The sequence below is a fragment of the Methanobacterium petrolearium genome (assembly GCF_017873625.1).
In the GTDB taxonomy this organism is placed as follows: Archaea; Methanobacteriota; Methanobacteria; order Methanobacteriales; family Methanobacteriaceae; genus Methanobacterium; species Methanobacterium petrolearium.
This window is the reverse complement of record NZ_JAGGKL010000004.1, coordinates 57,672-115,342: the sequence shown is the minus strand read 5'-3', so window position 1 is coordinate 115,342 and position 57,671 is coordinate 57,672. Positions and strand designations below refer to the sequence as shown.

Annotated in this window: 57 protein-coding genes, 1 tRNA gene and 1 other RNA gene (2 of these 59 cut by a window edge); 44 read left to right on the top strand and 15 right to left on the bottom strand. The window is 38.5% G+C overall.

The window, feature by feature from the left end; genetic code table 11:
- The 3 genes from J2743_RS04925 to J2743_RS04915 form a co-directional block, all read left to right on the top strand.
- Window positions 1-150, top strand: partial view of an MBL fold metallo-hydrolase gene (locus J2743_RS04925; protein WP_337972172.1) — the final stretch only. 573 nt of this gene lie to the left of the window's left edge; only the last 150 of its 723 coding nucleotides appear in the window; its start codon lies off the left edge, out of view; the stop codon is at window positions 148-150.
- Between the two features lie 175 nt (window positions 151-325).
- Window positions 326-1,603, top strand: a complete 1,278-nt coding sequence (locus J2743_RS04920; RefSeq protein WP_245248057.1) for a sensor histidine kinase — start codon at window positions 326-328, stop codon at window positions 1,601-1,603.
- A gap of 132 nt (window positions 1,604-1,735) precedes the next feature.
- Window positions 1,736-2,443 (top strand): GNAT family N-acetyltransferase, encoded by a 708-nt coding sequence (locus J2743_RS04915; protein ID WP_209625451.1) that lies wholly within the window; start codon window positions 1,736-1,738, stop codon window positions 2,441-2,443.
- 153 nt (window positions 2,444-2,596) lie between these two features.
- On the opposite strand, the gene J2743_RS04910 is transcribed toward J2743_RS04915, so the two are convergent.
- Window positions 2,597-2,836 (bottom strand): MTH865 family protein, encoded by a 240-nt coding sequence (locus J2743_RS04910; protein ID WP_209625450.1) that lies wholly within the window; start codon window positions 2,834-2,836, stop codon window positions 2,597-2,599.
- Between the two features lie 46 nt (window positions 2,837-2,882).
- Entirely contained in the window at window positions 2,883-3,281 is a 399-nt protein-coding gene (locus tag J2743_RS04905; protein ID WP_209625449.1) for a pyridoxamine 5'-phosphate oxidase family protein, read from the bottom strand.
- Window positions 3,282-3,472: 191 nt separating this feature from the next.
- Here J2743_RS04905 and J2743_RS04900 point away from each other — a divergent pair, with 191 nt between their 5' ends.
- On the top strand, window positions 3,473-4,204 hold the full coding sequence (locus J2743_RS04900; RefSeq protein ID WP_245248055.1) for a winged helix-turn-helix domain-containing protein: 732 nt from the start codon (window positions 3,473-3,475) through the stop codon (window positions 4,202-4,204).
- A 32-nt stretch (window positions 4,205-4,236) separates the two neighbouring features.
- Here J2743_RS04900 and J2743_RS04895 read toward each other — a convergent pair whose 3' ends face one another.
- Window positions 4,237-4,605 (bottom strand): DUF5518 domain-containing protein, encoded by a 369-nt coding sequence (locus tag J2743_RS04895; protein WP_209625447.1) that lies wholly within the window; start codon window positions 4,603-4,605, stop codon window positions 4,237-4,239.
- Between the two features lie 796 nt (window positions 4,606-5,401).
- On the opposite strand from J2743_RS04895, the gene J2743_RS04890 reads away from it, so the two are divergent.
- The 11 genes from J2743_RS04890 to pyrE all read left to right on the top strand — a co-directional run bounded on the left by J2743_RS04890 (window position 5,402) and on the right by pyrE (window position 20,679).
- Window positions 5,402-6,073 (top strand): MFS transporter, encoded by a 672-nt coding sequence (locus tag J2743_RS04890; RefSeq protein ID WP_209625446.1) that lies wholly within the window; start codon window positions 5,402-5,404, stop codon window positions 6,071-6,073.
- Window positions 6,074-6,208: 135 nt separating this feature from the next.
- Window positions 6,209-7,363, top strand: a complete 1,155-nt coding sequence (locus J2743_RS04885) for a cation:proton antiporter (protein ID WP_209625445.1) — start codon at window positions 6,209-6,211, stop codon at window positions 7,361-7,363.
- 458 nt (window positions 7,364-7,821) lie between these two features.
- Complete coding sequence (locus J2743_RS04880; protein ID WP_209625444.1) at window positions 7,822-8,106, top strand: ArsR/SmtB family transcription factor; 285 nt, start codon at window positions 7,822-7,824, stop codon at window positions 8,104-8,106.
- Between the two features lie 18 nt (window positions 8,107-8,124).
- On the top strand, window positions 8,125-8,415 hold the full coding sequence (locus tag J2743_RS04875) for a DUF8036 family membrane protein (RefSeq protein WP_337972166.1): 291 nt from the start codon (window positions 8,125-8,127) through the stop codon (window positions 8,413-8,415).
- A gap of 453 nt (window positions 8,416-8,868) precedes the next feature.
- Window positions 8,869-9,609 (top strand): BPL-N domain-containing protein, encoded by a 741-nt coding sequence (locus J2743_RS04870; protein ID WP_209625443.1) that lies wholly within the window; start codon window positions 8,869-8,871, stop codon window positions 9,607-9,609.
- A gap of 186 nt (window positions 9,610-9,795) precedes the next feature.
- The gene (locus J2743_RS04865; RefSeq protein WP_209625442.1) at window positions 9,796-11,823 is read left to right on the top strand and encodes a glycosyltransferase family 39 protein; all 2,028 of its coding nucleotides are present in this window, start codon (window positions 9,796-9,798) and stop codon (window positions 11,821-11,823) included.
- Window positions 11,824-12,105: 282 nt separating this feature from the next.
- Window positions 12,106-17,028, top strand: coding sequence for a right-handed parallel beta-helix repeat-containing protein (locus tag J2743_RS04860; RefSeq protein ID WP_209625441.1), 4,923 nt, complete (start codon window positions 12,106-12,108; stop codon window positions 17,026-17,028).
- Window positions 17,029-17,392: 364 nt separating this feature from the next.
- A complete protein-coding gene (locus J2743_RS04855) occupies window positions 17,393-17,602 on the top strand; it encodes a symporter small accessory protein (protein WP_209625440.1) in 210 nt (69 codons plus the stop codon).
- A gap of 47 nt (window positions 17,603-17,649) precedes the next feature.
- Window positions 17,650-19,254: a sodium:solute symporter family protein gene (locus J2743_RS04850; protein WP_209625563.1), complete on the top strand. Its 1,605-nt coding sequence runs from the start codon at window positions 17,650-17,652 to the stop codon at window positions 19,252-19,254.
- 241 nt (window positions 19,255-19,495) lie between these two features.
- Window positions 19,496-19,747 carry a PRC-barrel domain-containing protein gene (locus J2743_RS04845; protein WP_209625439.1) on the top strand — a complete coding sequence of 84 codons (252 nt, stop codon included), beginning with the start codon at window positions 19,496-19,498 and terminating at the stop codon, window positions 19,745-19,747.
- A gap of 404 nt (window positions 19,748-20,151) precedes the next feature.
- On the top strand, window positions 20,152-20,679 hold the full coding sequence (gene pyrE / locus J2743_RS04840) for an orotate phosphoribosyltransferase (RefSeq protein WP_425342799.1): 528 nt from the start codon (window positions 20,152-20,154) through the stop codon (window positions 20,677-20,679).
- 127 nt (window positions 20,680-20,806) lie between these two features.
- On the opposite strand, the gene J2743_RS04835 is transcribed toward pyrE, so the two are convergent.
- Entirely contained in the window at window positions 20,807-21,355 is a 549-nt protein-coding gene (locus tag J2743_RS04835; protein WP_209625437.1) for a MogA/MoaB family molybdenum cofactor biosynthesis protein, read from the bottom strand.
- A 541-nt stretch (window positions 21,356-21,896) separates the two neighbouring features.
- Between J2743_RS04835 and J2743_RS04830 the strand changes: the two genes are divergently transcribed.
- The 11 genes from J2743_RS04830 to mtnA all read left to right on the top strand — a co-directional run bounded on the left by J2743_RS04830 (window position 21,897) and on the right by mtnA (window position 31,517).
- Window positions 21,897-22,397, top strand: a complete 501-nt coding sequence (locus tag J2743_RS04830) for a PIN domain-containing protein (protein WP_209625436.1) — start codon at window positions 21,897-21,899, stop codon at window positions 22,395-22,397.
- Window positions 22,398-22,567: 170 nt separating this feature from the next.
- On the top strand, window positions 22,568-23,677 hold the full coding sequence (locus J2743_RS04825; protein ID WP_209625562.1) for a DUF2117 domain-containing protein: 1,110 nt from the start codon (window positions 22,568-22,570) through the stop codon (window positions 23,675-23,677).
- A gap of 118 nt (window positions 23,678-23,795) precedes the next feature.
- On the top strand, window positions 23,796-24,782 hold the full coding sequence (locus J2743_RS04820; protein WP_209625435.1) for a methanogenesis marker 2 protein: 987 nt from the start codon (window positions 23,796-23,798) through the stop codon (window positions 24,780-24,782).
- 12 nt (window positions 24,783-24,794) lie between these two features.
- A complete protein-coding gene (gene mmp3, locus J2743_RS04815; RefSeq protein ID WP_209625434.1) occupies window positions 24,795-26,327 on the top strand; it encodes a methyl-coenzyme M reductase-associated protein Mmp3 in 1,533 nt (510 codons plus the stop codon).
- Complete coding sequence (locus J2743_RS04810; RefSeq protein WP_245248053.1) at window positions 26,311-26,754, top strand: methanogenesis marker 6 protein; 444 nt, start codon at window positions 26,311-26,313, stop codon at window positions 26,752-26,754. Before mmp3 ends, J2743_RS04810 begins: the two co-directional genes overlap by 17 nt.
- On the top strand, window positions 26,751-27,128 hold the full coding sequence (locus J2743_RS04805) for a DUF2111 domain-containing protein (RefSeq protein WP_209625433.1): 378 nt from the start codon (window positions 26,751-26,753) through the stop codon (window positions 27,126-27,128). The genes J2743_RS04810 and J2743_RS04805 overlap by 4 nt, the downstream gene beginning before the upstream one ends.
- A complete protein-coding gene (locus tag J2743_RS04800; protein ID WP_209625432.1) occupies window positions 27,125-27,631 on the top strand; it encodes a methanogenesis marker 5 protein in 507 nt (168 codons plus the stop codon). Before J2743_RS04805 ends, J2743_RS04800 begins: the two co-directional genes overlap by 4 nt.
- Before the next feature lie 2 nt (window positions 27,632-27,633).
- Window positions 27,634-28,887, top strand: coding sequence for a methanogenesis marker 15 protein (locus J2743_RS04795; protein ID WP_209625431.1), 1,254 nt, complete (start codon window positions 27,634-27,636; stop codon window positions 28,885-28,887).
- A 10-nt stretch (window positions 28,888-28,897) separates the two neighbouring features.
- Window positions 28,898-29,533: a methanogenesis marker 17 protein gene (locus tag J2743_RS04790; RefSeq protein WP_209625430.1), complete on the top strand. Its 636-nt coding sequence runs from the start codon at window positions 28,898-28,900 to the stop codon at window positions 29,531-29,533.
- A gap of 28 nt (window positions 29,534-29,561) precedes the next feature.
- Window positions 29,562-30,413, top strand: a complete 852-nt coding sequence (locus J2743_RS04785) for a radical SAM protein (RefSeq protein ID WP_209625429.1) — start codon at window positions 29,562-29,564, stop codon at window positions 30,411-30,413.
- A 174-nt stretch (window positions 30,414-30,587) separates the two neighbouring features.
- Window positions 30,588-31,517: an S-methyl-5-thioribose-1-phosphate isomerase gene (gene mtnA / locus J2743_RS04780; RefSeq protein WP_209625428.1), complete on the top strand. Its 930-nt coding sequence runs from the start codon at window positions 30,588-30,590 to the stop codon at window positions 31,515-31,517.
- 19 nt (window positions 31,518-31,536) lie between these two features.
- On the opposite strand, the gene J2743_RS04775 is transcribed toward mtnA, so the two are convergent.
- Window positions 31,537-32,559 (bottom strand): class I SAM-dependent methyltransferase, encoded by a 1,023-nt coding sequence (locus J2743_RS04775; protein ID WP_209625427.1) that lies wholly within the window; start codon window positions 32,557-32,559, stop codon window positions 31,537-31,539.
- Between the two features lie 118 nt (window positions 32,560-32,677).
- Between J2743_RS04775 and dph5 the strand changes: the two genes are divergently transcribed.
- The 3 genes from dph5 (at window position 32,678) to J2743_RS04760 (ending at window position 35,250) form a co-directional block, all read left to right on the top strand.
- Window positions 32,678-33,466: a diphthine synthase gene (gene dph5, locus J2743_RS04770; protein WP_209625426.1), complete on the top strand. Its 789-nt coding sequence runs from the start codon at window positions 32,678-32,680 to the stop codon at window positions 33,464-33,466.
- A gap of 97 nt (window positions 33,467-33,563) precedes the next feature.
- A complete protein-coding gene (locus J2743_RS04765) occupies window positions 33,564-34,499 on the top strand; it encodes a DNA adenine methylase (protein ID WP_209625425.1) in 936 nt (311 codons plus the stop codon).
- Between the two features lie 187 nt (window positions 34,500-34,686).
- Window positions 34,687-35,250, top strand: coding sequence for a DUF1847 domain-containing protein (locus tag J2743_RS04760; protein ID WP_209625424.1), 564 nt, complete (start codon window positions 34,687-34,689; stop codon window positions 35,248-35,250).
- Between the two features lie 134 nt (window positions 35,251-35,384).
- On the opposite strand, the gene J2743_RS04755 is transcribed toward J2743_RS04760, so the two are convergent.
- On the bottom strand, window positions 35,385-35,600 hold the full coding sequence (locus tag J2743_RS04755) for a hypothetical protein (protein ID WP_209625423.1): 216 nt from the start codon (window positions 35,598-35,600) through the stop codon (window positions 35,385-35,387).
- 225 nt (window positions 35,601-35,825) lie between these two features.
- Between J2743_RS04755 and J2743_RS04750 the strand changes: the two genes are divergently transcribed.
- The 3 genes from J2743_RS04750 (at window position 35,826) to J2743_RS04740 (ending at window position 38,701) form a co-directional block, all read left to right on the top strand.
- Window positions 35,826-36,767 carry an ABC transporter ATP-binding protein gene (locus J2743_RS04750; RefSeq protein WP_209625422.1) on the top strand — a complete coding sequence of 314 codons (942 nt, stop codon included), beginning with the start codon at window positions 35,826-35,828 and terminating at the stop codon, window positions 36,765-36,767.
- A gap of 2 nt (window positions 36,768-36,769) precedes the next feature.
- Window positions 36,770-38,044 carry an ABC transporter permease gene (locus tag J2743_RS04745; protein ID WP_209625421.1) on the top strand — a complete coding sequence of 425 codons (1,275 nt, stop codon included), beginning with the start codon at window positions 36,770-36,772 and terminating at the stop codon, window positions 38,042-38,044.
- 72 nt (window positions 38,045-38,116) lie between these two features.
- On the top strand, window positions 38,117-38,701 hold the full coding sequence (locus J2743_RS04740) for a class I SAM-dependent methyltransferase (protein ID WP_209625420.1): 585 nt from the start codon (window positions 38,117-38,119) through the stop codon (window positions 38,699-38,701).
- Between the two features lie 107 nt (window positions 38,702-38,808).
- Here the strand turns inward: J2743_RS04740 and J2743_RS04735 are convergent, their stop codons facing one another.
- Together J2743_RS04735 and J2743_RS04730 are read right to left on the bottom strand one after the other, a co-directional pair.
- Entirely contained in the window at window positions 38,809-39,564 is a 756-nt protein-coding gene (locus tag J2743_RS04735) for an archaeosine tRNA-ribosyltransferase (protein WP_342451631.1), read from the bottom strand.
- Window positions 39,525-39,740: a hypothetical protein gene (locus J2743_RS04730; protein WP_209625419.1), complete on the bottom strand. Its 216-nt coding sequence runs from the start codon at window positions 39,738-39,740 to the stop codon at window positions 39,525-39,527. Before J2743_RS04730 ends, J2743_RS04735 begins: the two co-directional genes overlap by 40 nt.
- A 264-nt stretch (window positions 39,741-40,004) precedes the next feature.
- Here J2743_RS04730 and hdrC point away from each other — a divergent pair, with 264 nt between their 5' ends.
- The 7 genes from hdrC (at window position 40,005) to J2743_RS04695 (ending at window position 44,948) form a co-directional block, all read left to right on the top strand.
- Entirely contained in the window at window positions 40,005-40,874 is an 870-nt protein-coding gene (hdrC, locus tag J2743_RS04725) for a CoB--CoM heterodisulfide reductase subunit C (RefSeq protein WP_209625418.1), read from the top strand.
- A 10-nt stretch (window positions 40,875-40,884) separates the two neighbouring features.
- Entirely contained in the window at window positions 40,885-41,799 is a 915-nt protein-coding gene (gene hdrB, locus J2743_RS04720) for a CoB--CoM heterodisulfide reductase subunit B (RefSeq protein WP_209625417.1), read from the top strand.
- A 133-nt stretch (window positions 41,800-41,932) separates the two neighbouring features.
- Window positions 41,933-42,199, top strand: a complete 267-nt coding sequence (locus J2743_RS04715; RefSeq protein WP_209625416.1) for a DUF749 domain-containing protein — start codon at window positions 41,933-41,935, stop codon at window positions 42,197-42,199.
- Complete coding sequence (locus J2743_RS04710) at window positions 42,196-42,750, top strand: DUF2096 domain-containing protein (protein ID WP_209625415.1); 555 nt, start codon at window positions 42,196-42,198, stop codon at window positions 42,748-42,750. Before J2743_RS04715 ends, J2743_RS04710 begins: the two co-directional genes overlap by 4 nt.
- 112 nt (window positions 42,751-42,862) lie before the next feature.
- The gene (locus tag J2743_RS04705; protein WP_209625414.1) at window positions 42,863-43,531 is read left to right on the top strand and encodes a metallophosphoesterase; all 669 of its coding nucleotides are present in this window, start codon (window positions 42,863-42,865) and stop codon (window positions 43,529-43,531) included.
- Window positions 43,532-43,660: 129 nt separating this feature from the next.
- The gene (locus J2743_RS04700) at window positions 43,661-44,575 is read left to right on the top strand and encodes a 2-phosphoglycerate kinase (protein ID WP_209625413.1); all 915 of its coding nucleotides are present in this window, start codon (window positions 43,661-43,663) and stop codon (window positions 44,573-44,575) included.
- Window positions 44,556-44,948 carry a CBS domain-containing protein gene (locus J2743_RS04695; RefSeq protein ID WP_209625412.1) on the top strand — a complete coding sequence of 131 codons (393 nt, stop codon included), beginning with the start codon at window positions 44,556-44,558 and terminating at the stop codon, window positions 44,946-44,948. Before J2743_RS04700 ends, J2743_RS04695 begins: the two co-directional genes overlap by 20 nt.
- Before the next feature lie 152 nt (window positions 44,949-45,100).
- Here the strand turns inward: J2743_RS04695 and J2743_RS04690 are convergent, their stop codons facing one another.
- Together J2743_RS04690 and J2743_RS04685 are read right to left on the bottom strand one after the other, a co-directional pair.
- Window positions 45,101-45,514, bottom strand: coding sequence for a hypothetical protein (locus J2743_RS04690; RefSeq protein WP_209625411.1), 414 nt, complete (start codon window positions 45,512-45,514; stop codon window positions 45,101-45,103).
- Window positions 45,515-45,578: 64 nt separating this feature from the next.
- The gene (locus J2743_RS04685) at window positions 45,579-46,802 is read right to left on the bottom strand and encodes an FprA family A-type flavoprotein (protein ID WP_209625410.1); all 1,224 of its coding nucleotides are present in this window, start codon (window positions 46,800-46,802) and stop codon (window positions 45,579-45,581) included.
- A gap of 341 nt (window positions 46,803-47,143) precedes the next feature.
- On the opposite strand from J2743_RS04685, the gene ffs reads away from it, so the two are divergent.
- Window positions 47,144-47,459, top strand: an RNA gene (gene ffs / locus J2743_RS04680) — signal recognition particle sRNA.
- A gap of 179 nt (window positions 47,460-47,638) precedes the next feature.
- A tRNA-Ser gene (locus J2743_RS04675) sits at window positions 47,639-47,723 on the top strand.
- A 40-nt stretch (window positions 47,724-47,763) separates the two neighbouring features.
- Here the strand turns inward: J2743_RS04675 and J2743_RS04670 are convergent.
- From J2743_RS04670 to J2743_RS04650, 5 genes are all read right to left on the bottom strand, one after another.
- Complete coding sequence (locus J2743_RS04670; RefSeq protein ID WP_209625409.1) at window positions 47,764-48,252, bottom strand: VOC family protein; 489 nt, start codon at window positions 48,250-48,252, stop codon at window positions 47,764-47,766.
- Between the two features lie 39 nt (window positions 48,253-48,291).
- The gene (locus J2743_RS04665) at window positions 48,292-49,473 is read right to left on the bottom strand and encodes an aminotransferase-like domain-containing protein (RefSeq protein ID WP_209625408.1); all 1,182 of its coding nucleotides are present in this window, start codon (window positions 49,471-49,473) and stop codon (window positions 48,292-48,294) included.
- 196 nt (window positions 49,474-49,669) lie between these two features.
- Complete coding sequence (locus J2743_RS04660; RefSeq protein WP_209625407.1) at window positions 49,670-52,222, bottom strand: cation-translocating P-type ATPase; 2,553 nt, start codon at window positions 52,220-52,222, stop codon at window positions 49,670-49,672.
- 308 nt (window positions 52,223-52,530) lie between these two features.
- Entirely contained in the window at window positions 52,531-53,646 is a 1,116-nt protein-coding gene (locus J2743_RS04655; protein WP_209625559.1) for a pyridoxal phosphate-dependent aminotransferase, read from the bottom strand.
- A 110-nt stretch (window positions 53,647-53,756) separates the two neighbouring features.
- Complete coding sequence (locus J2743_RS04650; RefSeq protein WP_209625406.1) at window positions 53,757-55,319, bottom strand: radical SAM protein; 1,563 nt, start codon at window positions 55,317-55,319, stop codon at window positions 53,757-53,759.
- A gap of 127 nt (window positions 55,320-55,446) precedes the next feature.
- Between J2743_RS04650 and J2743_RS04645 the strand changes: the two genes are divergently transcribed.
- From J2743_RS04645 to J2743_RS04635, 3 genes are all read left to right on the top strand, one after another.
- The gene (locus J2743_RS04645) at window positions 55,447-55,902 is read left to right on the top strand and encodes a phosphopantetheine adenylyltransferase (RefSeq protein WP_209625405.1); all 456 of its coding nucleotides are present in this window, start codon (window positions 55,447-55,449) and stop codon (window positions 55,900-55,902) included.
- 97 nt (window positions 55,903-55,999) lie between these two features.
- A complete protein-coding gene (gene yjjX / locus J2743_RS04640; RefSeq protein ID WP_337972156.1) occupies window positions 56,000-56,515 on the top strand; it encodes an inosine/xanthosine triphosphatase in 516 nt (171 codons plus the stop codon).
- Between the two features lie 13 nt (window positions 56,516-56,528).
- A protein-coding gene (locus J2743_RS04635; RefSeq protein WP_209625404.1) for a glycosyltransferase family 39 protein crosses the window boundary here: on the top strand, window positions 56,529-57,671 show its 5' portion. It continues 483 nt past the right edge of the window; only the first 1,143 of its 1,626 coding nucleotides appear in the window; its start codon is at window positions 56,529-56,531; its stop codon lies beyond the right edge, outside the window.

The window sequence follows — 57,671 nt, the reverse complement described above, 5'->3', positions numbered from 1 at the left end:
GCTGCTTTCATCCATGAAAATCTGGAACTTGGAATTGCGCCTAGTGATTACACTTGGAATGTGAAGAAGGCACAGGAAACATTGGATAAAATAATTGAATTTTTAGGGGAGTATCCCCAGGTTAGGGTGGGCCCGGGGCATGAGATCTGAAAAATCGTTTTAAAATTAAAAACATGATTTATGCTATGATGTTACCTAATTTATGTCATCAGATTACTTAAAAAAGATTTTTTCATATAATTCCAGATTATACTTCGAAATATATAGTATGGAGTTATACTATAAAATTGAGTTAATATTTTTATATCCATTGAAGGTTTTAAAAATGTTAAATGAAGGAAAATCCAAGGAAGAACTCATGGATAAAATTAATGAATTAAAGGCCATTTTAGAATCTAATCAGGAATCTACTCAAAAGATCATAGAAAACGAGCGAGTTTTATCCCAAACTGCTTTAGAATTGGTTGATTTATCTCCAAGTATTGATATTTACGATTTTATTGCCAAAAAATTGGCGAATTTAATTGAAAACGCTATTATTGCCGTTAGTATGTATGATGGACCATCAGATAGCATTATGGTGCGTTCTGTAATTGGGGAAAATAAAAGATTAAATGAACTTTCCCAAAAAATTTTAGGAGGGGGATTAACTGATATAAAGATTCCACTCACTTCTTTTAATGAATTTTATGGTGATAAAGAATCTAAAAATACCATCCTCAGCGGTAAACTTCTTAAAATGGAAGATGGATTATATCAGGTGTTTTCAGGACAATTGTCAAAAAATATAACCAGAATGGCTGAATTAACTCTGAATATGGGGGATATGTATGGCACTGGTTTTGAATCAAAGGGAAGACTTTATGGTACTGTGTATATCTTTCTTAAGAATGGTAACACATTAAAAAATAAGGAACTTGTGCAATCATTAATCAGTCTTTTTGCCGTAGCAATACAAAGAAAACAGGCTGAAAATGAGATAAAAACAGCTTTAGAAGAGAAGGAAATGCTCCTTAAGGAGATCCATCATCGGGTTAAAAATAATCTAATGATTATTTCCAGTTTACTGAATCTCCAATCATCTTATATTCATGATGAAGGGGCACGTGATGTTTTCAAAGAAAGTCAAAACCGAGCTAACTCTATGGCCCTGATCCATGAAAGGTTGTATCAATCCACCGACCTCAAAAACATAGATTTCGGTGATTACATAAGAAGTCTCACCACGGATCTGTACCACACTATGGTTGCTGATCCTGGACAGGTTAGACTTGATATTGATGTAGAGGATGTGAAGATTGATATTAACACGGTTGTTCCTTTAGGGCTTATTGTGAATGAACTCGTCACCAACAGCATGAAACACGCTTTTCCTGGTGATGAAAGTGGACACATCAAGGTAGAATTTTACCTAAAAAATGAGAAAATTGTCCTAAAAGTCAGTGATAATGGAATTGGGTTTCCAACAGATTTAGACTACAAAAATACCAGTTCATTAGGATTACAACTGGTTAATAATTTAACCTCACAAATTGATGGTGAGTTGGAACTTGATCGGAGTCAAGGAACAGCTTTCACCCTTGTTTTTGAAGAAAAAGAATGATTATTATATTTGAAGAAAAAATGATTGTTATACCTTTAAAACTGGTCAGGAGGGATTAATATAGGTGACATAGAAGTCATAGACCTAACTCCAGATAACATCGCAGATTATGGTGTTTGTGGATACAAAGACTTGAAAAAGCATGTGGAGTTGGAAAGAAAAATTGAATGGTTTAAAAAATATTATCCCCACGGATTAAGAATTAAGGTGGTGATCTCTAAGGAGGGCGGTTATCAGGGGATGCTGGAGTACATTCCGGGAGAATTTGCTCATCGTCCTGTTGATGCTGACGGATACATGTTCATTCACTGTATTTTCGTTGGTTTCAGGAAGGAATTTAAAGGCAGAGGTATGGCTTCATTGTTACTTGATGAATGTATTAAAGAGGCAAGGGACAAAAAGATGTTGGGAGTTGCGGTAGTTACCAGAAAAGGCCCGTTCATGGCAGGTAATGATATATTCCTAAATAAAGGTTTCCAGATCGTGGATAGTGCTGAACCGGATTTTGATCTGCTGGTTAAAAAGTTTGATGATGAATCAGAAAACCCCCAATTCAAGGCAAATATGGATGAATGTTTAACTGAATACAGTAATGGATTGACTATTCTCCGTTCAGTTCAGTGTCCCTATACTGAAAAGAATGTTAACAGTATTGTAGAATCTGCACAAAATAAATTTAAATTAAAAACCAATTTGATAGATTTAGAAGATGTTAAAGCAGTTAAAAACACACCCTGTGCTTTTGGATCCTTCTGTCTTATTTATAATGGTGAAATATTAAGTTATCATCCAATTAGCAAGACTAGATTTGAGAATATAATGAAAAAGATCATTAAATGAATTGAAGGATTATAAAAGTAGATTCTGAATTAACTCGTGGCCAACCGCATAAAAAGACACATTTTTTAACATAGAAAGTAAATAGGCCTTTTAAGTATATCCAATTATATCAGGATATTTTATTAAACTTTAAAAAATAAAAAAACAAGGGCGTTATAATCCTGCCCTTTCAACTATTACGTCTGCAACTTCTTTGGCTGATTTGAAGGGGAAATCATCTGCAGTCAGTACTTGACCAGCATCCCCTGCTTTCAGTTCAACATCTCCTGATTTACAGGTTGTTTCTGCACCGTCAGGAAATGCTGACAGTAATGCTTCTGGTGTTTCTATAGGGAATTTAGTTCCAGCTAGTGCTCCCACAATTTGTGCATGTATTTCTTCTTTAACACTCATTTTTTCGTCCTCCGTTGATATCTTAACTAATCCTTTTTTAGGTATTTTAGACAACTTTTTTACCAGCATCTGGGCCTGGTTGGACCGAATATATTTGTTCGATATTTAACAAAACAGCTGCTTTGGGATTGAGTTGGGACATTACACTTTTAGCCCAGTCCACTGCATCGTCAAAATATTTACCAGATTCATGAATTTCCACGTTGCCTTTGAACTGGTAAGGGCATTCAGAGATATTATTGGCTGCTATTGATGCTTGGGGGTTATTTTTTAGATTTTCAAAGGTCTTGTTCATGAAATTAGCCACTAACAGAACTTTTTCATTGTTTAAAGGTCTTGCAAGTCCAATTGGAACAACATTAGGTTTATTGTCTTTATTTGCAGTTGCCAACCACACAATATTGTTTTTTTCTATAGCTTCCATCATCTCTTGACTTAATACCATACCAGATCACCGTCTTCATCATTTAGTTTCATGAACTTAGTTACATTCTATGTCAAATTAGAAATATATACTAAACCGTCATTAAAATGTACTAACTACAGTTTTATGTACAAAAATAACCTTGAAAGTCAACATAGGAACCTTTATTACTGGTCTAATAAAAATATACATATATGGAAAATATCAATGAGATGAATAGTCCTGAAATCTATGATAATAGGGCAAAATTAGAGGCAATACACCAGGATATTAAACGTTTAATGGAAAGATCCAATCAAGAATACTTGGATCTTATGTTTGCCAATTTTAAAAAAGATTTCATCAACGCTCTTACCTCTTATGTTAAAGATGACATTGAAAGTGGTTTGGAAAAAAGCATGGTAGATCCCTGCCAGATGCGAAAAACTTGCAAATCGAGATTCAAAGAGTTTTTAGGGAATAATGCAGAACTTATAAAGTGTGATAATGTTTCAAAGGAATCAATTGACAAAAAAAAGGATGAATTATCTGAAATAAGGAAAGAAGCTCCTTTTGATAATTGTGAAGTGTGTTTTAAGGAAGTTAATTCACTTTTTAACAAACAATTACATCTAATTAACTCATTACAAATTTACAGTTCTACAGAAGAAAGACCTGAAATATCTGCAATTCCTGAAGAGGTAATAGTTAAACAAGTACTAGACCCATTAGCCAATAAACAGAGGTTACAGATACTTAAATCAATGGCTTCTGAAACTAAAACATTTTCCAACCTTTCAAAGTTAACTGGGCTTCGTGGTGGTAATTTACTTTTCCACATTCAAAAACTTCTTGAAAGTGACCTTATTTTGCAGAGGCATGAAAGAGGCGATTACATGATTACCGAAAAAGGATATAACTCACTATTAATGCTTGCTGAATTTAAAAAATATATGGAAAATTGAATAATACTCAGAATAAGCTAAATTTGTTGTTTTTAACGCAATTTTTGGATGGCGGAGCCTACCGTACCACCAATGGCCCCTACAATTGCATATAGGATTAGGACTATAACTGCTTCTATTACTCCTGCAACTGGCCAAAGCTGTTTTGCCATATCTCCTAACCCAATGAGGTATAATATCAGTATGATTAATCCACCTATAATACCACCAACAGCACCAACTAGTGATCCATGTATTGCACCGTCCATGTAACCTTCATTAACTCGGTAACCCACAACCATTGTTGCTACGACAAAGCCAATTATACCGCCAACATCCCCGGCAACTTCTCGAAGAATAAGCCACAAGAGTAGTGATAATAATAAACCTCTTCGCACAGTAGTCCATTTTATTTCTACCATAATTATACTCCCTTAAAACCATCATGCTAAAATATATTTTGAAATTATGGAAAAATACAACTTTGAAATATCTTAAGTGTCAATGTAAAAAGGTAGTACTCATATAATCAGTGTAATGATCGGTGGTTTTTCGTTGTCTCTCTTTGGTTCCATGTGTAAACGATGCTATAGATTATAATTTTTAAATTTACTATGATGCAAACCTCTATAAAACCGTTACGATATTATAAGGAGTTATTTAAGGATTTTATTGGAAATAATATTATCATTGAAGTTTTCAGTAATTATCGTAACATTATCATATAATAGATTATCAGTGGAATTTTATTAAAAAAAATGAGTCATGCAAACATCTTTGTATGCAAATGTATATGGATTCTCTCCATGGGGGTTTAAAATCATGTTAAATTTAACTACTTTTATGTTTTAAATCATTTATTCTTATTTTTTTCAAGATTCAAGATGAGAAGTTTCAATCTAAAAGAAAAACAAAAAACCATTATTATATCTTAAACTTAACAAAATATAAAAAAAATGATTAAAACATCAAGTAAGATTCTATTTGTCGTGTTTTACATTATCTTAGTTTTAACCACAGATTACCTATTTCTCAGGCATTTATTCTGGCCACGATTAATGGTAAACATTATCCTTTTTGTGGTGTTCTTTGTCTTATTTATAAAATATATATACAGATGAGCAGTAGAAAGATATATAAGTCTTAAATTGAGTTAATAATCTTTTATCAATTACTGGGTGTTTATGTGAGTTATCTAATTTGTGAAAAGGTGGTTATGTGGGTTATCTAATTTGTGGAAAATGCAAGAGTTACTATAAACTGCAATCCGGTGAGTCTCCAAAAGATTTTGTCAGTGACTGTGATTGTGGTGGTAAACTAAAATATGTTGAAAATTTAGATATCGTTGATCCCACCTGGAAACAAACCTCAATAAACAGAAAAAGTACAAAAAGCGAGATCCTAAAAGAAAAGATACAATCCCTGTCTTCTCTGCCAGGGAAGTTTAAAAATAGACTGGTAGAATTTTATTATAATAACTTTGGAAAATGGATATATAATCTTAAAAATCATGGCAGAGTTCATAAAACTTCCCATAGGAACCCTTATGGGATGGGACCTGGTTTTATGAATTCTATAATGAATGAACTTAATTTTCAGAACATACGTTGGGTTTTAGTAATCCCAGTTGCAGCAGTAATAACACTGATATTGGCTTTTACCCAAGGCATTTTCACTCTTTTCACTTTTCTCCTGTTACTAGCTGTTGGCTACTTATCTGATAACATGGTTATTGGAGCTAAAAACGCAGTGGTTACTGGGGCAATTTCCTTCTTATTAGGAAGTCTATTTGCAGGTTCCTTCCTTTATATAATACCGTATACTCTATTAGGAGTTATTAATGGGGCTGTGTGTGGGTTGATAGGGGGATACATAAAAAATAGGATATAAACATGAATTTTAAAAATTTAAATTCCAATATTCCGTCTGATACCACAGCATCGTTAATTTATTATTTCAGTGGTTTAATTTTTTAACTAAAGATTAAAATAGTCAAATTCTAAAACTAAGTATTGTGATTGAAACATGTTTTACGCGGATTTAAGCCTGGTTTTTCTGGGAATAGTTGTTCTTTTAGCCAGCCTCATATCTTTACGATTTGGAATATCTGTTGCTATAGTTGAAATAGTCTTTGGAGTTATTGCAGGGAATTTGAATGTTATTAACATCCAGGACTGGATGATTTTCCTCTCCACTTTTGGCGGCATCTTCCTTACATTCCTTGCTGGTGCTGAAACAGATGTCATTCTCATGAAAAAGAATTTAAGGGAAAGTCTTTCCATTGGTTTGGCATCTTTTTTCTTCCCATTTTTCACTGTTTTCATATTAACCTACTTCTTTGATGGTTGGAGTTATATGGCGTCACTTTTAGCTGGTGCTGCTCTTTCGGAAACAGCAGTGGCTGTGGTTTATTTCGTATTGGTTGAAAATAACCTGTTGACAACTGATGCAGGGAAGAGGATAATGGCAGCCACATTCATCACCAATTTAGCCACAGCTCTGGCACTAAGTGTTTTATTCTTTAAACCCACATTATACACTTTTTTATTTTATCTTATCTCTGTTTTAGTCATTGTACTTGCAACCAAGTTTTCATATCTTATTTTCGACAATGAACGTTTCCAGAACAAGGTTATTGAACCGGAAATAAAATACATATTCATGTTATTATTGATTTTCATGGTTTTCGCCCAATTGGGGGGTACTCAGGCCATCTTACCCGCATTTATACTGGGGCTTTTAATGTCACGGCGTTTTGTGGAATCTACACAGAGCATAGAGGTAAAAAAAAGGATGAAGACAGTGGCATTTGCATTCATAACTCCCATCTTTTTCATAATAGGTGGAATGAAATTATCTTTATACTTCATACTTGCTAATCTTCCCTTGTTTATTGTCCTCCTTGCAACAAGACAATTGAGTAAAATGGCAGGAATTTACATCTTCGCCCGCAGACATGTTGAAGCCGACCGGACTTACACAACCCTACTTCTCAGCACAGGTCTTACCTTTGGACTTATAGCTTGTTTATTTGGTCTTTCAGCCGGTTATTTAAATCAAATGCAGTATTCCATCCTAACAGGAGTCCTTATCATTAGTACCGTTATACCCACTTTCATAGCTCAAAAATGGTACAATCCACTTCACTCTGAGGATCTGTTAGATGTTAACATTGATTAAGTAAATGGAGAAGATTGAATACTGCAATGACAGTCAGATCTGAAGATTCAGTTAACACTCTCTGCAGTCACAGAAACTTTTCCAGCATCACCAACTGTAGTATTTCCTTTTTTCCACCCACTGGCCACATTCAATGCATTTTCTAATCGTTTTCTATCTTTGCACTGGATAGATGCAGTAAATGTCCACTACATCTACATGCCCATTCTATTAGCTGCTGATGTTGTGTCTATTGTTAGAGATCCGCCTCGATGATTCATTAGGGACCGTTTTCCCACTTTTTTTTGTCGTCTAAATAAATATAATAATTTTTGGTGATTTTTGGTAACTAGTGTGAATCCTTGTGATTTCTGGTAAATTTAAATAGTATAAATCCTTTGATTATATAATCATTTATCAAATAGAGTCAGGATTCATGAATTTTTTCACAGATTAATTTGGAATGAAATGTGATATGTATGGAAGGTTTACTCTGGTGGTTGATAGCAGGAACAAGAGGCGGGATTAACCGTGCTCGGCTTATCAATGAACTGAATAACCGCCCATATAATGCAAACCAGCTAGCTAAAACTCTTGGATTGGATTATAAGACAGTTAAACATCATCTTAATGTTCTGGCCAAAAATAACATTGTAATTACATGTGGGGAAGGGCAATACGGAACAGTTTACATGCTTTCTGATACTATGGAAAAAAACTTCGATTCATTTAAAAAGATATGGAAGGAATCTAAACAGGAATAATTATATGGAGAGGATAAAGTGCTAAAATATGTGGGCATGGCAGTGGCTTTAGCCAATATATCAATTATAGTGATTTTACTTTCAGTTTACTGGAAGAATTATGTTAAGTGGAAATCTGAATACACTCTAGGTCTTCTGATATTTGGAACTTTCCTACTTGTACAGAACATTCTTTCCATGGGATTCCTGGCACCACCCCTGCCACCCGGACCTTCTGCACCAGAACAGGGAAAAGATTATGCTCTACTTCTTATAAATGTAAGTCAGTTAATTGCCTTATCCGCACTTTTAAAGATAAGTTGGAAATAAAAAATCAGTTGACATTCATTACTTAGGGTTTTCAACCTCCAGGGACCACCCATATAACTTATTTCCTCTTTTTTTTATAGATTCCTTTTTATTTTAATATAGTACTATTTTAATTACACATATTGGCTAAAATTTTTTAAAACATGTTTAAAATTAGTTTTCAGCATGATACTACTTTTTTTTCTTGGTTTGCCATAATTTTGATGTTTTTTTATTAGATTTTTTTTTAAAATTGGGTATAAATTGGGTATAAATTGTAGCAAACTGGTATAAATTGTACTAAACTGGCAAAACTTCGGTTAAATATGGGAAAAACTACTTTTATCTAGTAATTTAAGAAAATAAACATCAAATGGCATATTTAATTCCGGAGGGTTTTAAATAAAAGGAATTATCATAAAAGGAGTTTTCATATCCAAAAAAGTGATATACTTATCTGCATTCATTGTTATCATGACAATATCCGCCACAAGTTTGGTGAGTGCTTATCAGGATTATGAGAATGATGTGAATGCCAATGATATTTCAAACGGTGTTACTGTGGTTAAAGTTTTGATCTACGATGGTGATGGTTCAATGGAGGAAAGTGTTGCCGGTATAAAGGCCTGTATCGATGAAAGCAATAACATGAATCTCACACCAGGTTACTACTTTGAATATGATACTACTGGCACTATCAACTCAAACACATTATCCTCCTATGATGTCCTGATAATGCCGGGAGGAAGCACTGAAACCTATCTTAACAGCAACGTCATTGATTCTGATGCCATTAAACAGTTTGTAAGCAGTGGAAATGGATATGTGGGCATATGCGCAGGGGCTTATTCGGCTTCTAACAGTGTTGATGAACTGTACTCAGGATGGGGACTCGCACCAGATATAAATACTAAAAATGTAAATTATGAAGGTTTACTATCCATTTCAACCACTTCCTCGGGAAGTGTGCTGTCTGATGAGTCTACCTTAAATCTACATCATCAGAATGGCCCTGCATTGTATTCCACCAGTTCAGGTGTTTATTCATTTGCTTGTTATGAAGATAACAAAACTGGTTATCAAGATTATTCTGCCATCATTGGTGAAAATTATGGCTCAGGACGGGTGATCTTATGTGGTTCCCACCCTGAGATGGATCCCCAAAATACAGAACTACTGACCAAGATGATTTTATGGTCGATTCACAAATCATGATAACCATTTAATTGGTTATAAAGGGCTCTAATCTTATTTTATCACTTGGAACATCGTTTCATGCGCTAAAAGGATTAGAGCCCTTAAAACTTATCAGAACATAAATTTTAACAGAAAACATATTTTTAAAATGATTCAACAATTTGTTTCCAAAAAAGGATTAAACAACGATTTTTAGGTATTTTTATGAATGAAAACAAAATTTCTAGAAAAATAAGAGGGCTCTCCTTGAGTGAAGTTACCAATTATCTTAAAGGGAACTATCACTTAGTGATATTAATAGCCATTTTCATATTCTCCTTCATCCTTGATATGTATGTTTTAACTCGTTATTCTCTTTCTTATGGTCTTGACGGTGCTTTTTATGATATTCAGGTGCGTAATATATTGCAATATGGATATCCCATGAGTAACGATCCACCATTAGCTTATTATCTGTTAACACCATTCGTAGCTTTAACAGGAAACTCATTTTTAGGTGTGAAAATAGGAATGGCATTTATTGGTTCGTTAATGGCATTCCCAGCGTTTTTTATCACAGAATGTTATGTTAAGAAAAAAGATGGAATGCAGATAGGATCCCGGATACCAGCACTCCTAAGTGCATTTATGGTGACAGTAAATGTGAACTATTTTTCCATGTTAGGTAATTTCATGCAAAACCTGGTGGGTGTTCTATTCCTATTATTATTCCTTTACTTCACAATCAGGTGGTTCGAAGACCTTAAACAATGGAAAAAATATGGAATTCTAACTGTACTGTTACTATGTGTAAACCTGTTAACTCATATTTACACCGGAGCACTGGCGGTTTGTCTGTTTTTTTCACTACTGGTTTTCAGCATACTGGTAAAGTCATTTAAAATGCATAAGTTACCCATATTTGACTTGAAAATTTTAGGGCTGTTAAGTTTCATGGTGTTAATCTTTTTAGCAGTTCTTTTCATGGTATACCCAGTAATGTATACTAAATACGGCACTGTTTTATCCTTCTTCAACTCTTCATCTACAACAACAGAGGGAGGATCAGTATCCAGTCCAGTTTCTGGAATAATATTTTTAAGCATACCCTATTTACTGGGGGTGGCATCGTCAATAATCATACTATGGCGTGGGTTAAAAGAAGAGGTCATTAACGCCGATTTGTCAATAATTAGCAAAAACACTCTTTTATCATGGGTTTACATCTCATTAACCATTATCTTGGCTGTTTTGGTTGTTATACCTTCATCACAATACCAATCCAGATTTCTGTTAATGGCATTCCTTCCTATTGGACTCCTGGTTCCACTGGGGCTGAAATTCATAGAAACTGAATTGTTGGTAAGATATCCTACCAAAAAACAGATAACAACTCTAATGGTTGTGTTAATTGCAGCGATCTTTGCATTTTCTTGTTATTACACAGCTTCTGAGTCTTTTAACAATTTAGGACCCACAATTACTACAGATGAATACAATGAACTGGTGGCAATGAAAGCAATTTTTGCAAATCAAACTAACCAAAATATTGTTATCCTTGCTTCCGACCTCCAGACCAAATATTGGGTTGAATATGTTTTAGGGGATGTTGGAAATGGTAACAATATCACCGTAATTGAAAATATTCAAGGAATTCAGGATAAATACCAGAACACCACTATTTATTCAGTAAGCACTCAGGACAGTCAATCATCTTTATCAGATGCTGGCAATTCTTCAAAAACATCTGGAACTGGAACCCCCGGAGCAGGAGCATCTGGAACAAACCAGGGCAACATGATGGGTGGTAATGGAATGATCAATGGAGCTGATCAAAGTAACAATTATTCTTTAAGTTTTTTACTCCCTTATGGACCATCAATTTTACCTAACTCCCTTGACACGATTCGCACAGGTAATGATGGATCAGCCACGGTGCAAGGTCAAATGGATAGAGGTAATCAACATCCTGGAAACATGACCAACAGTACAGGCATGCCTTCCGGAAACAGGAACTCTACTAATGGTGGGCCTCCTGGAAACATGACAGATAATGCAGGTAACATGACAGATGATAATATACGGCTTTTTGGAAATATGAACAATAATACAAACGTGTTGCAGGGTGGTCCTGGAAATAACATGGGCAGTTCATTGGATGGGCAATCACAGAAAATTGTTGAATCCTTAACAAGTTCAGGAACCACAATTTACAATGGAAAATATTTCAAACTAATCAGAATAACCGTTTAAAACTGCCCAGACTTGGAATCATAACAATGGTTCCATAAAATTTAATAAATGGACATCCTTTGTATGTATTTCCTTTGAAATCCTTTTTTTAAATAATGTTTTAGAAAATCATTATAATTCTATATGAATGAATTTTAAAAATCAGAGTCAAATATATGAGATTTTTTTAGAATCTACTTTTTAGGGGGGGACATTGTGAGAAATATCACATTAATTAAATAAAATCATATATACGTGGTGAAATATAATTAATTATATTCAAAATCTATTAAGGTGTGGTGTGTGGCAACCGGAACAATAAACATAAAAACTGTTTTTTTAACATTAATCCTCTTTTTTTCAGTAGTTGGAAGTATTGGTGTATCAGAAGCACATATCTTAATAATTGGAGATTCAGCAAATGATTTTCCAGTAGCATATCAGGAAACCACTCAATTAGCAGCTGATCTCAGGCAGAGAGGATATCCTGTTTTAGATATTTACAGGGATAATGCCACAACAGAAAACATCTTAAAGGGTATGTACGGCGCTGATGCGGTCATATATGCTGGGCATGGTGGTTATCAATTAGGACATTATGATGAGATTGGAGGCACTGCCATCCCTCCATTTGCATTAGTGGGATCTGACGATTTTATATGGGGTATTGACGGCCAGATGATGGAAGGATTTTATGGTGATCATTTTACAGCCCCATTTAAAGATGGAATTCCGATATTTTTACTTCATGTTTGTTTTTCCACAGGATGGGTTGAAAGCAACCAACTGGCCAATCCTATTGAAACCATTTATAACTTCGCCCAGATGTTCAATGGTGCAGGAGCCAATTATTATGCAACTGCTTGGAATGATGCGGAGATAGTATATGACTTTTTAGATGGTGCCAGCAACTTCCAGGATGCCAACAACCAAAACAGAGAAAAAATCACCACATCCACTCTTTACAATGGTGTGCAAGTATGGAGAAATGATAATGGTTATACTGCGTTTGTTGGTGATTGGAATGGGGTTTTCCCATCTGTTGCTCAGACCACTGCCTACGATAAAATTGCAGCTGATGCATGGTACCATGGTGACCGAAATCTTGTAACTACACTTTATGTAGACGCTAATCTCGGAAATGATTCATGGAATGGAACCAGTGCCACATTTATAGGTGGAACCACAGGGCCAATGAAAACCATAACTGCAGCCATAAACGCTTTAACTTCATGGGGAACTATAAATGTAGCTTCAGGTACTTACAATGAAAATTTAGTAATTAACAAAACAATTAACCTTAAAGGAAGTGGTGAAAACACAGTGTTAACACCTTCAAATCTTGAAAACCCAATAATCAACATAACAATCAGTGGTAATGCTTCAGTAATCAGTGGATTCATCATAAGTGGTGCTACCACCTCTTCAGCCATAGACATTTCAGGAGCAAGTGGTTGTACTGTTACTAATAATAACATAACCGGAAATCAGATAGGAATACGCGTATCAGGAAGCAGTAACACCATATCTTCAAACAATATTTCGGGTAATAACAATGGCGTTTACTGTGATGGAAACAACCAAAAAATAAAAAATAACACCATAACTCAAAGTTCAACTGGAGTAACCGTTGAAAACTCCGAAAACGTTGAGATAGAAGATAACCGGATTACTTCTAATGCTGGTACCGGAGTAACTATCAAAAATTCCAATAATACCGCCATAAAAGGAAATAATATATCAGATAACCATGATGGAGTGGAAATAAGTGATAATTCCGCAGGTAATGTTGTAGATGATAATACAATCACCGATAATCAGGATAGTGGGATTGAAATTCAGCAAAGCCAAAATAACCAGATCAAACAGAATACCATTCACAACAACGTCCAAACTGGGATTAAACTTAATCAATCCAATGGGAACAACATTAATGGGAATAACATCAATGGCAGCAGTATCGGAGTTGACCTTCAAAACAGCAATTATAACACCATAAGTGGAAACACCATAACTGCAAAAACCCTGTTAATAAAAAGTTCAAACTCTTATGGTAATACCATAACCAACAACAGGATAATCTTTGATATTCCAATGGTTACCAATGCTGCGGGTGAGGTTGCAGTTTTCGTAGAGATCACTAATCGACTCCCTGATAATATTGTTATTGGCGGTATCAACGTTTCCATGCCATCTTTTTTAAGGCTTTTAACTACTGTAACTCAGAAAATATACAATAATGATCTTACACCAGTTGATCTGGTGAGTAATTACAGAGTCGCTGTTTCGCCTAAGGATAATCAGGTGATGGGTTATTTGTCGGTGGGTTCGTATGTTTCTGTTGCGGGTAGGGTGCAGAGGTATATGGATCGTTATATGGTGGCTCCTAATTATTCGTCGTATAGTATTTTAGGGTCCTATTTTGGGTATGAGAACCTTATTTACACGTATAGTAAGATTCTCGACACTTACAATAGTACGGGGGTGCTGCCGGCAAATGTTCAGGTGGTGCCTTGGAGTTTTGTTGAGAATTTTGTTGGTAGTTTTAGTGTTGATGAGACTGTTGATGCTGCTGGTTGGGTTCAGGGGTATATTGAATCTAATGGTGAACTTCCGGGTAGTGTGGTGATTAGTGGAACTACTCTTAATGGGGTGGTAATAACTACGACTTTGGATATGCCTGTGTTTCTTAGGCTTTTGACTACTGTGACTCAGAAGATTTATAATAATGATTTTTCGGTTACGGTTCTTGCTGGTAATTATGGGGTTGCTGTTTCGCCGAGGGATAATCAGGTGATGGGTTATTTGTCGGTGGGTTCGTATGTTTCTGTTGCGGGTAGGGTGCAGAGGTATATGGATCGTTATATGGTGGCTCCTAATTATTCGTCGTACAGTACTTTGGGGTCCTATTTTGGATATGAGAACCTTATTTACACCTACAGTAAAATCTTAGCTACTTATAATACTACTAAGACATTGCCTGTGGATGTTCAGGTGGTGCCTTGGAGTTTTGTTGAGAATTTTGTTGGTAGTTTTAGTGTTGATGAGACTGTTGATGCTGCTGGTTGGGTTCAGGGGTATATTGAATCTAATGGTGAACTTCCGGGTAGTGTGGTGATTAGTGGAATTAGTTTTAATGGGACTACTCTTACTACAACTTTAACTATGCCTGCGTTTCTTAGGCTTTTGACTACTGTGACTCAGAAGATTTATAATAATGATTTTTCGGTTACGGTTCTTGCTGGTAATTATAGAATTGCTACTTCGCCGAGGGATAATCAGGTGATGGGTTATTTGTCGGTGGGTTCGTATGTTTCTGTTGCGGGTAGGGTGCAGAGGTATATGGATCGTTATATGGTGGCTCCTAATTATTCGTCGTACAGTACTTTGGGGTCCTATTTTGGATATGAGAATCTTATTTACACGTATAGTAAGATTCTCGACACTTACAATAGTACGGGGGTGCTGCCGGCAAATGTTCAGGTGGTGCCTTGGAGTTTTGTTGAGAATTTTGTTGGTAGTTTTAGTGTTGATGAGACTGTTGATGCTGCTAGTTGGGTTCAGGGGTATATTGAATCTAATGGTGAACTTCCGGGTAGTGTGGTGATTAGTGGAATTAGTTTTAATGGGACTACTCTTACTACAACTTTAACTATGCCTGTGTTTCTTAGGCTTTTGACTACTGTGGTTCCTAAGGTTTATAGGGGTGATTTAACGTTTACGGTTCTTGCTGGTAATTATAGAATTGCTACTTCGCCGAGGGATAATCAGGTGATGGGTTATTTGTCGGTGGGTTCGTATGTTTCTGTTGCGGGTAGGGTGCAGAGGTATATGGATCGTTATATGGTGGCTCCTAATTATTCGTCGTACAGTACTTTGGGGTCCTATTTTGGATATGAGAATCTTATTTACACCTACAGTAAAATCTTAGCTACTTATAATACTACTAAGACATTGCCTGTGGATGTTCAGGTGGTGCCTTGGAGTTTTGTTGAGAATTTTGTTGGTAGTTTTAGTGTTGATGAGACTGTTGATGCTGCTAGTTGGGTTCAGGGGTATATTGAATCTAATGGTGAACTTCCGGGTAGTGTGGTGATTAGTGGAATTAGTTTTAATGGGACTACTCTTACTACAACTTTAACTATGCCTGTGTTTCTTAGGCTTTTGACTACTGTGACTCAGAAGATTTATAATAATGATTTTTCGGTTACGGTTCTTGCTGGTAATTATGGGGTTGCTGTTTCGCCTAGGGATAATCAGAAGATGGGTTATTTGTCGGTGGGTTCGTATGTTTCTGTTGCGGGTAGGGTGCAGAGGTATATGGATCGTTATATGGTGGCTCCCAATTATTCGTCGTACAGTACTTTAGGGTCCTATTTTGGATATGAGAATCTCATTTATACCTACAGTAAAATCCTAAACACCTACAACACCACTAAAACCTTACCTGCGAATATAGCAGTTAGATCATGGATAGATATTATTAGTCTTCAAAGTCCATCATCAACAGTGAAACTAACTTTCATACACCATTCTTGTGGAAGTAACTGGCTTGCAGATGGAAATGGTAATTTAGGGACTGCTTTGAATGCTAACAATTACTATGTCACTGACACTAACTACGGCTGGGATGCTGAGCCAGATGACAATCTCGGAGACCATACTAACACAGATGACTGGTATTTGTGGTTCAATGATGTTAAAATGCCATACGTCTACAGCAACAATGCAGAAACAGTTTACACTAACACCATCACCAACCCGGATGGAGAAAACGAAATCATCATGTTCAAATCATGTTACCCCTTAAGTGAAGTGGGCAGCAGCATAGATGATGAAAAAACAACCTATAATAACCTTAAAACATACTTTACAGCCCATCCGGATAAGATGTTCATCCTCATAACTCCGCCAGGGGAAGAAACTGTTAGCAGTTATCAGTTAACTCGTGAGTTATGTGACTGGCTGGTTGATGCCCAGAATGGATGGTTATCTGATTATAGTGGGAAGAATGTTTATGTGTTTGACTTATACTGTGTGCTTTCTGAGGTAAATTCACACCACCGATGTAACAATGGCCAAATAGAACACGTTTATGCATCAGATTACGATGGAGTATCACCCTACCATAATGGTGATGATCATCCTAACTCCACTGGAAATCAAAAAGCAACAGAAGAGTTCATAACCTTCCTGGATTATGCTTACACTCAATGGAAGAGTTAATTCCCCTATTTTTTTTAATTAATCATCAATTTTATTGTATCACTTTTAACATTCAAACTGATTTAAAATTCCAAATTGGATTTCCATTAAGCTACTTTTATCCTAATTATATTTTGTTTGAAAGTTCTGCACGGGTTTTATCAGAAAAAATACTTTCTAGGTGCAAAAATGTTATCATAAATTTATGATATGTTATTATGTATTTGGGGCAACTACGTTGTTCATTATTTCCATTAAACACTCATAGAGATTCCAAGTTCTGCTTGGCATTATAAAATCGATAGAAATATATAAAAAGTGTTGTTCATTAATTATAAGGATAAATAATACTATTGCAATATTCAGTTTTTTAGGAGGTGAGAAATTGGTTCTAGGAATAAATGATCCCTGGATATGGGGGGCATACATTGGATGCATCCTGGTAACCCTTCTATGTGTTATTTACGGAATTTTAAACTGGAATAAAGGCGGCGAAGATGAAGAAGGCCAGGTAAAAGAGGAAGTCAAGTGGCACAAAAAAGAGAAGGTTATGGAGGAAGAAGAATTAGGTCTTTGGGATGAACACGACGCATAAAAATCTATTCATACTTTTTCAATGAAAAAGGTGGGGGTTTGAGTTACATGAATGAGTTATTGATGTTAAGTATTATAGTTATAATATACCTGTTTTTGACTGGTTATGTGGGTTATGTGGCCTGGCGGCGAACCAAGACTGCCGATGATTACATGGTGGCTGGAAGAGAAACACACCCCTTCATCATGGCTTTAAGTTATGGGGCAACTTTCATCAGCACAGCAGCCATCGTAGGGTTTGGTGGTGTATCAGGAGTCTATGGAATGGGGCTTTTATGGTTAACATTCCTGAATATACTGGTGGGTATCTTCATTGCATTCGTATTCTTTGGAAAACGCACCCGAAAAATGGGACACAACTTAGGCGCCTTAACCTTCCCTGAATTCTTATCAAAACGTTTTGATAGTAAATTCATACAGTATTTCAGTGGACTGGTAATATTTTTAGGAATGACCCTGTATGCATCTGTGGTTCTGATTGGCATGGCCCGGTTTGCTGAAACAACCCTCAGTATTGATTATAGTGTGGCATTGATAGTACTGGCAGTTATTGTGGCGTTATATGTTATTTTCGGCGGAATAAGGGGTGTGATGTACACTGATGCCCTGCAAGGAAGTATAATGTTTATTGGAATGTTCATCCTTTTGGTAGCCACTTACTGGATGTTAGGTGGTTTAGAACATGCTAATCAGGCACTTACCAATTTGGTGAACATTGTGCCGGTTGATGCAACTGCCAAGGCAACTGCCACGGGATTCACAGGATGGACATCCATGCCGGCGTTGGGAAGCCCATTCTGGTGGACTTTAGTCAGTACACTGATTTTGGGGGTGGGAATAGGAGTTTTATCCCAACCTCAGCTGGTTGTTCGTTTCATGACTGTTAAATCCAACCGGGAACTGAACCGTGCTGTACTTGTAGGTGGAATATTCATCCTCCTGATGACTGGAACTGCTTTCATAGTAGGGGCTTTATCCAACCTATATTTCTATGATACAGCGGGTAAACTGGCCATACAGGTGGTAAATGGTAATGCAGATAAGATAATACCGGCGTTCATCACTGCTGCCATGCCATTATGGTTTGCTTATATATTCATGATCACCCTTTTATCTGCGGCAATGTCCACTCTCAGTGCTCAGATACACACCCAGGGAACTGCCCTGGGAAGGGATATATATGAAACTTTAAGCAACAAAAAAGGAGCAGCTTCAGTATATATTGCTAGGCTAGGAATTGCCATTGCAATGATCATAGCAGTTATTATGGGATTCATCTTACCACCAAATATAATAGCGGTGGGAACATCCATGTGGTTCTCCATAACTGCAGCAGCATTCCTATCCATGTATGTATTTGCCCTATTCTGGAAAGGCTGCACCAAAGCCGGTGCCATATCTGGCCTGGTAGTTGGAACTTTCTTAAGCTTTTTCTGGTTGATATTAGAGTACCAGAAATCTGCAGAGGCTTTAGGTGTTGTTAAAGCATTAACTGGAAGTGCCGTACTGGTACCTTCACTACCATGGCCAACAGTGGACCCTATTATCATATCACTACCCATTGCATTTGTGGTAACAGTAGTGGTGAGTTTATTGACTAAAAAACCTAGCAAAGAACACATGGAGCAATGTTTCCAGGGAGTAGGTAAATAATACTCCATTTTTCCTTTTTTTATTTTTCAAGATTTAAAAAACTTTTTTAGTTAAATTAAAATTGTAGAATATCTTTATTAGTTACGGGTCGGTTTTCGACAGCCTCAACATGCCTTAACATCCGTAATTCCTGAAACTTTAAGTACAACTTGAAACTTAATTAAGGTTAAGATATGAAATTGGATATCTGTTTAAGTTTTAGACATACTTTATGAAATCTTAAAAAAATATGGGTGATACCATGAGAATAGTGGAAGAAATAGTTGGTAAAGAGGTTTTGGACAGTTCAGCTGTGATCATTGGAAAGGTTAAGGATGTGGAAGTCAACATGGAAACTAACCAGATTCAAGCATTCATAGTGGGAAAAGGTGGAATATCTGAGGGATTGGGTTTGTCTAAAGGTGAAACTATAATTCCTTATAACATGGTTAGCAAAATAGGGGATAAAATGCTTCTAAAAAGTAGGGAAGAGGGAGTAAGCTACGATTTTTAACCAAGTTTTTATCAGTTACCCATTGATCTTTAACCTCACAAAAATTAAAATAAGTCTTCCAACATCAGAAGCTCCATAAGTTTACATAGGCTTTATAAACTTAAAGAATCTCCATAAACTTAATCATATAACCTACAAATGGGTTAAGGTGTAATTTTATGGAAGTCCGAGGAATATGTAGTATTTGTGGTAAATCTGCTAAAATGTACACATGTTCTATGTGTGGCAGCCTTGTATGCAGCCAATGTTATAGCTCAAAACAAGGAATATGTAAAAGATGTCAGAAGGGCATTAAGTTCGGAAAAATCTGAAAAATCAAGTACGTAGAAGTAATTAGGGATAATTAAGGAATTAATTTGTCAAATTAAAGAATTTTCTTAGATTAAGGAATGATTTTAATGGAGATGGAACAGGATAAAAAACTTCTTATAAACCTTTTGAAGGCCAATGATGTTATCAAATTTGGCAAATTCACCCTTTCTTCAGGTAAAAAGAGTGATTACTACGTTGACATGAAAAAAGCCATAACAGATCCCCAGATCCTACTTCAAGTGGCTAAAATCATTTCTAACCTGATTAAGGATGATGCAATTGACAGAATTGCTGGACCTGCCCTGGGGGCGGTTCCCATTGCAACAGCAGTGGCTTTGCAATCTGGTATACCCATGCTTATGATCCGTAAGGCCAAAAAGGATTATGGCACATCTAAACTTATTGAAGGCGATTTAAAAGAGGGGGATAATGTTATAGTGGTCGAAGACGTTACAACTACTGGAAAATCTCTTTTAAAAACAGTCCGGGCTGTTACAGATAATGGGGGGAAAATCAAACGGACTTTTGTCATCGTTGATCGAGACGAGGGTGCAGTTGAAGGGTTGGAAAAAGAAGGACTGCAATTAGAACCCATTGTATCCATCAGCGATTTTAAATAATCACTTCACTAATATTAAAACCAGATTTACTAGATTTTCCCTAATTTTTTCCTTTTCTCTGTTGTTCCCTTTTTTTAAGTTTTTTTGCTAATTTACTTTGCAGGTCATTTATCAGATAACTTAAATGTTAATTTTTGGCGTGTTTAACCAGATGTCCAAGTTCTGGTTTTATTATTTTCATCCCCAGTTGAACTGCATTGGGAGATCCAGGTAATGCCACCAGAATAATTTCCTCCCAAACCCCTGCAGTTGCCCTTGATAGTATTGCACCAGTTCCTAACTCCTTATAAGATTCGTAACGGAATATTTCTCCGAAACCACTCAATTCTTTTTCAAAAAGGGGGGTTATGGTTTCTATGGTGATGTCTTGTTTCCCAATGCCAGTACCTCCGGTACTTATAATGACTTCAGCTCCCTTGTCCTTCATTTTCTTCAGATTTTTTAAAAGAAGGTCTGCATCATCGGGTATGATCCTATAAGAAACTAATTCATGTCGATTTTGTAGTGATTCTAATATTATTTTACCAGATAAATCATCTTTAGGGGGAATATTTTTCCCGTATTTTGAATTATTTGATTCTTTTTGCTGGGATTTTGAGTCACTAAGGGTGATTACTCCTACTTTGACCCGTATTGGGCTGTGTTTTTTGTGTTCTTCCATACTTTTACTTTCCATTGTTCCCCTCCTATTATATCCCTAATCTGCTATTATATCTATAAAATATTTGTAAACTACTGGAAATTCTATGGCAGTCTCTTGATCATAGTTTTGGTAATATGATCTACATGAATTAATTAAGGTCAATACCTAAAATATAATATTCTTTTCAGGAGTGATAAGTTGATTTCATACAATCAATAGAAATATCACCCCATAAAACTGTTTATTTAAAATAAAAAGAAGTTTTCATCATTTCTTCCGATTTCCATTGAAGGGAGGGTATTAGGTCCGAATCGGAGGCGGTTTTTCGCAGGCGAAAAATTGTGAAAGGAGTCTAATGTCGCCCTCCCCCAACAATATAATTTATTCATTTAATAACATAAAAACCTTTCCTATGGGTAATATGTATGTGTTAAGAGATTTAATGATAGGTTAAATGTTATGAATAAGCCACGATAATCCATATACAATGTTGAAAGTTAGTGATTAAGTAAATTATAATAAAATAAACATACAAATATATATTCATATAATTATAATGGATTTGGGTGGGCCAATGAAAGAAAAAGTTTATGTTCTTGATGCATCAGGAATTATCGGAGGATTCATATCTTCAAAAAATCAGAATGTCACTACAAATGGAGTCATATCTGAAATAAAGGATTTTAAGTCACAAATAACTCTTGAATCTGCTTTAAGAGAAAAAAAACTTATTATCAAAGAACCGGGTTCTGATTCACTTGATCAGGTCCAAAGGGCAATAAAAGATTCTGGTGATATTTTAAGATTGTCTGAAGTTGATAAACAATTAGTGGCCTTAGCAATAACTCTTAAAAACAATTTTCACCCGGTTGTGGTCACCGATGATTATTCCATCCAAAATATATTAGAGATTTTGCAGATTCCATATCGAAGTGTTCTAACTGAGGGAATAAATGAAGTGTATGGATGGATCAAGATATGTCGTGGATGCAGGAAGAAATATCCCTCAATTTACCCAGCAGATGAATGTGAAATCTGTGGTTCTGCTCTTTACAGGAAAAGAATAAAAAAATAACTCTTTTTTATAATCAAAATATATGCTATTAGGGCAGTTTAAAGATTTTTAGTACATTATTTTGGTATTAAGATTTATTTGGGCATTTTAGTGGATCATAACTGATTATTATCCAACTGTTCGGAGGTAATTATAAAAACTTGTTGATGCTAAGGTGAAATATGAATCCATTGAAGATTGGGTTGGTAGTACATGGACCAGAAATTGTTGACTCGGGTTACGCTCAGAAGTTCATAGAATTTTTAGGAAATTATGGTGTGGTTAAATCTCGACTTGGCGGTACTATGGGCAGAACTGCAGTTATCGATGCCCATCTAGAAGATAAGATCGATATCAGTCAGAAGCTTTTCCCCAGCCAGTCTGTTGACAAGTTCAATCAGGAAAATTGTGATGTTATTTTTCTCATTAACTATGGTAAATCTAGTGTAACTGGCCATGCCTTCGGATACAAAGTTTACAATAATTCTCAGGGCCAACCTCCCCTCATCCAGATAGAAAGGCCTGGGGAAGAAGATGGCAGTGTTGTAGCATGGGGAAAGGACCTGGAAAAATTGGCAGAGGATATCTCCAGTAAGCTGGGTCTGTTGTTGGTATCCCCAGATCAGATCAAGAAAAAATTATTCAGTGAAGATCCTTGCCAAGCAATTTCAGGTAATATCTGCCGGAAAATTGCTGGTGTATCACCGGATGAGAACATATTTGTCAACGGCATAGTCATCGGCAAATCCAAATCTTCTTATATTACAATAATAGCTGAAAATGGAATAATAATTGATATTGAGGGTGGAGAGCTTAAAAAACACGGTGTTGAGAAATTAGGAACTGTGAACCTTGAAAAAGCAATAGTAAAAACTGGATTACTACGTAAATCAATTGTTGAGCCCAGAATAATAAAATCAGAAAAATCAAACAATAAATTCACTGTTTCTTATCTTAATCATGCTGCTGAGGATATATACCGGTTGAAAAATGCGGATATGGTGGTAACTGTTGGTGATGATACCACACTGGTGGCTGCGGACATACTTTACCGTTTCAACGTTCCCATAATCGGCATAACAGATGGAGATGTTGACAGAGTAGTTGAAGAAGGACATAAATCTGAAGGTTCTTTAATAATTGAACTTGACGCAGGTTTTGATGATTTAGCAGGTGATAAAGTTTTTTTGGAACTTTTCAACCGTAAAGAAACCATAGAAATAGAAAATATAGAAAATTTTAAAAGTAAATTACTACAGATAATAAGTGAGATAACCAATAATTATAAACTTATACAGTAAAATGAGATGTTTTTAGGAGAATGAATTTTAGTAGATTATGTCATTGAATTCTAATAATATCATATTATAAAACAATAAGTGATTTAAGACATTAATCAGCCTTAAAAGAGGTGAACTCTTGGATTTAAAACCATTGATTGATTCTATAAGAAATTTTGAGGGAATTACCCGGAAAAATCTGATAAAAGATGTAACTGGTCTTTTGGAAGAAACTTACAATATATCTGGAAAAACAGTTCTAGGGTTTGGTGATGATGCATCAGCCCTGGAAATTGGAAACAGCCAGGTGGTGCTCATGGCTGCCGATGGAATGTGGGGAAAGTTAATGGAAGCCGACCCCTGGTGGGCTGGGTATTGTTCTGTTCTGGTAAATGTAAATGACATCGCAGCCATGGGCGGAATACCATTAGGAATGACCAATGTCTTATCCACCCAGAATGAAGACATATGTGCCCAGATCATGGATGGAATCAACGAAGGAGTGAAAAAATTCGGAGTGCCTATGGTGGGGGGACATGTGCACCCAGATGCACCCTACAATTCCCTTGATGTGTCCATAACCGGAATTATGAACCGTGAAGATCTCATCACCAGTTGTGGTGCCAGACCCGGACATAAAGTCCTGGTGGCAATTGACCTGGATGGGAACGTACATCCACAGTTTCACCTGAACTGGGATACCACCACCATGAAAAGTGCAGAACTGGTCCAGGCGCAAATCAAGGCCATGAATGAACTTGCATGTAAACACTTGGTAAGTGCTGGGAAGGACATAAGTAACCCTGGCACAATAGGGACTCTGGGAATGCTTTTAGAAGCATCTAATGTAGGTGCAACAGTCCAACTGGAGCTGATACCTAGAAACACTGATGTAACTTGGGAAAATTGGCTTAAACTTTACCCTGGGGCGGGTTTCGTGCTTACAGCAGAGGAAGATAAAGTTGGAGACGTTATCAAAATTTTGGAAAAGGTTAATATAACCACCAGGGTTGTGGGCAGCATAACATCGGATAAAAAACTTTATTTAACATCTGGTGAGGATAAAGAGATTATTTTTGATTTTTATACCGATAAAATTATGGGAATACAGGAGGAAAGGCCCTAGGAGGGTAATTTAATGAGGGTAAAGGTCAATGGAGAAAAAGTAGATCTTGCTGAAGGTTCAACAATACAGGATGCAATAAACGCTGTGGGAGCACCCTACATTCCCGGATGTGTTCTGGGTCTGGTTAAGGGTACTGAAGAAGTTGAACGACATGTCAACAAGTATAAAATAAAAACCAACCAGGGAAGCATTATCATTGAAATAGCTGCTGATGCACCGGAAAGTTTAGTTGAAACATGGAAAAACCATTACCATGAATTTTCTAAGATGGGTGTCCGCTGGATTACCTCTCAAGAAGTGGCTGTTGGACCTATAAAAACAGAATTAATCCCGAGTAGAGAAGAATGCCGTTATCATCGTTGGGATGTACTTTTCAGCCTCTCAGGATTCACTTCAGATGCCACCCACATCATACTTATCAAAGCAGACCATAAAGCTACATACGGCGCACCTGAAGAAAACAGGGGAATCTTTGCACGGGTGGTGGGTGGTAAAAGAACCATCCTAAAACTCACTGATGACGATGAGATTCTAAAGATAAAACCAGTCATGGAAAGAGAGAACATAATAAAAAGCGCTGCCATCACCAACCTGGAAACCCTTCTAGAAGAAGGAAACCAGATATTCACCTACGTACAAGTCAAACCCAATCCTAAATCTCCCCAATCCGTGGAACATTTCTATGCACTGCAAGAATCAGGAAAAATCCGTGTTGATTATGATTCCAATTCATTCGCCGGATTTTATGCCTTGCAAGGTTTAGATAAAGAAACGGAACAGATAGATCAACGAAAACGCGGAACTATAACCCTTCGTAATACAGGAAAAGGCGTAGGGCGTGTTTACATTTATAGAGAGGACCGTGTTTCCACTCCATCTCATAATGTACTGGGAAAAGTGGAGAAAGGCATGGAATTACTGGACATGGCTCGTTACGGTGATGATGTAACATTTAAAACCTATCCTGGCAGGGTAATGACCCTTGCCATGACTCAAAAAGAGGCAGAAGAATTTCTAAAGGAAAATGGTGTTAAACAAATCCGTGAAGGACTGGATGATGATAACGCAGTGGTGGTACGACAGGAACCTCATTACACTATGGATATCATTGGCCAAGGAGAAGTGAAAACATTTGGAATACTTAAAGAAGATCTGGTGCATCTGGAATTGGATCAGGAGGCACCACGTTCAACATGGTACTTCCAAAAAATCACTGGACTGTTGGATTCACCGGTAGGATCATTAAACGTCCACTTTGCATTTCCAGGGATGAAACTATTGATGTTTAAAGCCGTTCCCAAAGAATCTAAGGGTTTGATACCTGAAAACACTCCTAAAGGCAAGGTGAAGGCAGGTTATATTGGAGTCACCAACATGTCCCGTCGTCATATTGGGATGGTAGGGGTACGTTTCGAGGACAACGAGGAATTTGGCCCAACAGGAGAACCATTTCAGGGAACCAATATAATTGGTAGAGTGGTAAAAGGAATGGAACATCTGGAGAAATATAAGGAGGGGGACACAGTTTATGTCACCAGAAAATAATCAAATATCATCAGAGGATAATAAAGTCACCAGAATGATTGTATTAGGACCTAAAGCCCAATTAAGTTCAAGTGAATTGGCAGGGAAGTTACACATGCTGGAACTCCCCCTAACCATCAAATCCACTTGTTACGGAGCCCTAATACATGGAAATGAGGAAGTGGTGATGGATGCTGTTGAAAAAATAAGAGATCTGGATCCATCCAACATTTTTACAAAAGACCGTGGATTCCCACCAGGAGACCCTCGAAGATGCCGTGCTAAAAGAGGAGCAGCCAGGGAAGGATTCCATCAATTAGAAAAGGAATATGAACTATTAGAATATGTCTGTGATGCTCTGGAAAACCCTGAAAAGGTTTCCTTAAAAAAACCTGAAAAAATCAGCCCTGAAGATTTCCAAAAAATTGCCCAGGAGTGTGAAAAATGAATATCAATGCATCATCAACTGGAGAAGAAATAGCAACCATTGCCATTGCCATACACCAACTGGTAAACGGACTACCATTCACCATGCGCACCAGCAATAATCCAGGTGTCCGTATTGAAGAAGGAAAAGTCTTAGATTACAATTATACTGGCCCAATACTGGAAGAAGTGATAAAAACAGGTAAACAAATCCAGATAATTCCCAAAAAAGGAGCATACCAGGGCACACCTGTAGTTGTGGTTCCCATAATTGAAGAAGGACAAACCATAGCTGCCATGGGGGTGGTGGACATAACCAAGGGCATTTACAGTGATATAATTGAAATTACCAAAAGACCAGAAGAACTTAACGATTCAAGAGGTGGTCTAAAGTGAAAATAGCTGTTTTCCCACCTAATTCATTGATACTGGCGGATATGGTGGAACGGAGAGGTCATGAACCTTTAGTAATCCAGAAAGAAATGCGAAAAAAAGTCACAGACCCTGAAATAGACTCCCCACCCTTCAACATCACTGAGGAAGAACCTATAAAAGGCCTTAAGTATGCAGCCATTGAAGTACCCTCTGGTGTGAGGGGTAGGATGGCCATATTCGGGCCAATAATCGATGAAGCCGAAGCAGCTATAATAATGGAGGACGCCCCCTATGGTTTCGGATGTATTGGATGTGCCCGTACCAACGAACTTTCTATGTACTGCCTACGCAAGAGAGGCATCCCAGTACTGGAAATACATTATCCTGAAACCCGGGAAGAAACCATGGAAGTGATTAACAAGATCAACACCTTCCTGGATGAACTGGAAAAACCAGACCAATCAGACCAATCAGAAGATTCTAAATGGGAAGATGATAAAACCAAGGAACAAGGGGAGGAATAACCATGGTTAAAATAGCTCAAATTTCATGCGGAACCGAGTACAGTGGAGTGCAAAAAGAGATAGAAAAAGCAGCAGCCACCTTCGGAGCGGAAATAATCATTCCTGAAGCAGATTTAGACTACATAGATGAGGCCTATCATAAATTTGGGTTCAACGCTGCATCAAGCAGCATACGATTAATGATAGCCAGAGCCATGTCCCTGGCGGAAGGCAAATCAGATGCTGATGCTGTTTTCATAGCCACCTGTTTCCGTTGTGCAGAAGGAGCACTGGTTAGAAATGAAGTAAGACGATTCATACAGCAGAACACTAACCTCCCTGTGGTCACCTATTCATTCACCGAGAGAACCAAGGCTGATGAACTGTTCATTAGAATGGAAGCCCTCTCTACCATAGTGGCCAGAAAAAGTTTATTGGCCCGGGAAAAACAGGAAGGACTCACCCTGGGCATTGACTCAGGATCCACCACCACCAAAGTGGTGTTAATGGAAAACGATAAGATCATAGGCTCAGGATGGCTGCCTACCACTGATGTAATAGCCAGTGCCCAGGAAGGAATGGAACAAGCCTTCCAGGGCACTGGTTACAAATATGACGATGTGGAAGGAGTAGGAGTCACAGGATACGGTCGACTCAACATTGGCAAACACCTGAATGCGGCCCTTATCCAGGAAGAACTTTCAATTAATGCTAAAGGGGCTGTTTACCTGGCAGGACACCAAAGGGGGGAAGCCACGGTTTTAGATATTGGTGGTATGGATAACAAAGTCATTACAGTTAACGATGGAATTCCTGATAACTTTACAATGGGAGGAATATGTGCAGGTGCATCTGGAAGGTTCCTTGAGATCACCGCACGACGTTTAGGCGTGGACATCAGCGAACTGGGACCTTTAGCACTTAAAGGAGACTTCAAAAAATCATTATTAAATAGTTACTGCATTGTATTTGGAATTCAAGACCTGGTAACATCCCTGGCAGCTGGAAATACCAAAGAAGATGTGGCTGCTGCAGCATGTCTTTCTGTAGCAGAACAGGTTTATGAACAGCAACTCCAGGAGATCGATGTGAGAGAACCTCTTATTCAGGTTGGTGGAACTAGTCTTATAGGTGGACTGGTGGAAGCGGTTAGCACGGTCCTGGGTGGAATGGAAGTAATTGTACCTGAAAACTCACAGCATATTGGAGCAGTGGGTGCTGCATTACTGGTATCTGGGCTGGGAGACACGAAGGAATTCGGAGCTAAAAATTTGTAGGAGGATGTAAATGCAGGTAGAATGCTACGATGAAAGTGGACGAGAAGTCTATGACATGATCCTTCGGCAAATATTACAAGATGTTCAAATTGTCCGGGCTGTAAAAGATGTTCGGATTTACATTGATCCTCGTGATCCAATTTTCATCATTGCCATCCAGTACCAAAAAACAGCCCCACCCGTACTTTTAGATGATTTTGCAGAATATAAATACGATGCTGAGGCTAATGAGGCATTCATCAGGATTGAAGATGAGAATTATCTTCCTGAACTTCTTAAAAAACTCTGGGAAATTGAGGGAAGAAACAAAATACACCAGCCCAGCCGATATGAGGTTATAATTGATGATCCTCAGATCAAACTGGAGGGACTGGTGGTACATGATCCTGAGGAAGATCTCAAAAAGAAGATCTATGATGCCCTGTTTCGCATAGTTCCTGAAGGTTTCAGGGTAATGGAACACTTCTCTGAAGGTAATATCATAGCTTTGACCTGTTCTGATGAATATATTAAAGAAGAATACCTTGAAAAAACCAGGGAAATTATTAAAGAAATGAAAGAAACTAAAAAATTATATGAAGTAACAGACCCCAAATCCCCTGCAAAGAAAAAGAAAGACAAACCCTTAAAAAAGGAGAAATCTTAAGTTTTTCATAAGTTAGGGAGGAAATTCTATGAATGAATCTAAATTTGCCCATATAACCCGAGCACATCCATGTTTCAATGAAAAAATGCATGATAAGGTAGGAAGAGTTCACCTACCCCTAGCACCTCGCTGCAATATTCAGTGCAACTTTTGCACTCGCGAAATAAACAAATGTGAAATGCGACCTGGAGTTTCGTCCAGGGTCATGACTGTGGAAGAAGCAGTTGCCCATGTGGCGAAAGTTACCAAAGAGATGCCTATAAGTGTGGTGGGAGTGGCTGGGCCAGGAGATGCTCTGGCCAACCCTGAAACACTGGAATTTTTCAGGATAATCGACAAAAAATTCCCAGACCTCATCAAGTGTATGAGTACCAATGGACTCTTACTGGCCGATATGGCAGAAGAAGTTGCTGAAGCCAACGTCAGCACCATCACCGTAACTGTCAATGCTGTAGACCCCGAAATCGGTAAAAAGATCTATTCTCGAGCCATCTATGATGGGAAAGTCTATGAGGGGGAAGAGGCATTCAAACTAATTTCCCAGAAACAATTGGAAGGAATAGAGAAAGTAGCCAAACTGGGGGTGGTGGTAAAAGTTAACAGTGTCCTCATTCCGGGATTAAATGATGAACACATCCCAGATATTGCTCGAGAAGTTAAAAAACGTGGTGCTAACCTGATGAACATCATACCACTCATACCACTATATAAAATGAAGGACTATCCACGACCAGGTTGTGATGATCTTTCCAAAGTTAGAGATAAAGTTGAGGAAATTTTACCGGTGTTCAGGGCTTGCACCCAGTGCCGGGCAGATGCCTATGGAGTACCAGGGAAAGATGACAAACACCTTGATATGACACCAGCCAGCCATTATTAGGGATTTAAAATAGTTAGGGATTTTAATTTGCTAAAAAAAAATCCCTTATAAACTTTTTTTAATAATCAAATATCAAATTATCATATACCATCCTTCTTTGATTACAAGTTTAATTTCTTATAGGGGATGTGTTTGAATATAAAATTTAATTTGTTGTAAAGGATGTGTTTTAGCATGAAAACCATGTACTGGAAGGATGATCTTCTTTACCTTTTAGACCAGACAATTCTACCTCATGAGACAGAATATTTAGTTTGTGGAACCTATCAGGATGTTATAACTGCCATTAAAACAATGGTGGTCAGGGGAGCACCAGCCATAGGTGTGGCAGCAGCCTTTGGAATGGCATTAGCCTACCTTGCTGATGAAGATATGGAAAAAGCAGCCACTGACATGAAAAACGCACGACCCACAGCAGTGAATCTCTTCTGGGCTGTTGACAGGGTCATGGCGTCTGATGACCCTCTCAAAGAAGCATTACTGATGTATGAGGAGGATATGGAAACCAACCGGCGCATGGGAAAACATGGAGCCACAGTAATTGATGATGGTGACACCATCCTAACCCACTGCAATGCCGGGGCACTGGCCTGTGTGGATTATGGAACTGCGCTGGGAGTTATAAGGGCAGCTAATGATGAAGGTAAAAATATCAATATTATTTGCGATGAAACCCGCCCAGTACTTCAGGGAGCCCGGTTAAGTGTCTGGGAAATGCAGCAGGAAAACATTCCAGTAAAACTCATTGTTGACGGTGCTGCTGGTCGTCTGATGCAGGAAGGTCAAATAGATAAAGTGGTTATTGGTGCTGATCGTGTGGCTAAGGGAGGAATAGCCAACAAGATAGGATCATTGATGGTGGCACTGGCAGCCAAACGTTTCAACGTACCATTCTATGTAGCCGCGCCCAAGAGCACCTTTGACTATGAAAGTAGTATTTATGATATAGAAATTGAGGAAAGAGATACTTTTGAAGTTTTGAGTTTTGCTGGCTGTCAGGCAGCTCCCATAGGAACGGAAGTGAGGAATCCCTCCTTTGATGTGGTGCCCAGTGACCTGATCACAGGGATCATAACTGAAGAGGGAATTGTGGATCCTTTTTGATGGCCTGACATACTAATTATCATGTAATTTTAGCATCAATTGCAACGTGCCACACACCAGGACTCCTGGATTTCACTTTCCTCTTATCTAATATCTTCACATGGCGGGGTTGTGCGGCTTGTTTCACTCTTTTTATTGGATCTTCAAAATCACGGCTGAACTGGTAATAATGAAGTGTTCCACCTGGTTTAATGTGTTTGATTGCTATGGGAAGGAATTCGTAGGCAGTACCGGGCAAGTTCATGATAATCCGATCCACCTCAAGGTTGAGATTTTTTAATACTTCGGCAACATCTCCCTGTGTGGGTTTGATCTGTCCTTTAAGCTTATTGGAAGTGATATTCTTTTCAAGATAATTTACTGCATGGGGGTTGATATCCACAGCATATATCTGGACTTTACGTCTCCGGGCGATGTTGATAGAGAAGGGTCCCACTCCGGCAAACATGTCAATGATTATTTCCCCATCGTGCACTTGATCAGTTACGATCTTCCTTTCTGTGGCCAGACGAGGGCTGAAATAAACCTTTTTAACATCTAACGTTATATGGGAGTCATACTCTTTGTGAATGGTCACTGGCTGGTCTTCTCCAGCAAGGTGTTCCAGTTCACGGGTGCGAACAATACCTTTTATTTTACTTTTTTTGCGGTAAACAGATTTTCTTTTGGTGAATTTAAGGGCTGCCTCTCCAATGAGATATTTTTCATCTTCCAATTCATCGGGAATCTCCAGGATCACCACGTCCCCTATGATGTCAAAGGATTTTTTGAATTCATCCATCTTTTCAGGGGGGATCCTGCCATTGAGGTAATCTTCCATGCTACGGGGTCTTTTTTTATGTTCTTCAAAATCAGTATCCACAATATCGGCCCTTATAAGGCCCAATTCCTTTAAAAATTTATCATCAGGTCTTTGATTTAGAGGGAGATACACGTAATCTTCTGAACGTTTGATCCTCCAGTCATGATTAAGAAGAGATTTCTCCTGTAGACTAAGGCGGATATGATTTGTTTCTTTTTTAGGGACCTTTAACCCGATCATGGAATTCCTCTACTATGTTCTTTCATCTGTTATTGTACCTATTATCATTTATTTTTAGTCTTTAAAATAAAATTTTATAAACCCTCCACCTCATAATTAGATGTTGAAGGTGAAAAGAATGCTCTACCTGGTTGGACTGGGACTCTATGATGAAAAAGACATATCCATAAATGGTCTTGAAGCCATTCAATCTGCAGATGTGGTTTACGCTGAATTTTACACGGCTCGCCTATTTGGTGGGGATTTAAAATCCCTGGAAAACCTGGCAGGGGTGCAGATCAATATACTGGCCAGGGAAGAAGTTGAAGAAGATGTTCTGCCATTAAAACAAGCTGAAAATAAAGATATAGCATTTTTAACTGCAGGTGACCCTTTAATGGCTACCACTCATTCAGATATCCTGATGGAAGCCCATAAAAAAGGAATAAAAACCGTAGTTATCCATTCATCATCCATACTCTCAGCAGCCCCTGGTATTGCAGGTTTGCAGGCATATAAGTTTGGTAAAGTCACAACTATACCCAGGCCAGAAGAAAACTACTTCCCCCACTCTCCCTATCAGGTTATACAGGAAAATAAAAAGATGGGCCTACATACGCTTGTTTTACTTGATATCCAGGCACATAGGGATTATTATATGACTGCAAACGAGGGTCTTGAGTACCTTCTGCGTGTTGAAGATGCACGGAATGAAGGATTAATATCTGATGATACCTTGTCTGTGGTGATTGCCCGTGCAGGTTCCAGGAAACCTCTGGTTAGAGCAGGTCCAATAAAGACTTTGGTGCAAGAAGATTTTGGAGGGCCTCTTCATTGCATTATAATTCCAGCTGATTTACACTTTTTAGAGGCAGAAGGACTTGTTATTTTGGGTGGTGCACCTGAAAATATTTTAGAAGACCAATAAATAGTGAAAAATCAATAGTTTATCACTTGAAGGTTCAAGATTGAAGATGGCCTTTGATAAAATTTAGACAATTAAAATCAAATCAATAAGGATAAAAATGGTAAAAATTTCATCCAAAAATTTTAAAGTTCCCAGACCCTTCCTCAAATGGGCAGGTGGCAAAACCCAACTCCTTTTAGAGTTGGAAAAAAGATTACCTCAATCTATATTGAATAGTGGGATTATTGAAAAGTATGTGGAACCTTTTGTAGGTGGGGGGGCAATGTTCTTTTTTTTAAAACGGAATTACCAGGTTAAACATTCCATACTCATTGATATCAATCCAGAACTCATCTTAACCTACCGGGTTCTCCAGGATGATCATCTTAAATTAATTGACAAATTAAATGATATGGAGGATGAACATCTCCGTAAATCAGAAGAAAGCAGGAAAGAGAATTATTATCATATTCGAAGTCTTTACAATCGGCAGATGGATGTAATTGATTACGATAAATATGTTCCCGAATGGATCCACAGGGCAGCTTATTTGATCTTCCTCAATAAAACCTGTTTCAATGGACTTTTTCGTTCCAACAGTAATGGTGAGTTCAACGTACCATTTGGCAGGTACAAGAATCCTACCATTTGTGATGAAGTAAACTTACAGTATGTGCACCAGGCCCTTAAAAAAACAGAGCTTCTCTGTGCAGACTTCACCCGTGCTGAGGAATTTATAGAAAAAGACACTTTAGTGTACCTGGACCCTCCCTATAGGCCACTCAACAGTACCTCACACTTCACTCGATATTCCAGTGAAGGTTTTGATGATGAAGACCAGATGAAACTGGCAAAATTCTACAAAAAGATGGATCAAAATGGATCAAATCTTATTCTAAGCAACAGTGACCCTAAAAACCATGATATTAATGATAACTTCTTTGATGAACTGTATAATGGATATAACATACAAAGAGTTCTTGCCAAGCGCAACATAAATTCCAAAACATCCCGGAGAGGAGAAATAAAGGAACTAATCATTAGGAATTATTAAAGTTACAATCATTAAAATTATCATGGATTATTTAGATTAAGAGTTATTAGAATTGTCATGGATTCAGATTAAAAATCATTAAAATTATCATGAATTATTAAAATGAGATGATGATTAGAAACCATTGATAATTTTTTCATCATTTCAAATTTAACAACGTTTTATAAATCAAAAGGAGATGAATGGGTTGAATTGTGCTTCCTGCCAGAAGAAAGATTGTTATAATGGAAAAGACTGTTTGGATATCAAAGAAGAAGTTAAAAAACTGTACAAAGAACATGAAATCGATGTATTGAAAAAATCTACTGCCATAGAATCCAGATATTACATGGAAAAAACCCGTATAGAAGAAATAATCATCTTTTCAAAGATGATGAAGTATAAAAAGATAGGACTGGCATTCTGTGTGGGTTTAGAAGAAGAAGCAAATATACTTCATTCAATCTTCAAAAAACATTTTAAAGTATATTCTGTATGTTGTAAAGTATGTGGGATCAATAAAAAAGATTTCCAGCTGGAAAAAATAGATAACGAACGTAGAGAATCAATGTGTAACCCTATTGGTCAGGCAACAGTCCTAAATGAAAAAGATACAGATCTTAATATTATAATTGGACTCTGCATAGGCCATGACATATTATTCACAGAACATTCCCAGGCACCGGTAACCACTCTGGCTGTTAAGGACAGGGTACTGGCCCATAATCCGTTAGGTGCAATATATTCCAAGTACTATCTGAACAAATTTTAAGCACAAACAAAATAAATCCTGAAACACTGCCTGATGAACCTTCTATCTGATTTGATGCTTTTTTTGTTTTTTCTCGTTTCTTTCTTTCCGGTTCAGTGGATTATTATTTTTTTCCAATCCAGGAGAACATTCAATTAATCTCCCTTTAAATCTAGTTTACGGATGAATTCGCATTTTTCAACATTTTCCAGTGGAATTAACACGGTTTTTGTCCCGGTTTCTTGAGATACATAAATTATTTCTATTAAACCACGTTTTTCATGGATTTCGATGGATTCCACTCCAAACTCTCCCTTACGGAAGTTGTGCACGGATTCATTAATCATGCTAACTTCAATTCTATCGATCATAAAATATCACCAGTATCTTTAGTATATATTCACAGTCATTAATAGAGTTAAATATAGTCTGAGTTAGATATTATGGAATGTTTGGTAATTGAGTTTGGTAATAATATCCAAACCTTAGAAGATTTGAATTTGTTCTTATCAAGTTGTAAGAATAAATATGGTGGTAGAATTGTTGAAATTTATTTAATCAATCACTAATTAGAGGCTTAATTTAGAGGTAATAACATGAATGAAGTTATTATGGAAGCTCGAGACCTCACCAAAGATTTTGGCGATTTCAGGGCAGTGGAGAAACTCAACCTTAAAATAAATCGTGGCGAAGTTTTCGGATTCCTGGGACCCAACGGAGCAGGGAAAACCACATCCATCAGCATGATGGTGGGACTCCTACGCCCCACCAGTGGACAGGTATTCATTGATGAAGAAGAAGTGCAGAAGATAGAGAAGGGAACCATTGGAATATGCCCCCAGGAACTGGTACTATGGGAACATCTAACCTGCAAGGAAAGTTTGACTCTTATTGGAGATATGTACGAAGTACCCAAGGATAAACTAAATGAAAGGGTTCAAAAACTGTTAGATGATCTTTTTTTAACAGACAAGGCAGACACCGTGGTCACACAACTATCTGGAGGTATGAAACGCCGTTTGAACCTGGCAATGGCACTGGTTCACGAACCAGAAATCGTGGTTTTGGATGAACCCTCAGAAGGCCTAGATCCTCAATCACGCCGGGTTTTATGGAATTACATCCGCAGTCTGCGTGATGATGAGGGAAAAACTGTCATATTAACCACTCACCTCATGGATGAAGCAGACCGACTTTCTGATCGTGTTGCCATCATTGACCATGGAAAACTGCTCAGACTGGACACACCTTCCAACCTCAAGAAGGAAATAGGAGAGGGAGATGTGGTGGAAATGAAGATCTCAGACCCTGAAAAGAATCAGGAAGTGATCACTGCAGTTAGAAAATTGGAAGATGTTCAATCTGTTGTCGAAGTGAATGGTCAGATAAATATCCGGGCCCTGGATGTTGTTGGAAAACTTCCCAGGATAATGGCTGAGGTGGAAATTCTTGGAGTTCGTGTAGTTGACCTTTCCATGCGACAAAACACATTAGAAGATGTTTTCATAGAGTTAACTGGAACCGGTTTGAGGGAGTAAAAATGAAGTTCATCAGCATAGCCAAAAAAGATTTCAAAGAACTCATACGCGACCGCAGAGGTCTGGCAATGATTCTTTTGTTCCCACTATTTTTCATGCTAGTGTTTGGATTTGCCTTTGGAGGAATGGGTGAGAGTAACCAGCCCCACAACTTAGCGGTTGTTAACTATGATAAAGGCGCTACCATGCCCTCAACAGGGGAACATATGAATTTTGGTAATAATATGACCAAAATCTTAGAGGATTCCAAGTACGAAAACACAGATGTGCACATTTTCAACGTCACTAAAACTACGGAAACTGATGCAGATAACAAACTTAAACAGAGGGATGTTGATGCCGAGCTCATCATACCAGAAAACTTCTCACAATCTGTAGTTTCTCTGATTACCAGCACTCTACAGCAACAGGTATTAACTAGCACTTCCACATCAACATCACCCAATGTGACTTCAACCATAATTATCAGGGGAGATACTGGATATGTGGGATTTGGTGTTAGCCAGGGAATATTGGCCGGTGTTTTAGAACAGTATAAAGATAAAGTCGTCAGCCAAATACAGAGTGCTTCCAGTGGAAGTCCGGGTATTGATGCCAACAATTATATTTCCAGCCAGGTTGAAGCCATCCCAGGCACAGGCTCATTTACCACCTTTGACTTCATGGCTCCAGGGATGATCGTTTTTGCAATTCTACTTCTCACCACCACCGTGGCAGCAGCTCTCACCAGAGAAGTGGAAAAAGGCACCCTGGCACGACTAAAATTATCCAAAATGACATCATTCGACCTTCTATTTGGAGGTCTGTTACCATGGTCACTGGTAGCAGCTGCCCAGGTAGTCATTCTCCTGACAGTGGCAGTATTAATAGGATTTCACTGGCAGGGTGGATTATATACACTCCTCCTGGCGGTGTTTGTAGGGATCATTGGAGGAATAGCCTCAGTATCTCTAGGGATGATTATAGCAGCATTCGCCCGTAATGACCGTCAGGCTGCCAACCTGGCAACTCTGATATGTGTGCCCACCAGTTTTCTGGTTGGAGCTTTCTTCCAACTCCCACAGGTGATAATAGCCAATATATGGGGACAACCCTTCCAGATTTATGATCTATTGCCCTGGACACATGTTCTAAATGCCCTCAGATCCACTCTTACCTTTGGGGGTGGATGGGACACCATAGCCTACCAGGTGGGATGGGCTTTAATTTTAACCATCATCCTCTTTATTGTTGGAATTCTACTATTTTCGAGAAATAGGTTGAGGGCTGAAAATTGATAATACCAACATAAAATCAATGTAAACTTTGAAAAAAAATATTAATGAATCAAATATTGGAGATTGATGAACATGCAAACAGAAAAACATACCCACAAACATCATGGTAAATCTTCCCGTGGTGTTCTGGATGCTAACCGTATTCTAGAGTCAATTGGGTTAGAAAATGGTGATAAATTTTTGGATGCTGGTTGCGGGGATGGTTACATATCATTGGCCGCATCAAAAATAGTTAAATCTAGTGGACGGGTTTATGCACTGGACGCATATGAACCCAGCCTTGATAGTCTCAGAAAAGAGGCTAGTCAAAATGAGATAACAAACATGGAAGTGATACAGGCAGACATGACTGTTGGTATCCCTTTAGACGATGATCTTGTTGATAAATGTGTCATGGTCAACGTTCTTCACGGATTTGCCAGTGAAAAAACGTTAATACCGGTTTTAACTGAGATAAAAAGAATTTTAAAGCCAGGAGGCACCTTTGCTGTGGTGGAATTTGACAAAGTTGAGGGACCACCTGGACCATCTTTTGATGTCCGTTTGAGTCCTGAAGATGTGGAGTTAATATTGGAAGAACATGGATTCACCATTGGTGGAACTGAAGAAGTTGGCAGATACCATTACCTAGTTGAATCTGTTAAGAAAGAGTTGTGATTAAAAAAAATTGTGATTTATGAAAGAATTTTGATTAAAAAATTAATTTTTATGCATCAAATGGACAGAGTCAAAAAGAGTAGGTAAACTGCATAATGATTGTGGGGTTAGTACAATGGCGTATACTTATCCAGGAAATATTCATAGTCTCTGTCCAGGATCCTTAAAGCAGACATAGCCTCAGGAGAAGAACAACACCTTTCTTCCACTAAATTACGCAAAGTACCATTCTGCACATGTGCTCTGACCTCTCTTAAAACAAAATCCAGAGAATTCCTGTTGTACTCTTTGAGTTCTTCTGGATTTAGATCATACAAGGGATATTCTCTCAGATCATAATTACCACAGGGGGTCATCATCACTCCTAATTGGGCATAAAAATCTGCAGTTGTCAGGCTGAATAAATCCACTCCCAGATACACCAAGAGGGGTATGAATTCCAGCTTGGCAAAGGGGAAAAATAGTGCTGAATTAGGATTCATATTCTCCCTGAGATTAATAATGATCTTTAAAAGATCACGGGGTCTTTTAAGAAGTTCTTCAGAGTTTGCCACTAGGAAAAGGCGGTAACCCATTTTTTCAAGAGCATTAGCACATTCAAGGCGAAGATTAACATATTTAGACCCGTGTATAACAGCAAGGCCCTTTCCATTTTCAGCTTTTTTAAGGGTATTTTGAACTGACCATTCTGCCAATTCTTTAGGAACATCATAGGGCATGGGTTCATCATCAACCATTAATTCCTGGATTGATCTTAAAATATTTGGTGTTTCAATGTCCTGATATTTGCCCTGTCGGGCTGGTCCGTCGTGTAGTTTTATCTCTAACATGCTGATTCCTGCTTCATGGCCCAAGGCACCCACATTACCCCAATGATTATTCCTGCTACCACCAGAAAGGCCAGTCCAATGCCCAAGTTTTGGATCAGATTGTAATTAGTGGCATAGTAGAAAAGCCACAGGGCCATAAATAGCAGCCAGGCAAATGCCACTGTAATAGTGGCATAGATTCTTTTAACATCAAGTTGTGGTTTGCTCATTCTTACACATGATTTAATTGATTTGTTTAATTGAGATATTTATTAGTACTATTATATGTTGTTCGATCCGTGAAAAGTTCTTCCCATTTTTACATGTGACAGGTTAAGACAGTAAAAAAAAATCAGCAGAAGTAAACTACTGTAACCTAAAAGGTGACACTAAGTGAATTTTTAGCAACCTTTATATATACTGGTCTCTAGATTTTGAACTGGAAATCACATGGTTTTACAAGAGAACCGTAGGATGACCGGGGCGTGAAGATAATGAGCTTTTTAAAACGCTTGAAAAACGTATTTAGTGGCGAAGATGATTCGGAAAAGAAAGAAGAAGCAGTGAAATCAGAAAAAGACAAGCCCCCGGTTGAAGAAAAAGAAACCAGAGCACAAGAGAAAGCCAACGAAGTTCCAGCAGAAGAGAAGCCGGAAAAAGTAGAAGATAAACCGGCAGAAGAGAAAACCAAAGACTCAATTGCTGCAGAAAAAGCAGAGACCAAAAAAGAAAAGAAACCGGAAAAGGCTGAAGCTGAAAAACCAGTTAAATCAGAAAAAAAGCCAAAAAAAGAAAGGAGTGAGAGTATGACTTTACTGCAAAAGGATGAAGCCATAGTAACCCGAGCAGACATAGATGAAAATTTCAAACAGGAAATAATCGATGCTGGTGGAGAATCACTTGGAATATGTTTCCAATGTGGTACCTGTACTGCTGCATGCCCATCAGGAAGAAGAACCCCTTACAGGATAAGACAATTAGTTAGAAGATCCCTCATAGGCTTAAAAGAAGATGTTATTCCTGATGATACTTTATGGATGTGTACTACCTGTTACGAATGCCAGGAAAGATGCCCAAGAGGTATTAAAATCGTGGACATAGTGAAAATCGTGCGAAACTACGCTGCCCAGGCAGGATACATGGGAAAAGCACACAAAATGGTGGGAAGTTTCGTAATTAAAACTGGCCACGGTGTACCAATCAACCCACAAACCAAGGAACTCAGAAAAAGCGTGGGCCTAGATGAACTACCACCAACAACCCACAGCTTCCCAGAAGCTCTGGAAGAAGTCCAGACCATAGTAAAAGCCACACAATTCGACAACCTCATAGGCTACAACTGGGAAACAGAAACAATAGATTAAGGTGATAAATATGGCTGAACAAGAATTTGCATACTTCTTAGGATGTATCATGAACAACCGATACCCAGGTATCGAAAAATCCACCAGATTACTCTTTGACGCACTAGATGTAGGTCTTAAAGACATGGAAGGAGCATCATGCTGCCCTGCACCTGGAGTATTTGGTTCATTTGACAGAACTACCTGGGCTGCCATCGCTGCCCGAAACCTCACCATAGCTGAAGAACAGGGAAACGACATCATGACTGAATGTAATGGATGTTTCGGATCTCTATTCGAAAGCAACCACATGCTACATGAAGATGCAGAGATGAAGGAAAAGATCAACAAAGTCTTAGCAGAAGCAGGACGCGAATATAAAGGTGAAATCCAAGTACGACACTTCGCAGAAATTCTCTACAACGATGTGGGAATGGAAAAACTTGGTGAATTAGTAACCAACCCACTGGAAAACCTCAAAGTAGCTGTACACTATGGCTGCCACTTCCTGAAACCCAGCGCAGAAATAGGTATAGATAACCCAATGAAACCAACCATACTTGACGAATTAGTGGAAGTAACTGGTGCTAAATCAATCCCATACAAAGACAAAATGATGTGCTGTGGTGCTGGTGGTGGCCTAAGATCCAGAGACCTGGACGTGACCGCTGATTTCACCAAAGAAAAACTCACCAACATGAGAGAAGCAGGTGTAGATGCCATTGTAAATGTCTGCCCATTCTGTCACCTTCAATTCGACGTGGGACAAGTCGAAGTCAATGAAAAATTCGGAACAGACTTTGAAATCCCTGTCTTCCACCTGGCACAACTCTATGGAATGGCCATGGGACTGCCTAAAGAAGAACTAACCGTAGACGCACACCAGATCTGCACAGACTCTGCTCTGGACAAATGTTACTTAGATGAAATAACCGGTGGAGAATAAACACATTCTCCCTCTAATTTCTTTTTTTTAGAAAAGTTTTTTATTTTCAAAATACTGATTAAATACTAATTCTAACTAAAAGATTGATCTCTGAAAAGATTGATCTAATACCAAATTAAAAGAGGTGTTTTTTTTGTTCGTAGCCAGTCTAGCTGGAATTTTCAAATACAAAGAATTACCGGAAAAATATGGTCCTTTTGTACAGTACAAGGCATCAATAGAAAATAAATCACTTGATGAAAATGATGATATAGCAATTCTAGATATAATAGGCACAGAAAGTGTTCACGTGCTGTTTTTAGACTCATACACGAGTTTTGAACAAATCGATGAAGAACTTAAGGAAGCTGATGCCAAACTCAATCACCGTTCCAAACAGGTCCTGGAAGGTTACTTATGAATGAACTACCTGCCGAACAGACCTGGCTGGTTTTGGTGGAACTTTTAACTGATCTTAAGAAAAAAGGAACAGAAATTCCTAAAGAGGTTACTAAAAACATACAGATGGCCAAAACCACCATAAATTTTTACAAGGTGGATCCTACCGACCCTGAAAGACAGGTTGAAGTAGCTAGAATTAATGAATTTTTAACTAAAATTCAGAATACCTTAATGAACCTGGCTGATGGTATAGGCGAAGAATACAGTTCTCAATGGATGAATAAACTGTTAAAAGCTTCCCGAGGAGAGGTGGTATATCCTCAGAAAAAAACTGATTCCAAGTTCGTGGTTGGTGCTCCTTCTGGGTTTTCAATGATTCGTGTTAACTTCAAAGCACCACTCTCCGAAGATAGGGTTCAGGAAATAGCCGAGTATCACAATGTTATAATTGAGTTTGATGAAGATGATCTGATATCAGTATATGGGGATAAAGAAAATCTCAAAAAAAGTCTTCAAGAACTTTCATCGTTCTTTAAAGAACAGTTGAAAGAAAGGGAAGAAGATGTTTAATAGAATCTACAGATGTTAATAGTTAACTTACTTAAATGTTTAACAGTTCAATCTTACTTTTATTTGACAAAATTTCATAAAAAAAAGAGTAGAGTGATACAGGAGGATGCCAATGAAAATTCTGGCTGTCAGTGATCTTCATGGAAATATTAAACCAATACGGAATTATCTCAAGGATAACAAGGTGGATCTGATAATAATAGCAGGTGACATAACCCATTTCGGCCCAGCAGAGTTAGGGGAGGACATATTAAATGAAATTTCTTCATTCCAAATCCCGGTACTGGCAATCCCAGGTAACTGCGATCCAGAGTCACTCCATATCAACATAGACAACTCCCAGGCTGTAAACCTCCACGCCAGGGGTATGGTGATAAAAAATATAGGAGTGTGTGGTTTTGGAGGGTCTAATCCAACACCGTTTAACACTCCCCTGGAATTTGAAGAGATTCAGATCTACGATGAGGCTAAAAAAGCCCTTGAAGGTGTTAAAAATGAGAAAATAACTCTTTTTGTCACTCATGCACCACCTTATGGCACCAAAACGGACCTGTTACCTTCAGGGGAGCATGTGGGAAGTAAAAGTCTCCGTAAAATAATTGAAGAACTGCAACCAACCATAAATATCTGTGGACATATACATGAAGCCAGAGGCATTGATAAGATAGGAAATACTCAAATAATAAACCCGGGAGAACTTTCCCATGGTCACGCCTGTTTAATTAAGATTCCTGATTCTCCTGATGAGGAAAAAATCGAAACTGGAATTATTAAACTTTAAGTTGGAGATTTACCCTTCTCTATTTAAGGGATAAAAAAATCACCACAGAAAATGTTTTAAATGATGTTGACAAATAATATTTTGATTTTTATGTTTCCACGATCCCCCCTTGTTGAGGTGAGATAAACAATGATCATGGTTGAAGGAGAAGTGAGTGGTAAAAAATACCGGGAACCCTTTTCAAAGGGTGTTCTGGCCAGGTCCCTGACCCGTGCAGAGATGGATCCCAATAAAGCTTACACCTTCTCTTCACAGATTGAAGCCCAACTCAAAAAGGATGGTGTCACCCTTATTAAACTGGATGATCTAGTTACTATCGTTCGCCAAAGGCTTAAAGAGGAGGACAGTGAAATAGCATCCCAGTATGGTTTGTGGAAAAGGATCAGAAAGTGTCAGGACCCCTTAGTAATTCTAGTAGGGGGTTCTTCAGGAGTAGGAACTTCTTCCATTGCATTTGAGGTGGCTAATCGTCTGGGAATCCGCAACATGATCAGCACGGACATGATCCGTGAGGTAATGCGGAAAACTTCATCTAAGGAACTTCTACCCACACTGTATGAATCAAGTTACACTGCTTACCGCTCCCTGCGCATACCCCCACCACCAGAACTAGATGAGGTTCTCATTGGTTTCAGAGACCATGTGGACACGGTGAGTGTTGGTGTGGAGGCTGTAATTGAACGTTCCATAACTGAAGGTATCAGCATAGTTATTGAAGGTGTTCACATCGTACCCGGATTCATCAGAGAAGATCTGGTTTCCAGACACAATGTACACATGTTCATCTTAACACTTGAAGATGAAGAAGTCCATAAGGGAAGATTCTACTCGAGATGCAGGCAACAATGGGCTAGAAGGCCTCTTGAAAGGTATATGAACTATTTCGGTGCTATTCGAAGGACTCATAAATATTTCGAGAGCCAGGCTAACAAGTATCATGTGCCAGTTATTGAGAACATAGATATCACAACTACCATTGAATCCATTATTGAAGAAATTACAAAAACCTATGGAAGTGAAGACAATGTTGAAACTAAAGGTTAAGGATGTGATGAGCAGTAAGGTTATAACTGTACCTCCTAATGAGGATGTTGTATTTGCCTTTGAAAAGCTGATGAAACATAAAATAAGTTCATTACCTGTAGTAGACGGGGAGACCCTGGTGGGAATAGTAACTGCCACAGATTTAGGCCATAATCTCATCCTGGATAAATATGAATTAGGAACCACAGTGGGAGAAGTAATGGTTGAACAGGTGATATATGTCTCGCCTGAAGATGACCTGTCAACTGCGGTGAACAAGATGCAGGAATACGGTTCAGATGATGGGATCATAAACCAGTTAATAGTGCTGGATAATCATGATCTGGTGGGTATTGTTTCTGATGGAGACATAATAAGGTGTATTAAACTTTAAAAGTCAAATTTTGTGAAGTTCTTTTTAATTTAAACCATTTCACTTGTGTGATGGTTATTTTGATTAAATCAACCCATAAGACTTAAATTTGGATTATATCTGCATAGAATAAGTAATAAAAGAAAAATAGTGGATATTTCTGATTCAATTATTTATTTCTTAGGAACTACCCGGGGTTTGAAAGAGTCACATAAACTGGGGAACTTCTTGGGAAATTCCATCTCCAGTTTTTCAATTATCTCCTCTTCTATCTCTGGACTTTTTTCTGCGGAAACAGAAAATGAATCAGCACCAAGAATGATGTTTAATTTTTCTTCTCCAATACCAAATTCCATAGGGATTGATTTACCGGCATCAAGGGTTTGAACCATATCTTCCATGATTTCATCACTCAATTTAAGCAATTTATTCCCATCAGGGGTGTAGATATCATTCGAAGTTTCGATTTTCTTTATCCGAAAAGGAGCACATCCTTCGGTTCTAGCAGCCTTTCGGTTAGTCCAGAATATAGCCACCATAACCTTTTTTTCATTTTCCATACCACTTTCAAATTCCAATGACTTCATAATTCCCCTCCTAATCATGTTTTTTAAGATTTATAAGAAATTTTTTCATTAATCATAGATAAAATTACATTTTTTTGATCTTTTGAGCCATTTCCTGACCTATCTGGTAACATTTATCTAGTTCATCCTTGGTGGGCACATAAGTAACCTCAAAGGTGTCCAGAATATCAAATCCACATTTTCCTAGAGTTTCAGCAACTTTCACCGCACCTTTACCACTCCAACCCTTGGACCCGAAGGTGGCAGCCAGTCTTTTGATCCCGGTACGCTGGAAGCTGAGTCCTTCTAAGTAGTAAAGCAGATCTCCAAAGCTTGGATAGGGGCCATTGAATATGGTTGGAACTCCTAACAACAGGGCTTTGCTCTCTAATATATCGTTAACTATTTCGCTGCGTTCATCATCATGGAGGAAGTACATCTCCACCTCCACATCCCCACTCATAAGACCCTCTGCCAGGGCATGGGCCATCATACGGGTGGAGTAATGCATGGTGTCATAGATTATGGTGGCTTTATCCTTGCACTGGCCACTGGCCCAGTTACTGTAAGCAGTCAGGATCTTTGCAGGATCAGTCCAGATCTGACCATGGGCTGGGGCAATCATCTTGATCTTGTCAAGCAATCCTAACTTGTCAACCTCTTCTAACTTGCGCAACACCAGCATGGAAGCTGGAGTAACCAGGTTAGCATAGAATTTTTGAGCAGCATTCATCAACAAGTATTCTGGAATTTCATGGTCATATCGCTCCTTTAAACAAAGGTGCTGGCCAAAGGCATCATTAGAAAACAGGATACCTTCATCCATCAGGAGGGTGAACATACTATCCGGCCAATGAATCATTTTAGCATCCAGGAAAGCAAAGGTTCGACCACCAACCTCCAGTGAGTCACCAGTTTTAACAGGATGGAAATCCGCATCTTCCAGTGAAGGGTAATGCTGTTTTAGACCGTTAATTGCCACCTGGCTACAGTAGATAGGGGCATCTGGGAAGCGTTTGTGAATTTCACCCAGAGAACCACTATGGTCACGTTCGACATGGTTCTGAATGATAACATCAATTTTCAACTCCCTCCCTTCTTTTTGGAAGGCATCTTCCACTCTTCCCCACAACTGTGCAGAAGAGCCAGGATAGGTGTTATCAATGATAACTACCTCATCTTCTCCAAAAACCAAATAAGCGTTATAAGTTGTCCCTTTCAGAGTATAACCATGATAACTTCGGATATCCCAATCCATAACACCAATCCAGTACACACCTTCACCAATTTTAACAGCATCTGCTTTCATTATTTCCCTCCACTTTTTCTAATCATCACGACATGGCATTATTATCAATAGACAGTATATGACATTGGTTCAATATATTTTTTGTTATAAACGGTTTCTAAATTAACGAACTGTTCTAAAATGAATTATTAGTTGTAAACAAAATAAAATAAACTCAATAAACTCAAAAATGGATAATAATTAATTAAATTTAAAAAATCACCATAACATAGACGAAAACTGAAAAAAAATAATTCATGTCAGGATGTTGTGGATTAATATGGAATATGAGAGGGGCATTGTTTTTAAAAATGGTGAAATTTTGAAAATCGTAACCTTAAAATACCAGCAAAACCAACAATAACTGGGCTAGACTGGAGGGTCAGGGGTCCTCTGTAAGCGCACATCCCCTATATGGTGCAGTCGAAGTTCAAGGGGCGGCAGTTTGAATAGTTGCTGGCCCAGGATCTAAGCGTAGAAACCTCGTCCCGCAGGATTAGTGGTGGCAGGGTTCTGGCTGGAGGGCCAGAGTAAACTGTCTTAACCAGGGGAACGGGTCAGGCCTGGAAAGGAGCAACTCTACTTTGAACAGCTGATGCTTGTGGAGCAACGGGGCGGAGCTGAGTTTCTGGATAACCATCAGTTACGAGGGCTGTCCACCCTTGAGCGTGCCCATTTCAAATTAAACTTTTAAGTAAAGTTTGATCACAACTATAAAAAGATAGTTTTAACATATACAAAATCAGATTTAAAAGATGTGAGTGAATCCTTGTCTTTAAATAGTAGATTAAACAATGTTTTGATCACCACTTTTTTAAAAATTGGTATACATTTCATGAAAAGTAGATAAATCATTTGCAGGGGTGGCCCAGCCTGGTACGGCGTGGGACTGCTAATCCCATGATCCTTTGGATCGCGCGGGTTCGAATCCCGTCCCCTGCGCTTTATTTTCGTAGAATAGTTTTTAGTAGAATAGTTTTTTTTACTCTAAAATATTTTCTTCAAGAACCTTTTTTACAAATTCAATGGGCATGGAAGACTTTTCAGATATCTCTTCTGTGGAAAGACACTGGGTAGCAAATCTCCTTATTACAAATTCCAGTGGTTCCCCTACTTCAATGATATAACCATCTGGATCATAGAACCGCATCACCCTCTGCCCCCATGGCTGTTCACGGATACCGTGAATGAATTTAGAACCTATGGATTCTAATTTTTCTTGAACCCCCTTTAAATCCTCAGATTCAAAATATAACTCCATAAAATTCTTTTCAACATCAGTTTTCACCGGTGCAGAATCTCCTAAAAGCCCCTGGTAATGGTCGATATCGTGAATGGCAAAACCACCCTTAAAAGCCAGGTTAGCCCCGTGATCTATTTCAACTTCCTGATTAAGAACCTCTACATAAAATTTTCTGGATTTTTCAATATCCTTTACCGTAATCAATGGGCATATATATCTTACTTCCAATTCCCCCACCTTCACAATGAGTTTCCTGTAATCCGGTGATTATTCTTTTTCTTTCATTTTTCTTATGGCATATCCCAGTCTCATCATACCTTCTTTGATCTGTTCTGAGGTACTGTTGGAGAAGTTCAATCTCATGGTATTGTGCTGGGGATGATCAGTGTAGAAAGCATCACCAGGAACAAATGCCACCTTTTCTTTGATGGCATATTCAAATAACTCCAGAGAAGACATATCTTGTGGTAGAGTCACCCACAGAAACATACCACCCTCGGGTTTAGTGTATTCAACATCATCAGGCAAGTAATCTTTAATGGATTGGACCATCTGGTCCCTCTGGGATTTATACAACTCTTTTATCTTCTGAATATGACTATCCACATCATTATCCTGGAGATACTGGTAAACCACCCTCTGGGTGAAGTAGTTGGAGTGAAGATCGGAAGCCTGTTTGACAGTGATGAGTTTTTCCATGATTTCTGAGGGAGCCACAATCCAGCCCATCCTCATCCCTGGAGAAACGATCTTGGAAAAAGTCCCGAAAAGAACAGAATCAGGGAGATATGATTTGATGGGAGGTAAATCTTCACCCATGAACCTTATCTCCCCATAAGGGTTATCCTCAACCAGAACAGTGTCATATTCTTTTAGAATTTCTGCAACTTCCTTTCTTTTATCTGCAGAATAAGTTATCCCAGTTGGATTCTGGAAACTGGTAACACTGTAAAATAACTTTACTTTTTCAGATGACAATAAATTTTCCAGGGCTGCAGTATCAACACCATCATCCATCAGGGGTACAGAATAAAATTGTGGTTCATATAAACCAAATGCCTGTATTGCCGCCAGATAAGTGGGTTTTTCCATAACAACCCCATCCTGCTCATCCAAGAAAACCTTACCCACCAGGTCCAGGCACTGCTGGGAGCCATTGGTAATCAAGATATCATCAGCATCCACATTTAGGCCATGAACACTATATTTTCCTGCTATGAGTTCCCTGAGAGGACCATAACCCTCAGTAGTACTGTACTGGAGAACATTTTCTCCTTCTTCTGTTAAAACCTTCGATGTTGCATCTTTAATGGCATCAACAGGAAATGAATGGGGATTGGGAAGTCCACCTGCAAAAGAGATTATATCCGGATGTTCAGTGACCTTCAAAATTTCCCTAACAAAAGATCGGGGGATCTGGTTCATACGACGGGCGAAGGGGTAATTCATAAATGATTCCTCAAATAATTTATGATTAATCTTATCTCAATTAATTATTATATTTTAAAATAAAATATCTTCAGGTATTCCTAGATGTTTTATTTCTTGGAAATTTTTTTCAAATTTAATTTTCTCAATATAATATGTGAGTGGAAGCATAAAAAATGTGTTGAAGAGAACCATTAGTCTCTGCTGCAATATTAGACTATAATTTGTTTTTCATGCTATTTTTCCACCATTTAAAACCTTCAAACCATATCACACTTACAAAACCTGCAAAGAAGCATATTAGGATCTCCTCCAGGCTAAGGGGGCAGAACTGGAAGAGTTGCTGCAGGGGTGGGAAATAGAGTACCATAGCCAGGAATAACAGGGCACCACCAATCACCCACCAGAGTGCTTTGTTGGGTGATCTGAGGGTTTGGATGATGGTACGGGACCAGGAACGGTTGGTGAGTATCAGAGCCAGGTTAGCAAAGATCAGTGTGGTGTAGCTGAGTGTCCGAGCACTGGCAACTCCCTGGGCATTTAAACTTAAAAGGTAGACTGTTAAAACCACCAGAAGAACTACTATTCCCTGTAAAATGCTCATCCCAATGGTTTCCCTGTTAAACAGAGTTTCAGAAGAGTTACGCGGGGGCCGGTTCATAACATTCTTCTCAGCAGGCTCAGCCTCGAAAACCACGGAACATGCAGGGTCGATGATGAGTTCCAAAAACACGATCTGCACTGGGAAAAGAACCAGTGGCCACTGAAATACCACTGGTAAAAGTGACATCCCAATAATGGGAACATGCACTGCAAAAATGTAGGCAACGGCTTTTTTGAGGTTGTCATAGATGCGACGGCCCATCTTCACCGCAGCCACAATTGATGAAAAATCATCCTCCAATAAAACCAGGGAAGATGCTTCCCTGGCCACATCAGTACCCCTTCCACCCATACTTATGCCTATCTGGGCGGATTTAAGGGCAGGAGCATCATTAACTCCATCTCCAGTCATTGAAACTATTTCTCCGTTTGATTTAAGGGCTTCCACCAGACGTAACTTCATCTCCGGCACCATACGGGCAAAGATGTTAACATCCTTCACCCTTTCAGAAAGGGTGTCATCATCCATCTTTTCCAGTTCATCCCCAGTTATGACTTTATCCGGTTTTTTGAGTCCTATTTTCTTTGCAATATTTTTAGCAGTTCCAGGATAGTCTCCAGTGATCATCACCACCCTGATACCAGCCTGGTAACACTCCTGCACAGCCTGGGGCACCTCTTCACGTACCGGATCCATGAATCCCACCAAGCCCAAAAACTCGAAGTTAAAATCATGTTGCTTGCCAGGTAAGTCTGCCTTTTTAAAGTAAGCCCTGGCCACTCCAATGATCCTTAAACCATCACTGGCCATGGTTGATATCTGCTGGAATAACTTATCTATTTTATCAGGGGGTAGGTGGCAAAGATCAGCCACAGCTTCAGGAGCACCTTTAGCAGCTATTATGTAATCTTCACCATCATGAGACTGCCATACATGGGACATGGCCAGGAGTTCCTGGGATAATGGATATTCATGCACCAAGTGCCAGTCTTCATGTAGATGTTCAGTTTTATGGAGAGTCTGATTTCCAAACTCCTTTAATGATTTTTCCATGGGATCAAAGGGGTCTCTTTGACTGGCCAGGATACTGAATTCAATGAGTTCATGGAACTCTCCTGGGAGGTGGTAGGTTTTAATAGGGTCTACCTGGTAAAAATCATTTTCATTCATGATCTTAGCAACTGACATCTGATTCAGGGTCAAAGTCCCGGTTTTGTCCACACAAAGGGCTGTGGTGGAACCCAGGGCCTGAATGGCATGGGAACGTCGGGTGAGTACTTTTTTCTGTGATATTCTCCAGGCACCCAGAGCCAGGAATATGGTTAAAACCACTGGAAACTCTTCTGGAAGGATGGCCATGGCCAGGGTTATGCCAGCCAGGAAACCATTAAGCCAGTCGGTGCGGGTGAAACCATATATCACCACTACCACTGCACAAAGGAAAACTCCTACCAGAGCAAAATTACGCACCAATATCCGTGTTTCCTTCTGGAGGGAAGTGTCTTCAGTTTCAAGAGTCTGTAACCTTTTACCTATATGTCCCATTTCAGTGTTAAGACCAGTGGACATCACCTGGGCAGCACCCTGCCCCTGCACCACCAGGGTCCCTGAGTAAACTGAAGGAAGACCATCACCGCCCGGAGGATGCATTTCCATCACTTCTCCGCACTGTACTTTGCGCACGGGAACCGATTCCCCGGTTAAGAGGGATTCATTGACGAGAAGGTTAGTGCAAGATAATATCACGGCATCAGCAGGCACCCGGTCACCCTCCTTGAGGATGATGATATCACCGGTAACCACATCTCTACCTGCAATCCTCTCCTCATGACCATCACGTATTACCAGAGCACGGGGACTGGAAAGATCCCGCAGGGCATCCAGAGTGCGTTCAGTTTTGCGTTCCTGATAAAATGTAATGCCCATAATCACAAAAACAAAGCCTAAAAGCATCAGTGCTTCCTCCAGATCTCCTAAAACCAGGTAAATGATACCACAGGCAATCAACAGGAGGAACATGGGTTCACGAACCACTTCCAGAACAATGGTTAGAACTGATCTTTTATCAGCGGAGGGAAGCTCGTTGTATCCTTCTTCTCTTATTTTAAGGGCAGCTTCCTCCTGTGAAAGACCTTTGATTTTTTCTATGTCTAGTTCGTTTGCCAAAATGTTTACCTTCCTGGGGGGTATGAGATTTCCTTATTGAGTTTATGTAGATATGAAGGAGGCTATATATATCTTTTTCCCTCAATTAACGTGTTAGGAAAGCCTAATTCCTTTAAAAATAATGTTAGATTCATCTAATTCTTCTAGGCTAGTCTAACATTGGAAAAAATAGAAAAATAATTATGGGGTGATTAAAAAGTAGGGAATTAAATGGAAAATGATTATGGGATAATTGGAAAGTTAGGGATTAAAAGAAAAAGTAGTAGGGTGATTTGAAAGTAGGGATTAAAAAATCAATTAGAGTATCATCAGAAATCTAGGGATTCCAAACGATCCATAGCTTCCTTTAGATCTTCGTATGAAGTTGCGTAGGATATACGGAAGTGGCCTTCACCATACTTACCGAAAGAGGTTCCAGGAACCAGCACCACATCCTTTTTAAGAGCTTCCTCTACCAACTTTTCAGGGTTATCTATGGGGGGGAAGACGTAAAATGCTCCCTGCGGTTTTTTGCAATCAATTCCCATACCTCGTAGTCTGCCCACCACCAGATCCCTTCTTCTTTTAAACTCCTCCGCCATTCTCTGTACACCATCTTGGGGTCCCTGAAGGGCTGCCAGGGCAGCTTTTTGGGACAATGAAGTGGCACAGGTAACAGTGTACTGGTGTACTTTCAGGAGTTCTTCCGTTAATTTTAATGGCGCTGATAGGTATCCTATGCGGAAACCAGTCATGGCATAAGTCTTGGAAAACCCATTAATGGTTATAACATTATCAGAGTAACTTGCTGGGCTGTAATGTTTTTTTCCATAGATGATCTTTTCATAGATCTCATCAGAAATCAGGATCAGGTTATGATCATCAGCAATATCAGCCAAACCCTTAACATCTTCCTTTTCCAGTACACCACCAGTAGGATTACCCGGTGAATTCATTATAATGACCTTGGTACGGGGGGTGACCTGTTCCAGCACATCTTCTGGTATCATTCTGAAATCATTCTCATCCTTGAGGTGTGCCCGCACAGATTTACCACCAGATATCTTTACACAGGCATCATAGGCCACAAAACCAGGATCAGGAATGATAACTTCATTTCCTTCTTCTACAAGTGCATTGACACTGGAGTATAATGCTCCACTGGCCCCCACCGTAACTATAACTGATTCCGGGGTGGTGGGGATATGGTTTTCAGTCCGTAATTTATGGGAAATAGCTTCCCGCAGTTCAATGATCCCGGTGTTACCAGTGTAATGGGTGAATCCTTCCTCTAAGGCTTCTTTAACTGCTTCACGTATGTGGGGTGGGGTGTCAAAGTCAGGTTCACCCAGTGCCAGGTTGATGGAGTCCTCTCCCACCATATCGAACATTTTCCGTATTCCGGATAGATCAAGGGACTCTACTCTTTTAGCGGGTTTCATGATAATTACCATAATTTTGGGGTTTTATAATATGATTTTTATTTTGTGAGGGAATCTAACAGTTTAGAATATGATCTATAGTTAATTATCATCTAATAAATAAGGTGATATGATTATGATCTTATTTGCTGACAAGCCCCACACTGGTAACATCCGAAAGTCTCACACCAGGGTGTTGTATCACCATGTAATGCTTTTTCATATTCATTTAAAAGAAATTCATCAGTGACTCCCACATCTATATTTTTCCAGGGAAATTCACTTTCCATAGTCCAGTGTGGGGTTAATTTTTTCCATCTTCCCAGGGAGATTTTTTTCTGGGATGATTCTTCAATAACATCACTTAAGTTAGAGTTTCCCATTGACAAAATGTATTGTATCAGAGATTTATTGGGATTTTCCACCTTGAAGTGTCTGTTTTTTAATTTTTTCTTCAGATATTTGGTCTTGGATTTCACATCCTGGAGGCTGAAATCAGCCCACTGGAATGGTGTGTGTGGTTTTGGTATGAATGGGTTGATGCTTACTCTGACAGAATTAGGATGGGGGGCCATAGCTTCAAGATCCCTTACAAGATTCAACATATCGTTTATGTCGTCATCTGTTTCTGTTGGCAATCCTATCAGGAAATATAGTTTAACATTGAAGCCCATATCAAATGCAGTTTTCATGGTTCTCTGAATATCTTCATCAGTGATGGGTTTATTTACCACTTTTCTCAGTCTCCAAGTTGATTCCGGGGCAATGGTAATGGTTTTAAGCCCACTTTCCTTTAAACTTTCCAGAAGATCCCTGGAAACAGATTCAACACGTAAAGATGGAGTGGTAATTTGGAAATCACGCTGGAGTAGTTCACTGCACAACTCTTCAATTTGAGAGTAATCAGAAACAGCACCACCAATAAGGGCGATCTTGTCAAGTCCAGTGGCTTTCCTACCTTCCTCAGCAGTTCGGATAAGGGTTTTAATATTTGCCTCTCTGCGGGGTCGGTAAAGGCATCCTGCCATGCAAAAACGGCAACCACGGGCACATCCTCGGGAAACCTCCAAAAGGAATGATCTTCCGAAGGCAGGGATAAACTCTTTATCATCTGTTTCTGGATAAACCTGTTTTATGGGACGCCAGGCATCATTCATATCATCCACCTGAACTAATTTCACCTTGTTACCGGGTATGAAAAGCCCTTCAACCTCCAGGAATGCATCAAGCTCCCGACTGGGATTGTCCAGTTCATTCAGTTTATCCAAAAATTTTGGTAGGATGGTTTCACCATCACCCACCAGGAAAAGATCAACAAAGGGGGTCATGGGTAAAGGATTGGAACTAGCACAGGGACCACCGGCTATAACCAGAGGATCATCTGCCTCACGATCATCTTTTCGAACATTTAAACCCCCTTCACGGAGCATTTTCAGAACATGAGGGTAATCCTGTTCATACTGGAGGGAAAAACCCACAACATCAAAATCTTTAAGGGGTGAACCGGTTTCCAGACTCTTACCATAAGGATAAACCACCCTCTCACAGTAAACATCCTCCTGATGGTTTAAAAAATCATAGATGATATGGAAACCCAGTGAAGACATGGCACTCCTGTAAAGATTAGGGTAGCATGATGCAAAACGAAGACCTATCCTGAGTGGATCCTTTACCACCACATTGTGTTCCAAAAGCATAGTTTATTATCTTGCCCACCACATAATCAAGATATCTACAGTCAGAGTACCCAATTATGAATCACTCATCTCACCTTTTACTATAAATTTGAATAATAATTTCAATCAATGTTAAGGATAATCACAAATGACATCTAAACGATATAATAAAGTTGCAGTAGGGGGCACTTTTGATAAATTCCACGAAGGGCATCGTCTTTTAATAGAAACAGCATTTCAAATAGGGGATAAAATATTAATTGGAGTCACTTCTGATGAATTCGGTGGTCTCAAGGGGGAAATCGAGCCCTGTGATGTGAGAATGTCCAATTTGAATTCTCTGCTTAAAAACCGATCCAACTACATTATAGCCCGTTTAGAAGAGCACTATGGCCCCACAGTGGATGATGACTCCATAGATGCCATTGTGGTAAGTTCAGAAACCGAAGCAACCGCCAGAAAAATAAACCAGATACGCCGGGATAAAGGAATGAAACCATTAGATATAATCACCATTAACATGGTACTGGCCCAGGATGGTAAGCCCATATCTTCAACCAGGATACGCAGGGGAGAAATAGATTCACATGGGAAAGTAATTTAAAAAATAATATGAATATATTATATAAGTTTATTAATCATATAGATTTATTTAATCATATGAGTTATTATGAACATCATGGGGGGTTTGGATTAAAGTTGTGGTGGCATCAAAAAACCCGGTGAAGCTGAAGGCCACTCAAAACATTCTCGGGAAGATATATCCCAAAACGGATGTCAAGGCAAAACACGTAGATTCAGGGGTACCTGACCAGCCCATTGGATTGGATATAACCATTCAAGGTGCTATTAATCGGGCGAAAAACGCGTTTTCGGATGAATTTGACCTTTCAGTAGGTATTGAGTCTGGCCTACTGGAGGTACCCCATAGCCTAACTGGATATCTGGACCTGCAGTGGTGTGCTATTTATGATGGTGAAAAGACTACTTTGGGGGTTAGTGCAGGATTTGAATACCCTCCAATGGTGATAAAGAAGGTTTTGGAAGGTATTGAAGTGGGGGATGTTATGGATGAGGTCACTGGTGTTAATAAGTTGGGACAAAAGAAGGGGGCAGTAAGCCATCTTAGTAAAGGACTTTTGGACCGCACTGGTAACACAGAACAGTGTGTTCTGATGGCCATGATACCCAGAATGAATGAAAGGGTTTACTTTTGAATAATTGATTAATATGAAGTTGAATGGTTCATTTTGTAAGAGTAATAATAAATATATATTTATTATAATTCTTATTTTAATCGTGGCATCACTGGCTTATTATCGTGTTTTAATTCAAATAGAAATAGGTTCAGTATGGGATACTTATGCTTTTTTATCCAATGCCATGTACTTTGCAGGACAGGGTTTTGGATACACCGAATTAACACGCCCACCTTTTTTACCATTCTTAACATCCTTACTATTCAGGTTGGGATTTGTTTATGAATCAACTATATACTATTTGGATGCATTTTTTCTAGTATTTGGAGCTGTAGGATTATATTTATTTTTCAGGATGAAATTTGAGCCAATAATAAGTTTTTTTGGTAGTTTACTCTTCTCTACATTTCCAGTAGTTATACTATTTGCAGGAATCGGACTTTCAGATATTCCAAGTGTTGCTCTGAGTATATGGGCATTATACACCACCGTTTTAGCGGTAAAAAGAGATTCAAAGTTTTTTTATTTATCATTCCCCCTGGGAGTGCTGGCATTTTTAACGCGTTATCCTGCAGGATTCATTGTTTTTCCTATGTTATTTTATCTGATTATAAATCGTAAGAGTTTATCCATTAAACCTATGATTGGGGGCATTTTGTTATCTCTTTTACCCGGAATCATGGTTATTCTATTTTTTCATGGACAATTTGGTGATCCATTCTATCCTTTTGAAACGTTTTACAACACAACTCAGAAATCTTGGGCAACCACATATGTATATTACTGTCCAAATCCGCTATACTTCCTGCAAAATATTTTATATTATATGGGGCCTGGAGGGATAACCATTGTATTGTTTTTCATTTTTAGTTTAATATCCTACACAATAACTCAATTTTCCACGCTTCAATCGAAATTTAAGGGAGTTAATAAATATAAAATAACAAAATATATGACATTTACGATGGTATCGCTAATTATTTTACTAATTTTGCTTGTTTTAAGTTTTACCAAAATCAATTATTTTTTAAGTGAAGTCCTGTTTTTCATAGTACTCCTTTTAGTTTACTCTATCTTAAAAGGGGAAAAAATTCAGGATATGGACTTCCATTTTCTTTTTATATCATGGTTCATGGCCTTTTTCATATTTCACAGTATCTACACAGTTAAAGAT

What these genes read in the sequence shown, in the direction of transcription:
- J2743_RS04920 (WP_245248057.1), top strand. Translation starts at nt 326, where the DNA reads ATGTTAAATGAAGGAAAATCCAAGGAAGAACTCATGGATAAAATTAAT.
- J2743_RS04910 (WP_209625450.1), bottom strand. Translation starts at nt 2,836, where the DNA reads ATGAGTGTTAAAGAAGAAATACATGCACAAATTGTGGGAGCACTAGCT.
- J2743_RS04905 (WP_209625449.1), bottom strand. Translation starts at nt 3,281, where the DNA reads ATGGTATTAAGTCAAGAGATGATGGAAGCTATAGAAAAAAACAATATT.
- J2743_RS04900 (WP_245248055.1), top strand. Translation starts at nt 3,473, where the DNA reads ATGAATAGTCCTGAAATCTATGATAATAGGGCAAAATTAGAGGCAATA.
- J2743_RS04895 (WP_209625447.1), bottom strand. Translation starts at nt 4,605, where the DNA reads ATGGTAGAAATAAAATGGACTACTGTGCGAAGAGGTTTATTATTATCA.
- J2743_RS04885 (WP_209625445.1), top strand. Translation starts at nt 6,209, where the DNA reads ATGTTTTACGCGGATTTAAGCCTGGTTTTTCTGGGAATAGTTGTTCTT.
- J2743_RS04880 (WP_209625444.1), top strand. Translation starts at nt 7,822, where the DNA reads ATGGAAGGTTTACTCTGGTGGTTGATAGCAGGAACAAGAGGCGGGATT.
- J2743_RS04870 (WP_209625443.1), top strand. Translation starts at nt 8,869, where the DNA reads ATGACAATATCCGCCACAAGTTTGGTGAGTGCTTATCAGGATTATGAG.
- J2743_RS04865 (WP_209625442.1), top strand. Translation starts at nt 9,796, where the DNA reads ATGAATGAAAACAAAATTTCTAGAAAAATAAGAGGGCTCTCCTTGAGT.
- J2743_RS04850 (WP_209625563.1), top strand. Translation starts at nt 17,650, where the DNA reads ATGAATGAGTTATTGATGTTAAGTATTATAGTTATAATATACCTGTTT.
- J2743_RS04845 (WP_209625439.1), top strand. Translation starts at nt 19,496, where the DNA reads ATGAGAATAGTGGAAGAAATAGTTGGTAAAGAGGTTTTGGACAGTTCA.
- pyrE (WP_425342799.1), top strand. Translation starts at nt 20,152, where the DNA reads ATGGAACAGGATAAAAAACTTCTTATAAACCTTTTGAAGGCCAATGAT.
- J2743_RS04835 (WP_209625437.1), bottom strand. Translation starts at nt 21,355, where the DNA reads ATGGAAAGTAAAAGTATGGAAGAACACAAAAAACACAGCCCAATACGG.
- J2743_RS04830 (WP_209625436.1), top strand. Translation starts at nt 21,897, where the DNA reads ATGAAAGAAAAAGTTTATGTTCTTGATGCATCAGGAATTATCGGAGGA.
- mmp3 (WP_209625434.1), top strand. Translation starts at nt 24,795, where the DNA reads ATGAGGGTAAAGGTCAATGGAGAAAAAGTAGATCTTGCTGAAGGTTCA.
- J2743_RS04810 (WP_245248053.1), top strand. Translation starts at nt 26,311, where the DNA reads ATGTCACCAGAAAATAATCAAATATCATCAGAGGATAATAAAGTCACC.
- J2743_RS04805 (WP_209625433.1), top strand. Translation starts at nt 26,751, where the DNA reads ATGAATATCAATGCATCATCAACTGGAGAAGAAATAGCAACCATTGCC.
- J2743_RS04795 (WP_209625431.1), top strand. Translation starts at nt 27,634, where the DNA reads ATGGTTAAAATAGCTCAAATTTCATGCGGAACCGAGTACAGTGGAGTG.
- J2743_RS04790 (WP_209625430.1), top strand. Translation starts at nt 28,898, where the DNA reads ATGCAGGTAGAATGCTACGATGAAAGTGGACGAGAAGTCTATGACATG.
- J2743_RS04785 (WP_209625429.1), top strand. Translation starts at nt 29,562, where the DNA reads ATGAATGAATCTAAATTTGCCCATATAACCCGAGCACATCCATGTTTC.
- mtnA (WP_209625428.1), top strand. Translation starts at nt 30,588, where the DNA reads ATGAAAACCATGTACTGGAAGGATGATCTTCTTTACCTTTTAGACCAG.
- J2743_RS04775 (WP_209625427.1), bottom strand. Translation starts at nt 32,559, where the DNA reads ATGATCGGGTTAAAGGTCCCTAAAAAAGAAACAAATCATATCCGCCTT.
- dph5 (WP_209625426.1), top strand. Translation starts at nt 32,678, where the DNA reads ATGCTCTACCTGGTTGGACTGGGACTCTATGATGAAAAAGACATATCC.
- J2743_RS04765 (WP_209625425.1), top strand. Translation starts at nt 33,564, where the DNA reads ATGGTAAAAATTTCATCCAAAAATTTTAAAGTTCCCAGACCCTTCCTC.
- J2743_RS04755 (WP_209625423.1), bottom strand. Translation starts at nt 35,600, where the DNA reads ATGATCGATAGAATTGAAGTTAGCATGATTAATGAATCCGTGCACAAC.
- J2743_RS04750 (WP_209625422.1), top strand. Translation starts at nt 35,826, where the DNA reads ATGAATGAAGTTATTATGGAAGCTCGAGACCTCACCAAAGATTTTGGC.
- J2743_RS04745 (WP_209625421.1), top strand. Translation starts at nt 36,770, where the DNA reads ATGAAGTTCATCAGCATAGCCAAAAAAGATTTCAAAGAACTCATACGC.
- J2743_RS04740 (WP_209625420.1), top strand. Translation starts at nt 38,117, where the DNA reads ATGCAAACAGAAAAACATACCCACAAACATCATGGTAAATCTTCCCGT.
- J2743_RS04730 (WP_209625419.1), bottom strand. Translation starts at nt 39,740, where the DNA reads ATGAGCAAACCACAACTTGATGTTAAAAGAATCTATGCCACTATTACA.
- hdrC (WP_209625418.1), top strand. Translation starts at nt 40,005, where the DNA reads ATGAGCTTTTTAAAACGCTTGAAAAACGTATTTAGTGGCGAAGATGAT.
- hdrB (WP_209625417.1), top strand. Translation starts at nt 40,885, where the DNA reads ATGGCTGAACAAGAATTTGCATACTTCTTAGGATGTATCATGAACAAC.
- J2743_RS04710 (WP_209625415.1), top strand. Translation starts at nt 42,196, where the DNA reads ATGAATGAACTACCTGCCGAACAGACCTGGCTGGTTTTGGTGGAACTT.
- J2743_RS04705 (WP_209625414.1), top strand. Translation starts at nt 42,863, where the DNA reads ATGAAAATTCTGGCTGTCAGTGATCTTCATGGAAATATTAAACCAATA.
- J2743_RS04700 (WP_209625413.1), top strand. Translation starts at nt 43,661, where the DNA reads ATGATCATGGTTGAAGGAGAAGTGAGTGGTAAAAAATACCGGGAACCC.
- J2743_RS04695 (WP_209625412.1), top strand. Translation starts at nt 44,556, where the DNA reads ATGTTGAAACTAAAGGTTAAGGATGTGATGAGCAGTAAGGTTATAACT.
- J2743_RS04690 (WP_209625411.1), bottom strand. Translation starts at nt 45,514, where the DNA reads ATGAAGTCATTGGAATTTGAAAGTGGTATGGAAAATGAAAAAAAGGTT.
- J2743_RS04685 (WP_209625410.1), bottom strand. Translation starts at nt 46,802, where the DNA reads ATGAAAGCAGATGCTGTTAAAATTGGTGAAGGTGTGTACTGGATTGGT.
- J2743_RS04665 (WP_209625408.1), bottom strand. Translation starts at nt 49,473, where the DNA reads ATGAATTACCCCTTCGCCCGTCGTATGAACCAGATCCCCCGATCTTTT.
- J2743_RS04650 (WP_209625406.1), bottom strand. Translation starts at nt 55,319, where the DNA reads ATGCTTTTGGAACACAATGTGGTGGTAAAGGATCCACTCAGGATAGGT.
- J2743_RS04645 (WP_209625405.1), top strand. Translation starts at nt 55,447, where the DNA reads ATGACATCTAAACGATATAATAAAGTTGCAGTAGGGGGCACTTTTGAT.